Annotated in this window: 57 protein-coding genes; 33 read left to right on the top strand and 24 right to left on the bottom strand. The window is 68.1% G+C overall.

Features of this window, described 5'->3' with window-relative positions; translation table 11 throughout:
* Positions 1-44: 44 nt before the first annotated feature.
* The 5 genes from ABZS29_RS02740 (at position 45) to ABZS29_RS02720 (ending at position 5,829) form a co-directional block, all read left to right on the top strand.
* Positions 45-1,541: an MFS transporter gene (locus ABZS29_RS02740; RefSeq protein WP_355457901.1), complete on the top strand. Its 1,497-nt coding sequence runs from the start codon at positions 45-47 to the stop codon at positions 1,539-1,541.
* 107 nt (positions 1,542-1,648) lie between these two features.
* Positions 1,649-2,593, top strand: coding sequence for a hypothetical protein (locus ABZS29_RS02735; protein ID WP_355457899.1), 945 nt, complete (start codon positions 1,649-1,651; stop codon positions 2,591-2,593).
* An 86-nt stretch (positions 2,594-2,679) separates the two neighbouring features.
* A complete protein-coding gene (locus ABZS29_RS02730) occupies positions 2,680-3,657 on the top strand; it encodes an ATP-binding cassette domain-containing protein (protein ID WP_355457897.1) in 978 nt (325 codons plus the stop codon).
* Entirely contained in the window at positions 3,654-4,493 is an 840-nt protein-coding gene (locus ABZS29_RS02725) for an ABC transporter permease (RefSeq protein WP_355457895.1), read from the top strand. Before ABZS29_RS02730 ends, ABZS29_RS02725 begins: the two co-directional genes overlap by 4 nt.
* A gap of 799 nt (positions 4,494-5,292) precedes the next feature.
* Positions 5,293-5,829, top strand: coding sequence for an alpha/beta hydrolase (locus ABZS29_RS02720; RefSeq protein WP_355457893.1), 537 nt, complete (start codon positions 5,293-5,295; stop codon positions 5,827-5,829).
* Positions 5,830-5,883: 54 nt separating this feature from the next.
* Here ABZS29_RS02720 and greA read toward each other — a convergent pair whose 3' ends face one another.
* Together greA and ABZS29_RS02710 are read right to left on the bottom strand one after the other, a co-directional pair.
* A complete protein-coding gene (gene greA / locus ABZS29_RS02715) occupies positions 5,884-6,396 on the bottom strand; it encodes a transcription elongation factor GreA (protein WP_344151456.1) in 513 nt (170 codons plus the stop codon).
* A 243-nt stretch (positions 6,397-6,639) separates the two neighbouring features.
* Complete coding sequence (locus ABZS29_RS02710) at positions 6,640-7,068, bottom strand: DUF4307 domain-containing protein (protein ID WP_355457891.1); 429 nt, start codon at positions 7,066-7,068, stop codon at positions 6,640-6,642.
* Between the two features lie 58 nt (positions 7,069-7,126).
* Here ABZS29_RS02710 and mca point away from each other — a divergent pair, with 58 nt between their 5' ends.
* The 7 genes from mca (at position 7,127) to ABZS29_RS02675 (ending at position 16,962) form a co-directional block, all read left to right on the top strand.
* A complete protein-coding gene (gene mca / locus ABZS29_RS02705; protein ID WP_355457889.1) occupies positions 7,127-7,990 on the top strand; it encodes a mycothiol conjugate amidase Mca in 864 nt (287 codons plus the stop codon).
* A gap of 41 nt (positions 7,991-8,031) precedes the next feature.
* A complete protein-coding gene (locus tag ABZS29_RS02700; protein ID WP_355457888.1) occupies positions 8,032-8,301 on the top strand; it encodes a hypothetical protein in 270 nt (89 codons plus the stop codon).
* A 128-nt stretch (positions 8,302-8,429) separates the two neighbouring features.
* A complete protein-coding gene (locus tag ABZS29_RS02695; RefSeq protein WP_355457886.1) occupies positions 8,430-9,464 on the top strand; it encodes a CopD family protein in 1,035 nt (344 codons plus the stop codon).
* Positions 9,465-9,473: 9 nt separating this feature from the next.
* Positions 9,474-11,444: a thioredoxin domain-containing protein gene (locus ABZS29_RS02690; protein WP_355457884.1), complete on the top strand. Its 1,971-nt coding sequence runs from the start codon at positions 9,474-9,476 to the stop codon at positions 11,442-11,444.
* A 224-nt stretch (positions 11,445-11,668) separates the two neighbouring features.
* Positions 11,669-13,741: a M4 family metallopeptidase gene (locus ABZS29_RS02685; RefSeq protein WP_355457882.1), complete on the top strand. Its 2,073-nt coding sequence runs from the start codon at positions 11,669-11,671 to the stop codon at positions 13,739-13,741.
* A 123-nt stretch (positions 13,742-13,864) separates the two neighbouring features.
* The gene (locus ABZS29_RS02680) at positions 13,865-15,448 is read left to right on the top strand and encodes a M4 family metallopeptidase (RefSeq protein WP_355457880.1); all 1,584 of its coding nucleotides are present in this window, start codon (positions 13,865-13,867) and stop codon (positions 15,446-15,448) included.
* A gap of 83 nt (positions 15,449-15,531) precedes the next feature.
* Positions 15,532-16,962 (top strand): M28 family metallopeptidase, encoded by a 1,431-nt coding sequence (locus ABZS29_RS02675; RefSeq protein ID WP_355457879.1) that lies wholly within the window; start codon positions 15,532-15,534, stop codon positions 16,960-16,962.
* Here the strand turns inward: ABZS29_RS02675 and ABZS29_RS02670 are convergent.
* The 3 genes from ABZS29_RS02670 to ABZS29_RS02660 form a co-directional block, all read right to left on the bottom strand.
* A complete protein-coding gene (locus ABZS29_RS02670) occupies positions 16,959-17,468 on the bottom strand; it encodes a hypothetical protein (protein ID WP_355457877.1) in 510 nt (169 codons plus the stop codon). The two genes, ABZS29_RS02675 and ABZS29_RS02670, sit on opposite strands and share 4 nt — an antisense overlap.
* 176 nt (positions 17,469-17,644) lie before the next feature.
* Positions 17,645-18,736: a phosphotransferase gene (locus tag ABZS29_RS02665; protein ID WP_355457876.1), complete on the bottom strand. Its 1,092-nt coding sequence runs from the start codon at positions 18,734-18,736 to the stop codon at positions 17,645-17,647.
* A 40-nt stretch (positions 18,737-18,776) separates the two neighbouring features.
* A complete protein-coding gene (locus tag ABZS29_RS02660; protein WP_355457874.1) occupies positions 18,777-19,472 on the bottom strand; it encodes a hemolysin III family protein in 696 nt (231 codons plus the stop codon).
* Positions 19,473-19,688: 216 nt separating this feature from the next.
* Here ABZS29_RS02660 and ABZS29_RS02655 point away from each other — a divergent pair, with 216 nt between their 5' ends.
* The 3 genes from ABZS29_RS02655 (at position 19,689) to ABZS29_RS02645 (ending at position 24,029) form a co-directional block, all read left to right on the top strand.
* Positions 19,689-20,468 carry an isoprenyl transferase gene (locus ABZS29_RS02655; protein ID WP_355457873.1) on the top strand — a complete coding sequence of 260 codons (780 nt, stop codon included), beginning with the start codon at positions 19,689-19,691 and terminating at the stop codon, positions 20,466-20,468.
* Positions 20,469-21,846: 1,378 nt separating this feature from the next.
* The gene (locus ABZS29_RS02650; protein ID WP_355457871.1) at positions 21,847-23,181 is read left to right on the top strand and encodes a PhoH family protein; all 1,335 of its coding nucleotides are present in this window, start codon (positions 21,847-21,849) and stop codon (positions 23,179-23,181) included.
* 161 nt (positions 23,182-23,342) lie between these two features.
* Positions 23,343-24,029 carry a transglycosylase SLT domain-containing protein gene (locus ABZS29_RS02645; RefSeq protein WP_355457870.1) on the top strand — a complete coding sequence of 229 codons (687 nt, stop codon included), beginning with the start codon at positions 23,343-23,345 and terminating at the stop codon, positions 24,027-24,029.
* On the opposite strand, the gene ABZS29_RS02640 is transcribed toward ABZS29_RS02645, so the two are convergent.
* Positions 24,026-25,570 carry an alpha-L-fucosidase gene (locus tag ABZS29_RS02640; protein ID WP_355457868.1) on the bottom strand — a complete coding sequence of 515 codons (1,545 nt, stop codon included), beginning with the start codon at positions 25,568-25,570 and terminating at the stop codon, positions 24,026-24,028. The genes ABZS29_RS02645 and ABZS29_RS02640 overlap by 4 nt on opposite strands.
* 10 nt (positions 25,571-25,580) lie before the next feature.
* Positions 25,581-25,814, bottom strand: a complete 234-nt coding sequence (locus tag ABZS29_RS02635; protein ID WP_355457867.1) for a fibronectin type III-like domain-contianing protein — start codon at positions 25,812-25,814, stop codon at positions 25,581-25,583.
* 140 nt (positions 25,815-25,954) lie between these two features.
* On the opposite strand from ABZS29_RS02635, the gene ABZS29_RS02630 reads away from it, so the two are divergent.
* The 5 genes from ABZS29_RS02630 to ABZS29_RS02610 are packed head-to-tail and all read left to right on the top strand — an operon-like array spanning position 25,955 to position 30,598.
* The gene (locus ABZS29_RS02630) at positions 25,955-27,154 is read left to right on the top strand and encodes a histidine kinase (protein ID WP_355457866.1); all 1,200 of its coding nucleotides are present in this window, start codon (positions 25,955-25,957) and stop codon (positions 27,152-27,154) included.
* A 4-nt stretch (positions 27,155-27,158) separates the two neighbouring features.
* Positions 27,159-27,896, top strand: coding sequence for a response regulator transcription factor (locus ABZS29_RS02625; RefSeq protein ID WP_355457864.1), 738 nt, complete (start codon positions 27,159-27,161; stop codon positions 27,894-27,896).
* Positions 27,896-28,537, top strand: coding sequence for a hypothetical protein (locus ABZS29_RS02620; RefSeq protein WP_355457862.1), 642 nt, complete (start codon positions 27,896-27,898; stop codon positions 28,535-28,537). The genes ABZS29_RS02625 and ABZS29_RS02620 overlap by 1 nt, the downstream gene beginning before the upstream one ends.
* A 10-nt stretch (positions 28,538-28,547) precedes the next feature.
* The gene (locus ABZS29_RS02615; protein ID WP_355457860.1) at positions 28,548-29,948 is read left to right on the top strand and encodes a class II fumarate hydratase; all 1,401 of its coding nucleotides are present in this window, start codon (positions 28,548-28,550) and stop codon (positions 29,946-29,948) included.
* Positions 29,945-30,598, top strand: a complete 654-nt coding sequence (locus ABZS29_RS02610; protein ID WP_355457858.1) for a DUF402 domain-containing protein — start codon at positions 29,945-29,947, stop codon at positions 30,596-30,598. The genes ABZS29_RS02615 and ABZS29_RS02610 overlap by 4 nt, the downstream gene beginning before the upstream one ends.
* Positions 30,599-30,706: 108 nt before the next feature.
* On the opposite strand, the gene ABZS29_RS02605 is transcribed toward ABZS29_RS02610, so the two are convergent.
* A complete protein-coding gene (locus tag ABZS29_RS02605) occupies positions 30,707-32,386 on the bottom strand; it encodes a fumarate hydratase (protein WP_355457856.1) in 1,680 nt (559 codons plus the stop codon).
* Positions 32,387-32,492: 106 nt separating this feature from the next.
* Here ABZS29_RS02605 and ABZS29_RS02600 point away from each other — a divergent pair, with 106 nt between their 5' ends.
* A complete protein-coding gene (locus ABZS29_RS02600) occupies positions 32,493-33,176 on the top strand; it encodes a DUF1707 domain-containing protein (RefSeq protein WP_355457854.1) in 684 nt (227 codons plus the stop codon).
* 42 nt (positions 33,177-33,218) lie between these two features.
* Positions 33,219-33,509 carry a helix-turn-helix transcriptional regulator gene (locus ABZS29_RS02595; protein WP_355457852.1) on the top strand — a complete coding sequence of 97 codons (291 nt, stop codon included), beginning with the start codon at positions 33,219-33,221 and terminating at the stop codon, positions 33,507-33,509.
* Here the strand turns inward: ABZS29_RS02595 and ABZS29_RS02590 are convergent.
* From ABZS29_RS02590 to ABZS29_RS02575, 4 genes are read right to left on the bottom strand one after another with little or no spacing between them, the layout of a single operon-like run.
* Positions 33,435-33,977: a hypothetical protein gene (locus ABZS29_RS02590; RefSeq protein ID WP_355457850.1), complete on the bottom strand. Its 543-nt coding sequence runs from the start codon at positions 33,975-33,977 to the stop codon at positions 33,435-33,437. The genes ABZS29_RS02595 and ABZS29_RS02590 overlap by 75 nt on opposite strands.
* Positions 33,961-34,446: a hypothetical protein gene (locus ABZS29_RS02585; RefSeq protein ID WP_355457848.1), complete on the bottom strand. Its 486-nt coding sequence runs from the start codon at positions 34,444-34,446 to the stop codon at positions 33,961-33,963. Before ABZS29_RS02585 ends, ABZS29_RS02590 begins: the two co-directional genes overlap by 17 nt.
* A 29-nt stretch (positions 34,447-34,475) precedes the next feature.
* Positions 34,476-35,264, bottom strand: a complete 789-nt coding sequence (locus ABZS29_RS02580; RefSeq protein WP_355457846.1) for an ATP-binding cassette domain-containing protein — start codon at positions 35,262-35,264, stop codon at positions 34,476-34,478.
* The gene (locus ABZS29_RS02575; protein WP_355457844.1) at positions 35,252-36,556 is read right to left on the bottom strand and encodes a 2-isopropylmalate synthase; all 1,305 of its coding nucleotides are present in this window, start codon (positions 36,554-36,556) and stop codon (positions 35,252-35,254) included. The genes ABZS29_RS02580 and ABZS29_RS02575 overlap by 13 nt, the downstream gene beginning before the upstream one ends.
* 114 nt (positions 36,557-36,670) lie before the next feature.
* On the opposite strand from ABZS29_RS02575, the gene ABZS29_RS02570 reads away from it, so the two are divergent.
* Positions 36,671-37,339, top strand: a complete 669-nt coding sequence (locus tag ABZS29_RS02570) for a FadR/GntR family transcriptional regulator (RefSeq protein ID WP_355457842.1) — start codon at positions 36,671-36,673, stop codon at positions 37,337-37,339.
* On the opposite strand, the gene ABZS29_RS02565 is transcribed toward ABZS29_RS02570, so the two are convergent.
* The 3 genes from ABZS29_RS02565 to glpX are packed head-to-tail and all read right to left on the bottom strand — an operon-like array spanning position 37,336 to position 39,787.
* On the bottom strand, positions 37,336-37,809 hold the full coding sequence (locus ABZS29_RS02565) for a hypothetical protein (protein ID WP_355457840.1): 474 nt from the start codon (positions 37,807-37,809) through the stop codon (positions 37,336-37,338). The genes ABZS29_RS02570 and ABZS29_RS02565 overlap by 4 nt on opposite strands.
* Positions 37,809-38,756 carry a carbohydrate kinase gene (locus ABZS29_RS02560; protein ID WP_355457838.1) on the bottom strand — a complete coding sequence of 316 codons (948 nt, stop codon included), beginning with the start codon at positions 38,754-38,756 and terminating at the stop codon, positions 37,809-37,811. The genes ABZS29_RS02565 and ABZS29_RS02560 overlap by 1 nt, the downstream gene beginning before the upstream one ends.
* The gene (gene glpX, locus ABZS29_RS02555) at positions 38,753-39,787 is read right to left on the bottom strand and encodes a class II fructose-bisphosphatase (RefSeq protein ID WP_355457836.1); all 1,035 of its coding nucleotides are present in this window, start codon (positions 39,785-39,787) and stop codon (positions 38,753-38,755) included. The genes ABZS29_RS02560 and glpX overlap by 4 nt, the downstream gene beginning before the upstream one ends.
* A gap of 226 nt (positions 39,788-40,013) precedes the next feature.
* On the opposite strand from glpX, the gene ABZS29_RS02550 reads away from it, so the two are divergent.
* Together ABZS29_RS02550 and ABZS29_RS02545 are read left to right on the top strand one after the other, a co-directional pair.
* Entirely contained in the window at positions 40,014-40,616 is a 603-nt protein-coding gene (locus tag ABZS29_RS02550) for a DUF4245 domain-containing protein (RefSeq protein ID WP_355457834.1), read from the top strand.
* Positions 40,617-40,758: 142 nt separating this feature from the next.
* On the top strand, positions 40,759-41,418 hold the full coding sequence (locus tag ABZS29_RS02545; RefSeq protein ID WP_355457832.1) for an NTP transferase domain-containing protein: 660 nt from the start codon (positions 40,759-40,761) through the stop codon (positions 41,416-41,418).
* Between the two features lie 342 nt (positions 41,419-41,760).
* Here the strand turns inward: ABZS29_RS02545 and ABZS29_RS02540 are convergent, their stop codons facing one another.
* Positions 41,761-42,081, bottom strand: coding sequence for a multidrug efflux SMR transporter (locus ABZS29_RS02540; RefSeq protein ID WP_355457831.1), 321 nt, complete (start codon positions 42,079-42,081; stop codon positions 41,761-41,763).
* Entirely contained in the window at positions 42,081-42,680 is a 600-nt protein-coding gene (locus ABZS29_RS02535; protein WP_355457829.1) for a flavodoxin family protein, read from the bottom strand. The genes ABZS29_RS02540 and ABZS29_RS02535 overlap by 1 nt, the downstream gene beginning before the upstream one ends.
* A 39-nt stretch (positions 42,681-42,719) precedes the next feature.
* On the opposite strand from ABZS29_RS02535, the gene ABZS29_RS02530 reads away from it, so the two are divergent.
* A complete protein-coding gene (locus ABZS29_RS02530; protein WP_355457827.1) occupies positions 42,720-43,346 on the top strand; it encodes a helix-turn-helix domain-containing protein in 627 nt (208 codons plus the stop codon).
* Here the strand turns inward: ABZS29_RS02530 and ABZS29_RS02525 are convergent.
* The 3 genes from ABZS29_RS02525 to xseA form a co-directional block, all read right to left on the bottom strand.
* The gene (locus tag ABZS29_RS02525; RefSeq protein ID WP_355457825.1) at positions 43,311-43,553 is read right to left on the bottom strand and encodes a GNAT family N-acetyltransferase; all 243 of its coding nucleotides are present in this window, start codon (positions 43,551-43,553) and stop codon (positions 43,311-43,313) included. The genes ABZS29_RS02530 and ABZS29_RS02525 overlap by 36 nt on opposite strands.
* A gap of 84 nt (positions 43,554-43,637) precedes the next feature.
* Positions 43,638-43,853, bottom strand: a complete 216-nt coding sequence (locus ABZS29_RS02520; RefSeq protein ID WP_355457823.1) for an exodeoxyribonuclease VII small subunit — start codon at positions 43,851-43,853, stop codon at positions 43,638-43,640.
* Positions 43,850-45,070, bottom strand: a complete 1,221-nt coding sequence (gene xseA, locus ABZS29_RS02515) for an exodeoxyribonuclease VII large subunit (RefSeq protein ID WP_355457822.1) — start codon at positions 45,068-45,070, stop codon at positions 43,850-43,852. The genes ABZS29_RS02520 and xseA overlap by 4 nt, the downstream gene beginning before the upstream one ends.
* Positions 45,071-45,125: 55 nt before the next feature.
* Here xseA and ABZS29_RS02510 point away from each other — a divergent pair, with 55 nt between their 5' ends.
* Positions 45,126-45,617: an HAD domain-containing protein gene (locus ABZS29_RS02510; RefSeq protein WP_355457821.1), complete on the top strand. Its 492-nt coding sequence runs from the start codon at positions 45,126-45,128 to the stop codon at positions 45,615-45,617.
* A 136-nt stretch (positions 45,618-45,753) separates the two neighbouring features.
* Complete coding sequence (locus tag ABZS29_RS02505; RefSeq protein ID WP_355460813.1) at positions 45,754-46,794, top strand: 4-hydroxy-3-methylbut-2-enyl diphosphate reductase; 1,041 nt, start codon at positions 45,754-45,756, stop codon at positions 46,792-46,794.
* Here the strand turns inward: ABZS29_RS02505 and ABZS29_RS02500 are convergent.
* Entirely contained in the window at positions 46,791-47,105 is a 315-nt protein-coding gene (locus tag ABZS29_RS02500) for a helix-turn-helix domain-containing protein (RefSeq protein WP_355457819.1), read from the bottom strand. The two genes, ABZS29_RS02505 and ABZS29_RS02500, sit on opposite strands and share 4 nt — an antisense overlap.
* A gap of 147 nt (positions 47,106-47,252) precedes the next feature.
* On the opposite strand from ABZS29_RS02500, the gene ABZS29_RS02495 reads away from it, so the two are divergent.
* On the top strand, positions 47,253-47,867 hold the full coding sequence (locus ABZS29_RS02495) for an NAD(P)H-binding protein (protein ID WP_355457818.1): 615 nt from the start codon (positions 47,253-47,255) through the stop codon (positions 47,865-47,867).
* Positions 47,868-47,914: 47 nt separating this feature from the next.
* On the opposite strand, the gene ABZS29_RS02490 is transcribed toward ABZS29_RS02495, so the two are convergent.
* Positions 47,915-49,108, bottom strand: coding sequence for a glycoside hydrolase family 64 protein (locus ABZS29_RS02490; RefSeq protein ID WP_355457816.1), 1,194 nt, complete (start codon positions 49,106-49,108; stop codon positions 47,915-47,917).
* A gap of 246 nt (positions 49,109-49,354) precedes the next feature.
* Between ABZS29_RS02490 and ABZS29_RS02485 the strand changes: the two genes are divergently transcribed.
* Together ABZS29_RS02485 and ABZS29_RS02480 are read left to right on the top strand one after the other, a co-directional pair.
* The gene (locus tag ABZS29_RS02485; RefSeq protein WP_355457815.1) at positions 49,355-50,218 is read left to right on the top strand and encodes a hypothetical protein; all 864 of its coding nucleotides are present in this window, start codon (positions 49,355-49,357) and stop codon (positions 50,216-50,218) included.
* 73 nt (positions 50,219-50,291) lie between these two features.
* Positions 50,292-51,494: a DNA recombination protein RmuC gene (locus ABZS29_RS02480; protein ID WP_355457814.1), complete on the top strand. Its 1,203-nt coding sequence runs from the start codon at positions 50,292-50,294 to the stop codon at positions 51,492-51,494.
* A 14-nt stretch (positions 51,495-51,508) separates the two neighbouring features.
* On the opposite strand, the gene ABZS29_RS02475 is transcribed toward ABZS29_RS02480, so the two are convergent.
* Positions 51,509-52,309 (bottom strand): polysaccharide deacetylase family protein, encoded by an 801-nt coding sequence (locus ABZS29_RS02475; RefSeq protein WP_355457812.1) that lies wholly within the window; start codon positions 52,307-52,309, stop codon positions 51,509-51,511.
* 44 nt (positions 52,310-52,353) lie between these two features.
* Entirely contained in the window at positions 52,354-53,259 is a 906-nt protein-coding gene (locus ABZS29_RS02470) for a DUF817 domain-containing protein (RefSeq protein ID WP_355457810.1), read from the bottom strand.
* A gap of 71 nt (positions 53,260-53,330) precedes the next feature.
* Between ABZS29_RS02470 and ABZS29_RS02465 the strand changes: the two genes are divergently transcribed.
* The gene (locus ABZS29_RS02465) at positions 53,331-53,861 is read left to right on the top strand and encodes a GNAT family N-acetyltransferase (protein ID WP_355457809.1); all 531 of its coding nucleotides are present in this window, start codon (positions 53,331-53,333) and stop codon (positions 53,859-53,861) included.
* A 40-nt stretch (positions 53,862-53,901) separates the two neighbouring features.
* A complete protein-coding gene (gene ychF, locus ABZS29_RS02460) occupies positions 53,902-54,978 on the top strand; it encodes a redox-regulated ATPase YchF (protein ID WP_355457807.1) in 1,077 nt (358 codons plus the stop codon).
* Positions 54,979-55,019: the final 41 nt, after the last annotated feature.

Raw genomic sequence — 55,019 nt, 5'->3', positions numbered from 1 at the left:
AATGCCTGGACATTAGATGCACGTGCATGCAATAGTCTCTCCTCGTGACCGAAACAACGCACACCACACCAGCCCGCATGACCTGGGATGCGCGCCTCTGGGGCGCCCTCCTCGTGGTCTGCGGCGTGATCTTCCTCGACGGCCTGGACGTCTCCATGGTAGGCATGTCCCTGCCGTCCATCGGCGCGGACCTCGGCGTCTCCCTGTCCTCGCTCCAGTGGGTCGTGACCGGCTACGTGCTCGGGTACGGCGGCCTGCTGCTCCTCGGCGGCCGCACCGCGGACCTGCTCGGCCGGCGCCGGGTCTTCCTGGTCGCGCTGGGAGTCTTCGCCGTGGTCTCGATGCTCAGCTCGCTGGCCACGAATCCCGAACTGCTCATCGCCGCGCGGTTCGTGAAGGGAGTCGCCGCCGCGTTCACCGCGCCGGCCGCGCTCTCCATCATCACCACGACCTTCCACGAAGGGCCGGATCGCAACCGCGCCCTCTCGATCTTCACCACCTGCGCCGCCAGCGGCTTCTCGATGGGCCTGATCCTCGGTGGCGCGCTGACCGAGATCGGCTGGCGCTGGACCTTCCTGATGCCTGGCCCGGTCGCCCTGATCGTCCTGCTGTTCGCCATCAAGTTGATCCCGAACAGCGCTCGCGAAGAGGTCACCGGCGGGTACGACGTACCGGGAGCGGTCACCGTCACCGGCGGCATGCTGTCCCTGGTCTACGCCGTCGTCGGCGCCGAGCACGCCGGGTGGGTCTCGTTCCAGACCATCGGGATGTTCGTGCTGGCGGCCGTCCTGCTGACCGCCTTCGTCGTGATCGAGCAGCGCTCCAAGCACCCGCTGGTCCGGCTCGGCATCCTCCGCAGCGCCTCGCTGCGCCGGGCGAACCTGGCCGGCCTGACGGTCTTCGGCGCGTACGTCGCCTTCCAGTTCATCGGCACGCTGTACCTGCAGAACCTGCTCGGCTGGTCCTCGCTCCAGACCGCGCTGGCCTTCCTGCCGGCCGGCCTGCTGGTAATCAGCCTGTCCCCGAACGCCGGCAAGATCGCCGACCGGATCGGTACCGACAAGATGATCATCGGCGCGATGGCGCTGTTCGTCGCCGGGTACGCACTCAGCCTGCGGATCGGCCCGGACTCGGCGTACTTCTCGACGATCTTCCCGAGCATCATGCTGATCGGCATCGGTTTCGCGATCGGCTTCCCGGCGCTGAACATCCAGGCCGTTTCCGGGGTGGCCGACGACGAGCAGGGGCTCGCCTCCGGTCTGTTCAACACCTCGACCCAGGTCGGTGGCGCGGTGGTCCTCGCCAGCGTCACCGCGGTGATCAGCAGCCAGTCGGTCGGCGTGACCGTGCCGGCCGACATGCTCTCGGCGTACAAGCCGGGTCTCGCGGTCGTCACCGGCGTCGCGGTTCTCGGCCTGATCATCGCCCTCACCGGTCTGCGCGGCCTGAGCCGTCGCCGGGCCGCGGAGGAGACCGAGGCCGCTGAGTTGGCCGCCGTACAGAAGGAGCTGGCGGAAGAGGAGATGACTCCGGCCGCCTGAGGCACAGCTGAACCGTGCGGGTCCCGGGCTACTCCCCGGGGCCCGCACGGCTGTGTTCGGGGTGATCCCGGATTGGTTTCGGCCCTTCCGGGTGCTGGACTGTGGGTATGAGCAACCAGAGCGAGTACGACGGGCGTGTGAAGGACATCCTGGATCGGGTGGCCAAGGGGCACCTGTCGCCGGACGAGGCCACGACCCTGATCTCCGCACTCCGGGCCGAGGCGCCGGCGTCCGCTCCGGTTGCCGAGGAGACTCCGTCAGCTGCCGATCAGGTGCCGTCTGCGTCGGCCTGGGCCGACGCGGTCGACACTCCGACTGCTGCGCCGCCGGTCGCTCCGGTGCCGCCGGTGCCTCCGGTGCAGGAGCCGGTCGTGGACGAGGCGCCGGCCGAAGAGGAGATCGAGCACAGCTCGGTGCCGATCCCGTCCGGCGTGCAGCGGGTGACCATCCGCGCGGTCGGGAGGCGGGTGCGGCTGATCGGCGAACCGGCCGTGAACGGCGTCTCCGTCGACGGGCCGCACGTGATCAAGAAGGACGGCGACACGCTCGCGATCAACAGCGAGGGTGACATGGGCGTCTCGATCGACGGGTTCAGCATGCTGCGCAACCCGACCGATCTGAAGGCGCACGTGAACGGCCTGGCCAAGGAACTGCAGATCCGGGTCAACCCGAAGCTCGAGGTCGAGGTCGAGGTGACCGGCGGCAGCGTCAACGCCGAGCGGGTGCCCGGTCTGACCCGCGTCCGCGTCACGGCCGGTACGGCGAAGGTGACCGACGTCGACGGACCGATCGACGTACTGGTGCAGGCGGGGTCGGTCACGCTGGATGCCCAGATCACCAAGGGGCGGTCCCGGGTGCGTGTCGAGTCCGGCATGGCCACGGTCAACCTGCGCCGCGGCTCCGACGTCCACGTGCACACCGAGGCCCAGCTGGGTCGCGTCAGCTGGACCGGCGCAGTCTCCGGCCAGTCGAAGGACGTGGAAATCGGCCGCGGTCGCGCCGGCCTCGACGTCGAGGTGCTGGTCGGAAGCGCACAGATCAGCGCCGACTAGCTGAGCCCGGGCTTAACCGCTCGAAAATTGTCGGCGGTCTCCGCCAGCATGGTGGCCTGCGTCACATCCAGAAGGGGGACGTGCGGATGCCAGCCATCGAGGCCACCGGCCTCGTGAAGACCTTCCGATCCCGCAAGAACGTCGTGAAGGCGCTCGACGGGATCGATCTCGAGGTGCCCGAGGGGACTGTTCTCGGCCTGCTCGGGCCGAACGGCGCCGGGAAGACCACGTCGGTGCGGGTGCTCACCACGCTGATGGAGCCGGATGCCGGCTCCGCTCGCGTGCTCGGGCACGACGTGGTCAAGGAGGCGGACACGGTCCGCTCGCTGGTCGGGCTGTCGGGGCAGTATGCGGCCGTCGACGAGCTGCTCACCGGCCGGGAGAACCTGTGGATGTTCGGCCGGCTCTACCGGCTCAACAGCCGGCAGGCCAAACAGCGGGCCGACGAACTGCTCGAGACGTTCGACCTGACCGAAGCCGCTGATCGGACGCTGAAGACGTACTCGGGCGGCATGCGGCGGCGGCTCGACCTGGCCGGTTCGCTGATCGCTCATCCGAAGGTGCTGTTCCTCGACGAGCCGACGACCGGGCTGGACCCGCGCTCGCGGCTCGACCTGTGGAAGATCATCCGGGACCGGGTCAGTGAAGGCGTGACCATCCTGCTGACCACGCAGTACCTGGAAGAGGCCGACGAGCTGGCCGACAGCATCGTGGTGGTCGACCACGGCTCAGTGATCGCCCGCGGTACGGCGGATGAGCTCAAAGCCAAGGTCGGCGGTGAGCGGATCGAGGTCGTGGTCCACGACGCCGACGAGACCTATCGCGCGCTCGAGCTGCTGACCGGCGCGCTCGGCATCACCGACCCCGAGGCGACCACGCTCGACCAGCACAGCCGGCGGATGAACGTACCGGCGCCGGGCGGCTCGACCGCCTTGGTCGAGGTGATCCGCACGCTCGACGCGGCCGGCATCCGGATCGCCGACATCGGCCTGCGCCGGCCGACCCTGGACGACGTCTTCCTCTCCCTGACCGGGCACGAGGCCGAGCAGAAGGACGCAGTATGAGTACGACCACCGGCCCGGACCGGGTGAACCCGTTCGGCCGCGCGCTGTCCGACGCCGGCATCCTGGCCTGGCGCAGCCTCAAACGCATCCCGCGGACGCCGGACATGCTGATCTACGCGACCATCCAGCCGATCATGTTCGTGCTGCTGTTCGCCTACGTCTTCGGCAACGCGATCCCGATCCCGGGCTTCCCCGGCGCCCGCGCGTACCGGGAGTTCCTGATGTCCGGCATCTTCGCGCAGACGATGGCCTTCGCGGTCGCGTCGGCGAGCGTCGGACTGGCCGACGACATGTCCAAGGGCCTGATCGACCGGTTCCGTTCGTTGCCGATGGCAAGGTCCGGCGTGATCGCCGGCCGGGTGATCGGCGACCTGGTCTTCAACACGTTCGTGATGATCGTGATGGTCATCTGCGGCTTCATCGTCGGCTGGCGCTGGCACAACGGCTTCGGCCAGGCCCTGGCCGCCTTCGCCATCCTGCTCCTGTTCGCCTTCGCCATGCTCTGGGTGGGCGCCCTGATCGGCCTCTCCGTCGGTGGCCCCGAAGTCGCCGCCTCCGCCGGCCTGATCTGGCTTTTCCCGCTGACCTTCCTCTCCAACGCCTTCGTCCCCACCCCCAACCTCCCCAGCGGCCTCCAGCCCGTCGCCGAGTGGAACCCCATCTCCGCCATCGTCGCCGCCTGCCGCCACCTCTTCGGCAACCCGTCCCCCTTCGCCAGCCCCGAAGGCTTCCCCGCCCAGCACCCCGTCCTGCTGTCGCTGCTCTGGTGCCTGGCGATCATCCTCGTCTTCGCCCCCTTGGCAGTCCGCAAATACCGAAGCGCCACCAGCCACTGACCTCGCGGTGAGGCGGCGCCAGCTCGCTGCGCGCCGCCGAGCCCATCCGCAGCAACCCCTGCACGCCAGCTCCCCGGGGCACACGCAGCAACACCTGGGCGCGGGCTCTCCGGGGCATCCGCAGCAACCACTGGACGTGGGCTCCGGGGCATCCGCAGCACCCGCTGCATGTGGGTTGCCGCCGAAGGAATCGGGCCATCGCGGCATCACCTGATGCACAGCCTCAGTACGCAGCCACCGGCAGTACGAGGGCGCGAGGGCGCGAGGGCGCGAGGGCGCGACGGCGTACCGGGGGTCGCGCGCACCCACCGCTTCGCGGATGATCGCTGCCGCCCCGTGGCAGCACGACTCCGTGAACCGCCAGAATGCGCCGCCGACCAACCGCCAAGCCGCCCGTGCGGTGCAGCAACCCCATCCCGGCTGGCGAGCATTTGAGCGGATAACCCCTGAAGTTGCCGGTTCTCCAGCCAAATATCGAGGGGAGAACCGGCAAGTCCGACGGATATCCGGTGAAGTGCGCGAGCGTGGGTCGGCGCCCTGCGTGAGGTTGTGGAGCGCAACGCTGTCCGTGGGTGCGGACCGCTGGGCCATCACAATGGGGCGAAGCGGCTGTGGGCACGCGTGGGGGTTGGCCGTGTGAGCAGTTGTGATGGCTTGGGGGTCCGGGGAAGCGAGGAGTGGTTGTGCGGCTGGCGTTTCGGGAGTTCGGGGCGGCGGATGCGCCGGCGATGGTTTTGCTGCACGGGCTGACATCGGACGGTACGTCGTTCGACGGGATCGTGGAGGTGTTGGCCGGGCAGTGGCGGGTGTTGGTGCCGGACCAGCGGGGCACGGCGAGACCGGGCCGGCGGCCGAGTACTCGTTCGAGTTGCTGGCAATGGATCTGGGGGAGTTCCTAGACGACCACGGGCTGGCGGAGGCTGTCGTGGTGGGGCATTCGATGGGCGCGGTCGCGGCGTACCTGCACGCAGCGCGGCGGCCGGAGCGGGTAGGCGCGCTGGTGCTGGTCGAGTCGCCGCCACCGTTCCCGCAGACCCGGCCGATACCCGAGCGTCCGGAGGGACCGCTGGACTACGACTGGCGAGCCCGCGTGGACCTGATCAAGCAGGTGAACGCGCCCGGCCCAGGCTGGTTCGACGAGCTGACGCGCATCCGAGTACCGGCGTTGGTCGTCGGAGGAGGCTCGACCAGCCCGTTCCCGCAGAACCAGATGCGGGCGATGGCCGACCAGATCCCGGCCGGCCGCTTCCACCAGCTACCCGTCGGCCACGGCGTACACAAGGAAGCACCAGAAGCCTTCGTCGACCTCCTGGCCGACTTCCTGACCGCCGCCTAGGGACATGCGAAGCGCCCCGGTGGGGACCACCGGGGCGCTGCACGACGGGGTGGGTCAGCCGGTGAAGGGTTCGGCGGCGACGATCTGCACGGTGACGGGCTTGCCGTTGGGGGCCTCGTACGTCGCCTTGTCGCCCTTCTTCTTGCCGAGGATCGCGGCGCCGAGAGGGGACTGCGGCGAGTAGACGTCGATGTCGACGGAGGCGTCCAGGGCGAGGAGCTCGCGGGAGCCGAGCAGGAACGTCTCGACCTCGTCGTCGCCGGCGAAGGTGATGGAGACCTTCATGCCGGGCTCGACCTTGCCGCCCTTCTTCGGGGTCTCGCCGACCTGGGCGCGGCGGAGCATGTCCTCGAGCTGACGGATCCGGGCCTCGATCTTGCCCTGCTCGTCCTTGGCGGCGTGGTAGCCGCCGTTCTCCTTCAGGTCGCCCTCGTCACGGGCGTCGCTGATCCGCTGGGTGATCTCGGCGCGGGCCGGACCCTTCAGCTGCTCCAGCTCGGCCTTCAGCTGGTCGTAGCCCTCCTGTGTCAGCCAGACAACGCTCGCCTCTTCGATTCTCTGCGTCATGGGCTGCTCCTTGGGGATGGGATAGGTGGGCAGGAAATACTCGTGGCCGCCGTCGTCGACGGCGACCAATCCATTCAGCCTAGCAAGATGTACCCGAGAACCCCATCGTTCCAACGCCTCCGCTTACCCAGGAGAACGCTTTCCCGCCGGAATTTTCCAGCAAACCGGTCCACAAACGGCAATCGGTTGCCGATTCAGGTTCCGCGTCAACCAGAAACGGCCCCTGACCTGCGCTTTTTCGGCTCAGTGCGGACGATGCGAATCGGCCGTCGTGCAGCCGATCAGGACGACCGAGGTCGCGGTGCGCTGGGTGGTGAGGGTGGCCGGCAGCGTCTGGTGCCGGGGGGAGTCGGCCGGGACGGTCAGCGTCAGCTCGCCGACGATCGAGAAGTCCGCCGCCTTGGCCTGCACCCGGCAGCTGGCTTCGACGGACTTGGTGCGGTCGACCTGGACAGTCGCCGTCACCTGGGTCTCCGACACGATCTTGAAGGCCAGCAGCCGCGACGTCACCGGCGGGTTCGAGCCGATCACCGCGGCCCACAGCAACCACCCCAGCCCCACCACGGCCAGTACGGCGGCCAGCCCGATGATCAGCGGTCGCCGGGACCGCCCGGGGCGTCCGTACCGGGCGTTCAGGTCGACGTTCGGCGTACCGGCTGATGACTGGTTCAACGGGAGTCCAGGGGGTTGGTTGTGGGTTTTGGGGTCGGGTGGAGGACCATTGTGTCTTGTGAGTGGAGAGTTGCGGTTGTTGCATGTGCATGCCCACCCGGATGACGAGTCGAGCAAGGGCGCCGCTTCGACGGCCCGGTACGTCGCTGAGGGCGTCGAGGTGCTGGTGGCCACGTGTACCGGTGGTGAGCGTGGATCCATCCTGAATCCGAAGATGGACCGGCCCGAGGTGCTGGCCAACATCAGTGAGATCCGCCGCAAGGAGATGGACGCGGCACGCGAGATCTTGGGGATCCGGCAGGAGTGGCTCGGCTGGGTCGACTCCGGCTTCCCGGAGGGCGATCCGTTGCCGCCGCTGCCGGAGGGCTGTTTCGCGGCGCTCAAGGTCGAGGACGCGGCCGCGCCGCTGGTGAAGCTGATCCGCGAGTTCCGTCCGCAGGTCGTCACGACGTACGACGAGAACGGCGGCTATCCGCATCCGGACCACGTGATGTGCCACCAGATCACCGTGGCGGCCTTCGAGGCGGCCGGTGACCCGGACGCGTATCCGGAGCTCGGTGAGCCGTGGCAGCCGTTGAAGCTGTATTACCACCACACGTTCCACCGCGAGCGGATGAAGGCGCTGCACGACGCGATGATCGCCCGCGGGCTGGAGTCGCCGTATGCGGACCGGTTGAAGGACTGGAAGCCCGACCCGGAGAACGAGCGCCGGATCACCACCCGGGTCGAGTGCGCGGAGTACTTCGCGGTCCGGGACAAGGCCCTGCTGGCGCACGCGACGCAGATCGACCCCGACGGTCCGTGGTTCGCCGTACCGCTGGAGGTTCATCAGGCGGCCTGGCCGACCGAGGACTACGAGTTGGCGCGGAGTCTGGTCGAGTCGGAATTGCCCGAGCACGATCTGTTCGCGGGGCTCCGCTGACGGGCGGGTGAGACAAGTGAGAGACTGGTGGCGTGATAGCGATGACCTCCCTTGCGCCGGTCGAGATCGACCCGAACTCGGTGCGGCCCGGTTGGGTCGCGCTGCTGATCGTGCTCGCTCTCGGTGCCGTCACGGTGCTGCTGTGGCGCAACATGGGCAAGCAACTGAAGAAGATCGACTTCGACGACGCCGGCGCGGACGCCCCAGCACCGTCTTCCGGCCCAGCGAATCCCGCCAGTTCTGCGGACCCGGCCGCTGCCGAGCCGATCCGTACGGTGGGTACGACACCGACCCAGAGTGAGCCCAAGTAACGCCCACAGCACGATTGTCGGCAGTCCCGCCTCACCGTGATCACGAGATGGTGTCGGACTAGGCCGTCGGCGGCTGCCTGACCCTATTGTGGCCGCGTGCCCACCATTGCCGGGCCCGGGTCGGTGCGATGAGTACGACCCGTGCCACTCGCGCCGCCCGGCACCGCATGCCCGGACGCCTGGTAGTCGGCGGCCTCGCCGCGGTCGTGGTGGCCTCGATCGCCCTCGTCGTCGCGCTGTTCGCGACCGGCAGCGAGCCCCGTGACACCGGCGGTATCGGCGGTCCGAGTCTCTTCGTCGCCTGGCTGCTGCCACTGCTTCGGCTGATCTCCACGCTGGCCACCGTCGGCTGCGCCGGCGCGCTGCTGGCGGCCGTCATCCTGCTCCGCATCGAAGGCGGCCTGCTCGGCACCCAGGGCCGGCGCGCGGTCCGCGACGCCAGCAACTCGGCAGTCATCTGGGCCGCCTGTTCCTTCGTCGGCGCGGCGGTCACCGCCGCGGTCCTCCTCGACACCCCGCTCGATCTGCTCTATCTCCGCCTCGACGACGCCCTCGCCGTACCGGAAGTCAAAGCTCTTCTGATCACCGGCATCCTGGTCGTCGCCCTGGCGATCGGCATCCGCCGCGTCCAGACCTCGCAGGCCGCCCGCCTCGGCGTCGTGGTCGCGATCGCCGCCCTGATCCCGAACGCCCTCACCGCCTTCCCCCGCAACGAGTCGTACGTCGTCCTCGCGGGCGCCGCCCTCGTCGTCCACGTCATCGCCGCCACCACCTGGATCGGCGGCCTGGCCGGCCTCGTCCGCTACGGCCGAGCCAGCCGCAGCGGCCTCCCGATCGTCCTCGAGCGCTACCAGCAGGTCGCCAACGTCTCCTCGATCGCCCTCATCCTGAGCGGCCTGATCAGCGCCGCCGGCCGCCTCGCCGCGCAGGCCGGCGGCTGGAGCGGCGTCTTCGACGTCCTCACCTCCGACGCGTACGGCGTCCTCCTGATCATCAAGGTCATCGCCGTCGTCCTCCTGCTCGTCGCCGCCTCCCTCAGCCGTCGCCAAGCCACCGGCAACCTCCTCGAACGCAACGTCCCCTTCTGGCAGATCGTCGGCTTCGAACTGGTCGTGATGGCCCTCACCCTGGGACTGTCAGTAGCTCTGTCTCAAACCGCCTAACGTGGGCACATGAGCCCCGTGAACGAACTTGGCCGGAGTACCAGTCCGTATCTGCGGCAGCATGCGGACAATCCGGTGGCTTGGCGGGAGTGGTCGGAGGCGGCGTTCGCGGAGGCTCGGGAGCGCGATGTGCCGGTGTTCTTGTCGGTGGGGTACTCGGCTTGTCACTGGTGTCATGTGATGGCTCATGAGTCGTTCGAGGATGTGGCGACGGCGGAGTACCTGAACGAGCACTTCGTGTGTCTCAAGGTGGATCGCGAAGAGCGGCCGGATGTGGATGCGATCTACATGGCGGCGACGGTGGCGATGACGGGGCACGGCGGGTGGCCGATGTCGGTGTTCTTGACGCCGGATGCGGAGCCGTTCTTCTGTGGGACGTACTTTCCGAAGGATGCGCGGCACGGGATGGCGTCGTTCCGGCAGGTGCTGGAGTCGTTGGTCGAGGCGTGGCGCGGGAAGCGGGACCAGATCGACGGGATCGGGCGCCGGGTGGTCGAGCAGTTGGGGGCTCGGCAGCAGGCGGATGGCGGCGAGCTCGACCTGGATCGGGCGGTGCAGTTGCTGGCGACGGACTTCGATCCGGTGGACGGCGGGTTCGGGGGAGCGCCGAAGTTTCCGCCGTCGATGGTTCTCGACTTCCTGTTGCGGCAGCACCGGCGGACCGGGTCGAAGGACGCGCTCCAGATGGTCGTGCAGACCTGTGAGCGGATGGCTCGGGGCGGGATGTACGACCAGCTCGCCGGTGGTTTCGCTCGGTACTCCGTCGACGGGCAGTGGGTCGTCCCGCATTTCGAGAAGATGTTGTACGACAACGCGCTGCTGCTCGACGTCTATACCCAGTGGTGGGCGATCACGGGGGAGCCGCTCGCGCGCCGGGTCGCCGAGGAGACGGCCGAGTTCCTGCTCACCGAACTCCGGACTCCGGAAGGTGGCTTCGCCTCCGCGCTGGACGCGGACACCGAGGGCGAAGAAGGCAAGTACTACGTCTGGACGGCAGCCGAGCTCCACGCAGCGCTGCCCGCGGACGACGCGGCCTGGGTGGTCGACATGTGCGATGTGACCGGCACCTTCGAGCACGGATCCTCCGTTCTTCAGCTCCGTCAGGACCCCGATGACGCCGACCGCTGGCAGCGCATCCGGGCGACGCTGAGGGAGGCGCGCAGTGCGCGAACGTACCCCGGTCGCGACGACAAAGTGGTTGCCGCCTGGAACGGTTTGGCCATCACTGCGCTGGTTCGCGCCGGCACCGTCCTCGACAAACCCGAGTACGTCGACGCAGCGGCGACCGCGGCCGAATTGGTCCGGTCCGTCCACCTCGACGAGGCGACCGGACGGCTGCACCGGACCTCCCGCGACGGCATTGCCGGTACGGCGCACGGCGTACTGGAGGACTATGCGGCGTACGCGCAAGGTTGTCTCACGTTGTTCGGTGTCACCGGCACCATGCAGTGGTTCGAGACGGCGCAGGCCTTGCTGGACCGGGTGCTCGAGCAGTTCGTTGCCGATGGCTCCTATTTCGACACGGCGGCGGATGCCGAGGAGCTGGTTTGGCGGCCGCAGGACCCGACCGACAATGCGAGCCCGTCCGGCGTCAGCCTGGCCGCGGAGGCCTTCACGACACTGGCCGGCCTGACCGGATCAGTCCGGTATGAAGACGCGGCCGCCCTGGCCCTGAGTGCGTCGGCAGCCATCGCCGCCCGTGCGCCGCGCTTCGCCGGCCGGGCGCTGGCGGTGGCCGAGACGATCGCCGCCGGGCCGCTCGAGATCGCGATCGCCGGCCGCTCGCCGGAGCTTCTTCAGGCCGCGTTCACCTCCGCGCCATGGGGTACGGCGATCCTCCAGGCAGCGCCCGGTCTCGACGTACCGCTGATGGCCGGAAGGTCGTTGGTCGCTGACCAGCCGGTGGCATATGTGTGTCAGAAATTCACTTGCCAACTGCCCGTCGCGGAGCCTGAAGCGCTGCGGAAGCAGCTGAGCTGACCGTCGTGGCCGGTGCGGGTTTTCCCTGCCATTTCGGCACTATCGCTTGACTCCGGGCCCGCCGCAGGCGAGAGTCCTCCCTCAGTCGGATGTAACAGAATTCGCATGTCCTGACACGCAGTGTCACAAGTGAGCAGTGGCACTGATGCGCCAGAACATCCGGCGTCCCCAACTGAATTGGTCGCTGCGCCCAAACAGCGACCACACCGTGAGGAGATGTTGTCTTGAAACGACTGACATCAGCAGGGGCGGTGGCCATCGTCGCGGCAGCCGGACTGGCTGCAGGCTTCACCGGCACCACCGCCGGTGCCGCCGCTCGTACGGCCCCGCTCCCGGCATCCGGCTTCGACCAGCCGGCCGCCGTACAGGCCGAACAGGCGCTGACCGCGCGGACGGCCGCCGCTCTCGGACTCGCCGGTGGCGAGCAGCTCAAGGTGCGCGACGTCGTCAAGGATGCCGACGGCACCGAGTTCGTCCGCTACGACCGCACCTATAACGGCCTCAAGGTCGTCGGCGGTGACCTCATCGTGAAGCGCAACGGTGAGTCCATCGGTCAGGTGAAGTACAACTACGGCGCCAAGGCTGTTGGTGTCGCGACCAAGCCGACTCTGTCCCAGTCGGCCGCGCTCGCCAAGGGCGCGCAGGCCGCCAAGTTCAAGGCAACCGGTAACAAGGGGACGCTGGTCGTCTTCGTCACGCCGTCCAAGCCCGTGCTCGCGTACGAGGTCGTCACCACCGGCGTCAAGGCCGACCAGACCCCGTCGGTGCTGCACTCGTTCATCGACGCCAAGTCCGGCGCGGTGCTCGCCCAGGACGACGAGATCAAGACCGGCACCGGCAACTCGATGTACTCCGGCCAGGTCAGCATCGGTACGTCGGGCAGCTACTCGCTGACCGACCCGAGCCGCGGCGGGAACTACACCACCGACCTCAACGGTTCGACCTCCGGCAACGGCACCACGTTCACCGACCCGGACGACACCTGGGGCGACGGCACCGCCTCCAACCGCCAGACCGCCGGCGTCGACGCTCACTACGGCGCCCAGCTGACCTGGGATTACTACAAGAACGTCCACGGCCGCAACGGCATCTTCAACAACGGTCAGGGCGCACGGTCGCGGGTGCACTACGGCAACGCGTACGTGAACGCGTTCTGGGACGGCAGCCAGATGACGTACGGCGATGGCTCCGGGAACACGCACCCGTTGACGTCGATCGACGTGGCCGGTCACGAGATGAGCCACGGTGTCACCGAGGCCACCGCGAACCTGAACTACTCCGGTGACGCGGGCGGCCTGAACGAGTCCACCTCGGACATCTTCGGCACCCTGGTCGAGTTCAACGCGAACAACTCCAGCGACGTCGGCGACTACCTCATCGGCGAGAAGATCAACATCAACGGCAACGGCACGCCGCTGCGCTACATGGACAAGCCGTCCAAGGACGGTGCCAGCAAGGACTGCTGGACCACGAGCACCGGCGGGCTCGACCCGCACTACTCCTCCGGCCCGCTGAACCACTGGTTCTACCTGGCTTCCGAGGGCACCGGCACCAAGACGATCAACGGTGTCACCTACACCAGCACCTCCTGCACCGGCAGCACCTTCTCCGGTGTGACCCGCGACGTGGTCGGCAAGGTCTGGTACCGCACGCTGAGCACCAAGCTCAGCTCGGGCAGCACCTACAAGGACGCTCGTGAGGGCGCCATCACGTCGGCCAAGGAGCTGTACGGCAACGACTCGGCCGAGTGCAAGGGCATCCAGGCCGCCTTCGACGCCATCACCGTTCCGGCCGGCGCCGCTGCCTGCGGTGGCACCACCGAGCCGCCGACCGGCGACAACCTGCTGCAGAACCCGGGCTTCGAGTCCGGCTCCGCCAGCTGGACCGGCACCAGCGGTGTGATCACCAACAGCACCTCGAAGCCGGCCCGCACCGGTAGCTACAAGGCGTGGCTGCAGGGCAACGGCCGGACCACCACCGAGAACATCGGCCAGTCGGTCGCCATCCCGGCCACCGCCACCGCCGCCTCGCTCTCGTTCTGGATCCGGATCGACACCGCCGAGACCACCACCTCGACGGTCTACGACACGCTCAAGGTGCAGATCGTCGACGGCAGCACGACCACCACGCTGGCGACGTACTCGAACCTGAACAAGAACACGACGTACACGCAGAAGACGTTCAACGTCGCGGCGTACAAGGGCAAGACCGTCACGGTGAAGTTCGTCGGCGCGGAGGACTCCTCCCTGCAGACCAGCTTCGTCGTCGACGACACCTCGCTCGTCGCCGGTAGCTGATTCCAGTACTCGGTCCGGGGGCCCGCTCGGCCCCCGGTCCGCTTCCCCTGTGCCAAGGACGCGTCATCCAATCGCACCAAGTCGCTGCGCCCATTCAGCGACCCCCACGTGAGGAGAACTGTCTTGAAACGACTGACATCTGTCGGAGCCGTCGCACTCATCGCCGCTGCCGGTCTCGCGGCCGCACCGGCGGGGGCGAGCCTCAGCTCGGCGCCGCTGCCGGCGTCGGGGTTCGACCAGCCCTCGGCGGTTCACGCCGAGCAGGCACTGGCCGCGAAGACCGCGGCAGCGCTCGGGCTGACGAAGGGCGAGGTGCTCCAGGTCAGGGACGTCGTCAAGGACGCCGACGGCACCGAGTTCGTCCGCTACGACCGGACCTTCAACGGTCTGAAGGTCGTCGGCGGTGACCTGATCGTCAAGCGGTCCGCCGCCGGCACGGTCAGCCAGATCACCTACAACCGCAACGCGAAGGCCGTGGGGCTCACCTCCACCAAGCCGACGCTGTCCGAGGCCGCCGCCCTGGCCAAGGGCGCCAAGGCCGCCGGCTTCAAGGCGACCGCCAACAAGGGCGAGCTGGTCATCTACGTCGCTGAGACCAAGCCGGTGCTGGCCTACGAGGTCGTCACCAGCGGGGTCAAGGCCGACCAGACGCCGTCGGTGCTGCACTCGTTCTTCGACGCGAAGTCCGGCGCGCTGCTGGACTCCGACGACGAGATCAAGACCGGCACCGGCAACTCGATGTACTCCGGCCAGGTGTCGATCGGTACGTCGGGCAGCTACGTCCTGAAGGACACGGCACGGGGTGGCAACTACACCACCGACCTGAACGGGTCGACTTCGGGCTCCGGTACGACGTTCACCGACGCCGACAACGTCTGGGGCAACGGAACCGCCTCGAGCCGGCAGACCGCCGGTGTGGACGCTCACTACGGCGCCCAGCTGACGTGGGACTACTACAAGAACGTCCACGGCCGGAACGGCATCTTCAACAACGGTCAGGGCGCTCGCTCGCGCACGCACTACGGCAACGCGTACGTGAACGCGTTCTGGGACGGCACCCAGATGACGTACGGCGACGGCTCGGGCAACACGCACCCGTTGACGTCGATCGACGTCGCGGGTCACGAGATGAGCCACGGCGTCACCGAGGCGACCGCCAACCTGAACTACTCGGGTGACGCGGGCGGCCTGAACGAGGCCACCTCGGACATCTTCGGGACCATGGTCGAGTTCTCCGCGAACAACGCCACCGACAAGGGTGACTACCTGATCGGCGAGAAGATCAACATCAACGGCAACGGCACCCCGTTGCGCTACATGGACAAGCCGTCGAAGGACGGCCGCGGCAGCCAGGACTGCTGGACCACCGGCACGAAGAACCTGGACCCGCACTACTCCTCCGGCCCGCTGAACCACTGGTTCTACCTGGCCTCGGAGGGCACCGGCACCAAGACGATCAACGGTGTCACCTACACGAGCACCTCGTGCAACGGCACCACCTTCACCGGTGTGGGTCGTGACGTGGCCGCCAAGGTCTGGTACCGCACGCTGACCACCAAGCTCAGCTCCGGCTCGAACTACGCCGCGGCGCGCAACGGCGCCATCACCTCCGCCAAGGAGCTGTACGGCGCGGGCTCGGCCCAGTGCATCGGTATCCAGAAGGCGATGGCCGCCATCAACGCCCCGGCCGGTACCGCCACCTGCTAGTACCACTTGAACAGTGAAGGTCCGGGGGTGGGCCGCCCATGCCCGCCCCCGGACCTTCTCTTGTCAGCAAGGAGAAAGTCCCCATGCGTAGATCCTTGTCTGCAGCCGCCCTCGGCGTCGCACTCGCCGCCGGAGCGCTGGTCGTCCCCGGCAGCAGCCTCGCCACCGCGACCGCTGCCGTCGTCTCACCGGACATCTCGGTGACCAACACCAAGGCGCACCTGGACCAGCTCCAGACGATCGCCACCAACAACGGCGGCAACCGGTACACCGGTCGCCCCGGCTACAAGGCGTCCGCCGACTGGGTGAAGGCCAAGCTCGACGCGGCCGGCTACACGACCACGTTGCAGCAGTTCTCCACCTCGGCCGGTACGTCGTACAACGTGATCGCGGAATGGCCGTACGGCGACGCGAACCACGTCGTGATGGCCGGATCGCACCTGGACAGCGTCAGCTCCGGTCCGGGGATCAACGACAACGGCTCGGGCAGTGCGGGCAACCTGGAGGTCGCACTCGCCTATGCCGCCAGCGGTCAGACGCCCAGGAACCGTCTGCGCTTCGGTTTCTGGGGCGCCGAAGAGCTCGGACTCCTCGGCTCCAAGTACTACGTCAACAACCTGCCGGCCGCCGAGCGGGACAAGGTCGAGCTGTACCTGAACTTCGACATGATCGCGTCCCCGAACCCGGGCTACTTCGTGTACGACGACAACCCGGCCGGCAACGGCGCTCGCGACGACCTGACGGCGTACTTCACGAGTAAGAACATCCAGACCGAGTACATCGACGTCCAGGGTCGCTCCGACCACGCAGCGTTCCGGTCGCTCGGGATCCCGACCGCCGGCACCTTCTCCGGCGCCGAAGGAACCAAGACCTCCGCCCAGGCCGCGAAGTGGGGCGGTACGGCGGGCGCGGCGTACGACGCTTGCTACCACCGGTCCTGCGACACGATCAACAACCTGGACCTGACCTCGCTGGACCGCCAGATCGATGCCATCGGCCACATGATCTGGAACTACGCCCAGAAGGACTACGGCAGCGGCCCGCCGCCCGGCGGCTCGAACCTGCTCGCCAACCCGGGCTTCGAGTCCGGCGCTGTCAACTGGACCGGCACTTCCGGCGTGATCACCAACAGCTCGTCGAAGCCTGCTCGCACCGGTAGCTACAAGGCGTGGCTGCAGGGCAACGGCCGCACCAGCACCGAGAACATCGGTCAGTCGGTGGCGATCCCGGCCGCCGCAACGGCGGCGACGCTGTCGTTCTGGATCCGGATCGACACCGCGGAGACGACCAGTTCGACGGTCTACGACACGCTCAAGGTGCAGGTGGTCGACGGCGGTACGACGACCACGCTGGCGACGTACTCGAACTTGAACAAGAACACGACGTACACGGAGAAGACCTTCAATCTCCTTGCCTACAAGGGAAAGACAGTCACCGTGAAGTTCCTCGGTGCCGAAGACTCGTCGCTGCAGACCAGCTTCGTCGTCGACGACACCGCGGTCACCGTTCCTTAAAGCGGCTTGCAGAGATTCCCTGGCGGGATCTTGGCCTCGGTGAGCAGCTTGCTCACCGAGGCCGTCAGCGGCTTGAGCTTCGGATCGTCAAGCCGGGCGAGCTTGCCGTTCGCCGACACCGCGATGACCATGTCGTCAGGGTGCCGCGCGGACGGCTTCGTCACCGTCAGACTGGCCCAGTCGACCTGCTCCGCCGCTGACGCCAACGGCGTCAGCACGCTCGGATCGAGCTTGCACCGCACCGTTTCCTTGCCCCGTGAACTCACCGTGGCAACACCTTCGGCGTCCACCACGACCTGATCGTCGAAGCCCGCGAACCCGCCCGTGCGAGTGACCGTCATCGGCAGGCCGACCCCGACCGGGGTCGACTCCGTCACAGACGGCGTACTGGGTGTTGGTGTCGTCGACGGCGCACCACCGGCGCCGGGGCTGGACTCGTCACCGCACCCGCTCAGAAGCAGTCCAGCGAGGGCGGCGAGCGCTGTGTACCTACTGAGGTTCTTCACGCACCATGGATACCCGATCCGCCCCGATTCGTTGCAGCCGAGACACGACTGAGATCTAAATGGTGGTGGCGCGAGGAGAGTGGTAGGCCGGTGATGTTCCGCTAGTCGTGACTTTTTCGGGTCCAGGCGACGAAAAACTACCGACTAACGCGCTGCCCCTTCCCGAACAAGCACAGCTAGACCACCGGCGACACCAGGTCGACGAGTGCGCGGGTGAGGCGGACTCGCTGGTCGAAGAGTTCGGGGGTGGCTGGTTCGAAGAGCGGTAGGGCGGTGAAGGTCGCTCGGGCGCAGAGGGAGCCCAGGTAGCCATAGAGGACCTGTTCCTCGCTGACGTGCATGCCGTCGGTGGCTAGGCCGGACTGGAAGGCCTCCAGGATCACCTTGTGAACAGCGGGCAGGGCCTCCGGGGCGAGCTCGCCGGCGTGGGCCAGGCCGATCAGCAGTTGGCCTAGGTCGAAGCCGACCGCCTGTGGGCAGTCGAAGCCCCAGTCGATCACCACGAACTCGTCCGGGGATCCCTGCGGTACCAGGAGGTTCTGGGGACTCGCGTCCCCGTGCTGGTAGCACTGCGGCAATGCGTCGAGTGCATCCAGTACGGCGGGCAGCCGCGCACTCAGCGCGAGTAGGTCGTCCCGTAACCCGTGGTCGCCACACGCAGCGAGCATCGGATGGTTCCACTCGCTGATCGCGGGCAGCACGCTCCGCATCACCCGGCCGCCGGTGTAGTACCGCAGCCCGGCGCCCGGTGTGGTCACGCCGGCTCGGGGGAGCAATGGCTCGACCAGATGCACCTGCCGGCGTGCTGACAGCTGCCCGAGCAGGTACGCCGCTCGCTCGAACCTGCTGATCGGCCACGGACCCGGCTCCTGGACGACGTCCTCCATCCACAGCGTGCCGCGGTCGTCGTCGTACAGGTCGATCCGGTACGCCGTGGGCAGCCGCATACCCTCGGGAAGCAACGAAGCCAGGTTGCTGCGGTGGACGGCGATCTCCAGCTGCCAGGGCAAGTTCTGAACGAACTCCTCGCGCAACTCCTCCGGGACGAGCACGGGGAGCATCGGCCAGTGCCGCACCGACTGCAGTTGCTTGACGAAACAGGACCACGGGACACCGTCCGCCGTACCGAGGACGCGGTGCAGACCAGCGGTGGTGGGAGTGCCGATGGGGTAGTCCACGGCCTCGAAGCGCACGTTGTCGACGTGTGCGGTTGGTTTTCCACTGACCGTCCGGCCCAGCTCGGTCAGTTCATCCTGGGTCAGTTCCATACCTCAGGGTCGCTGACAACCCTTCAGGCAGTCTTCAGATTCACCCGGCGTGGTAGACCACGATGCTGACGGCGATGTAGTGGCAGGCGAAGGCGGCCACGGTCAGAGCGTGGAAGATCTCGTGGAAGCCGAACCAGCGCGGCGACGGGTTCGGGCGCTTGGTGCCGTAGACGACCGCGCCGACCGAGTACATCAGGCCGCCGGCGGCGATCAGCGTGACGACCGCGGCACCGCCCTGGTGGTAGATGTCGCCGAGCCAGAAGACCGCGACCCAGCCCATGGCCAGGTAGATCGGCGTGTACAGCCAGCGCGGTGCGCTCACCCAGAAGATCCGGAACAGGATGCCGAGCGTCGCGCCGCCCCAGACCAGGCTGAGCATCAGTAGGCGGTCCTTGCCGCCCAGCAGCAGCATTCCGAGCGGGGTGTAGGTGCCGGCGATCAGCAGAAAGATGTTGCTGTGGTCGAGCCGGCGCAGGATCGCCTCGCCGGTCGCACCCCAGTAGAAGCGGTGGTAGAGCGCCGAGATGCCGAACAGCAGCATCGCCCCGACTGTGTAGACCGCGGCTGCCCAGCGGGCGTACGCGGTCGGGGCCAGGCAGATCAGCACGATGCCGCCCGCCGTGGCCAGCGGGAAGGTGCCCGCGTGCAACCAGCCGCGCAGCTTGGGCTTGAGCGGGCCGAGCCGCCCGGACAGCGTGTGATCGACTTCCGGAGACTGTGCGCTGGAAGTGGTCATGGCTGTCCTTTCATGACGCCGGCAGGGTTACGCAACCGTAACCTACGCAACCGTAGGTTGGACCCTCCCGAAGGATGAAATGTAGGCGAAGTCACCCCCTCCGCGCACCTTCCCCCGTGTCTACGATGCAGCGGGCAAGTGAAAAGTTCAGGGTCTCTTTCACAGGCCGATCTGGGCTAGCCTCGTAGCGAGGACGTTGGAGGCGAATCCCTGCTCATGCAGACACCAGGCAAGCAGAAACTGCGCGACGCGCTGATGCTGATCTACGAGCGCCGGGTACGGCGTTCGCTGCCGCCGGACCGGATTCCGCGGCACATCGGCGTGATCATCGACGGCAACCGGCGCTGGGCGCGGTCGGCCGGCAACCCGGTGTCGCACGGCCACGAGGCCGGCGCGAACAAGATCACCGAGTTCCTGCACTGGTGCGACGAGGTTGGCGTCAAGGTCGTCACGGTCTGGATGCTGTCCACGGACAACCTGACCCGGCCGGCCGACGAGCTCGAGCCGCTGCTGAAGATCATCGAGCAGGCCGTCGACGAGCTGACCGCGATCGGCCGCTGGCGGATCCACCCGGTCGGCGCGCTGGACCTGCTGCCGAGCGCGACCGCCGAGACCCTGAAGCGGGCCGAGACCGCCACCCAGGACGTCGACGGCATGCTCGTCAACGTCGCGGTCGGGTACGGCGGCCGCCGCGAGCTCGCGGACGCGGTCCGGTCGCTGCTGCTCGAGGAGGCCGCCCAGGGCATCTCGATCGAGGAGCTGGCCGAGCGGGTCGACGTCGAGCACATCGCCCGGCACCTCTACACGAAGGGCCAGCCGGATCCCGATCTGGTCATCCGGACGTCGGGTGAGCAGCGTCTGGGCGGCTTCCTGCTCTGGCAGAGCGCGCTGAGCGAGTTCTACTTCTGCGAAGCCCTGTGGCCGGACTTCCGCCACGTCGACTTCCTGCGCGCGGTTCGGAGCTATGCCCAGCGAGAGCGTCGCTTCGGTACGTGACCCCGCGTCCGCAGCGCACACACGCCGTACGACGCCTCAGGTAGTAGGCGTACGTCGCCGCGCCGAGCGCCAAGCCCCAGAGGATCCACAGGATGCCTGGGGCGTTCAGCGCCCAGTTGTCGCCGTCCAGGGGCATTTGGGCGTTCATCAAGCCGGCCGGGATCAGTACGACGGCCACGGTCGCGGCCGGGATGATCGCCAGCCGCGGCGGGATCCGCCGACCGGCCTTGAACCAGATCCAGCGCGGATAGACCTCGCCCCAGCGGTGCACCAGACCGTGGGTGAGGACGCTGCCGCCGATCGCCATCACGGCCAGCCCCAGGCCCATCTCCAGCATGCCCGGGGTGTCGGCCATCATCTGGTGGAAGTCGGCGGTGATCCCCAGCGGCCAGCCGAAGTACCAGGCGATCCGGGTGGCTTCGTACGGCAGGTTCGCCACGACGGAGACAGCGACCGCGATCCGGCCCCAGCGCAGCGCGGACTCGGGCGTGGTCCAGCCCGGAGCGGGCCGGTCGCTGCGGCCGCACGAGACGCAGGCGTCGCGGCTGCGGCGGTGATAGGCGATCGCGGTCGCCGCCCACAGCAGGCCGCCGACGAACATGATCAGCAGGTTCAGCCGATGCCAGTAGAGGATGTCTCCGACGCCACCCTGCGCACCCGGTACGCCGGTGAACGCGAAGACCAGCAGCGCGGGGGACAGGGCAAGCATCGCGATCAGGGTGTAGTCCGGGATCACGAGGGCCAGCACGACCGCGAGTACGGCGGCGATCGTCTGCAGCGCCCACCCGCGCGGACGCCGTCGCGTCATCACCACCGCCAGTACGGCGCCTGCCAGACCCAGGACGGCCATCACCGGGCCGACAACGGCCACAGGAGCGCCTTCGAGGAGGGATGCGGTCGATCGGTCGTCCTCCACCTTCGCGAACGGGTAGCCGGCGCCTCCGAGCGACCAGTAGGTGCCGGCGACGCCGTACAAGAACGACCACAGGGCTGTCGCGCAGCCCACCAGGACAGGCCAGTTTTTCCGCATGACATGAGCGTCCGCCGGTACGCCGTCGTACCGGATCACTCGCGCGCGGGAAACGCCTCCCCCGGGTGGGGGGAACGTGTAACACCGTGTTAACCCCGTGGCCGGGCGTGTCGGGCTGCGGGGTTTGGCGGACGCTCCTACTCTGGCAATGACGGTCGGAGGGGAAGCCGGCTGTTACGGGAGGTGCGATCAGCTTGATCATCGTTCGCCAGCCGGACGCCCCATGAGGGCACGAACGGAGGGTCCGAGACGTTCCGTCTCGGTCCTGTTGATCCCCGATTCCCGGTCCAACACCTAACACTGGTGGGCCGGGCGTGGTGCACGTCGCGGCCCGAGAGGACGTGCGACATGGCTGCCACCCACGCCAAGGCGTCAAGTACCTCATCCACACCGGACCAGCGCACTTTTGTGCTGGACACCTCGGTGCTCCTGTCGGACCCGCACGCGATGCTGCGGTTCGACGAGCACGAGGTGGTCGTTCCGGTGGTCGTCGTCACCGAATTGGAGGCCAAACGGCATCACCCTGAGCTCGGCTACTTCGCGCGCACCGCACTACGCCTGCTCGACGAGCTCAGGATCCAGCACGGACGTCTCGACGCACCCCTGCCAGTGGGGGAGAACGGTGGAAGCCTGCGGGTCGAACTGAACCACACCGACCCTGAGAGCCTGCCGGCCGGTTTCCGGCTCGGCGACAACGACAGCCGGATCCTGGCCGTCGCCTGCAACTTCAAGGCCGAGGGCCGCGACGTCACGCTGGTCTCCAAGGACCTGCCGATGCGCGTGAAGGCGTCGGCCTGCGGGCTGGTGGCCGAGGAGTACCGTGCGGAGCTCACCCTGGAGTCCGGCTGGACCGGGATGGCCGAGCTCGAGGTCGAGACCGCGGTGGTCGACGACCTGTACGAGGACGGCGTGCTGGAGCTGCAGCAGGCCGGTGAGTTCCCGACCCACACCGGGCTGGTGCTGCTGTCCGACCGGGGCAGCGCGCTCGGCCGGGTGATGCCGGACAAGCGGGTCCGGCTGGTCCGCGGCGACCGCGAGGCGTTCGGGATCCGCGGCCGGTCGGCCGAACAGCGGGTCGCGCTCGATCTCCTGCTCGACCCGGACGTCGGCATCATCTCGCTCGGCGGCCGCGCCGGTACGGGGAAGTCCGCGCTGGCGCTGTGTGCCGGTCTGGAGGCGGTGATGGAGCGCCGCCAGCACAAGAAGGTGGTCGTCTTCCGGCCGCTCTTCGCGGTCGGCGGCCAGGAGCTCGGCTACCTGCCGGGCAGCGAGTCGGAGAAGATGCAGCCGTGGGCGCAGGCGGTCTTCGACACCCTGGGCGCGCTGGCCGGCGCCGACGTGATCGACGAGGTGATGGACCGCGGCATGCTCGAGGTGTTGCCGTTGACCCACATCCGCGGCCGGTCGCTGCACGACGCCTTCGTGATCGTCGACGAGGCCCAGTCGCTGGAGCGCAACGTGCTCCTGACCGTGCTGTCCCGGGTCGGCGCGAACTCGCGGGTCGTGCTGACCCACGATGTCGCGCAGCGCGACAACCTGCGGGTCGGCCGGCACGACGGCGTGGTCGCCGTGGTCGAGCAGCTCAAGGGTCACCCGCTGTTCGCGCACGTCACGCTGACCCGCTCGGAGCGCTCGCCGATCGCCGCACTGGTCACCGAGATGCTCGACGATCTGCAGATCTGACCCGGTTTGACGTAAAGCACGCGTAAGACTTCGTCCGCCACGGCGCGGTCGCCCCTGCGGCGGCCGCGCCGAGGCTTGTGACCTGCTTGTGATCACGCACGGTTTAGGCCACAGTATGGTTCTGTTGCAAGCCGACGGGGGTCGGGATCTCGGAAGGAAAGATGAAAGCGAAGCGCTCCGTCGCGGCTCTCTCTGTGACAGGGATCGCCGTGGTCACCGTGGTGACGGGTATCGACCTCTTCAGCTCCGCCGGTAGCAGCGCTGCCTCCGGGCGCGCCGAGCTCGCGGTCGTGAACAGCGAGAAGGCCCAGGCCGTGAAGCAGCCGACGCAGAAGGTCCTGACCGCCAAGGAGCAGGCCGAGGAAGCGATCCGGATGCGCAACCAGGTCGAGGCCCAGGCACAGGAGATGAAGGCCTCCCAGGACGCCGCCTGGCGCGAGCGCGTGGCCAAGAACGCCGCCCTCAAGCGCTACCAGGCGCTGCAGAAGACCGACCGCAGCTCCCGCGAGGAGCGCGCCAGCCGGGACGCCGAGCGCAGGAAGTACGAGGGCACCCCCAAGCAGATCGCGATGAACCTGCTGCCCGACCACGGCTGGAGCCAGGGCCAGTTCAGCTGCCTGGAGAAGCTGTGGAACAAGGAGTCGCGCTGGAACCCCCGCGCCGACAACCCGACCTCCTCGGCCTACGGCATCGCCCAGGCGCTCCCCGGCAACCGGATGGCCGCCTACGGCTCCGACTGGCGGACCAACCCGGTCGTCCAGATCAAGTGGGGCCTCGACTACATCGAGGACCGCTACGGCTCCCCCTGCTCCGCGTGGGGTCATTCCCAGGCCAAGGGCTGGTACTAACCGACTTTGAAGACGGGGGCGTAGCTCCCGTCACCGGCTGCTTCGAGGGTCGTGTTGCCCCCGACAGCCTCCAGTACGACGGCCGCTCCGCCCAAGCGAGCGGCCCTGCCGTTCAGCGTGACGCCCTGGATGACGATGTCGCCCTTCGGCCGGCCGAGAACAGTCGCATAGACCGCTCCGCCCTTCCGCGTGAACGTGACGGTGTCTCCGGCCGCCGTCTTGGCCGACGACTGCGTCCAAGGCCGGGAACCGTCGTACGCTTCACGGTTCGTCTTCAGCCAGGCGCCGATGTCGGTGAGCCGGCTCAGCTGCTCGGGGACGATCGTCCCCTCGCCGCCGCTCGGCCCGACGTTCAGCAGGAAAGCGCCGTTGTTAGCCGATGCCTTGGCCAGCTCGCCGATCAGCTCGGGTGATTTCGCGTACTCCGCCTCGCCCTCCGTCCGGTTGTAGCCGAACGACCCGCCGATGCCGCGATCCTGCTGCCAGAACTTGGGCTGGATCGTGTCGAAAGCGGCGTACTCGGGGGTCCGGAAGTCACTGTGCGGGACCTCGCGCGGCGTACTGATCTGGTCCGCCGCGTCGGGGAGTTTGAGCAGGCCGCGCATCAGCAGGTCGAAGCCCCAGCGCATCGGCTTCGGGCTCATCACCTGCCGTCCGAACGACGCGGTCGCCCACCGGTCGTCGACGACTCCCCCCGGGACGGTGTTGTAGTAGTCGGCGATCACGGCGTACAGACGCTTCGAGCCGGTCGGCCAGGAGATGTCGTTCCAGAGGATGTCCGGCTTGTAGTTGCTGATCAGCTCGCGCACCTGGGCGACGGCGTACCGGCGGTAGTCCTCGCCGTAGTGCAGGTAGGAGTAGTCGCCGAGCGTCTTGACCGTCTTCTGCTGGAACGTCCAGTCGACGCCGCCGGAGTAGTACACGCCGAACTTCAAGCCCTGCTTGCGGACGGCGGCCGCCAGCTCACCCATCAGGTCCCGCTTGGCGTGGAAGTCCGGCGCATGCGGGTTCCGCACCTCGGTCGGCCACATCGAGTACCCGTCGGCGTACTTCGCCGTCACCACGATGTACGACGCCCCGGCCGCCTTGAACTGACTCGCCCACTCGTCCGCGTCCCACTTCGCCAGTCCGGCCTCGAACTGCTTCATGAAGTCGCTGTACGGCGCATCGCCGTACCGCTCGCGGTGATACTTGCCGGTGGGGGAGTCCGGGTCCTTCATCGCGTTCGCGTAGTCCTCGGCGTACGGATTATGGGTCATTGCGTGCCCGTACTCGGAGGCGAGCAACTGCGGAAACGTCTTACCCTTCGGGGCGAACGCGGGCACCGAGTAGAGCCCCCAGTGCAGCATCACGCCGAACTTCGCGTCCTGGAACCACTGCGGCAGCGGATGCTTGTTCAGCGACTCCAGATCGGCCGTGTAGGGCCCGGTGGTCGTCAGCTCCGCCTTCCGGTCGTCCTGCCAGATCCAGACCTTCGAGGACACCACGAACGCCAGTACCAGCACGATGAGCACGGCAACGAACTTCAGAAGTTTTCGCATCGTCGAGACCTCAGATCACCGTGAGTCGAAGGGTGTGCGGCAGCGCGGTGGCGGAGGTGCCGACGCGCAGGGTGAAGGTGCCCGGCTCGACGACGCGTTCGAGGTTAGCGTCGATCAGGGCCAGCTCGTCGGCCCGCAACGGCACCGTCACGCGGCTGCTCGCGGCCTTGAACGAGTCCCAACGGGTCCGCTCGGCCAGCTCCGCGGCCGTCGTACCGCGGTAGGTGCTTTCGGCAAGGATCATGGCACCGACTCTGCCGTGGCCACCCGGTACGGCGGATCCCTCCGCGGGAGCTGTCGCGGAGCCGATCGGTGGACGGCCGCCTCCACCGAAAGTCGCGGGGTCACCGCGGTGCGTCCCGCCGAAGCGCTACCGTCGGTCGCGTGCAGAGTACGCCGGACCGCTCGGGGATCCTGGCCGCGCTGATCGAGCCGGGGTCTCGTGCCGCGCCGGGCTACGGCCGGCTCACCCCGCGCGACCGGGTCGTCGACATCGTGTGTGTACTGATCGGGTTCCTGCTGAACCTGCTGGCGGTCGGTGACGCGGAACCGCCGCCGCGATTCGGGGCGTTGCCGTACTGGCTCGATCTCGGGCTGGCGATTCTTGGCGCGCTCGCCCTGCTGGTACGGCGCCGGTGGCCGGTAGCGTTGGTCGTGGTGATGATCGTGGTGTCGACCTCCGTGCCGTCGCTCGGCGGCTCGGCGGGAATCGCTTTGTTCAGCGTGGCCGTGCATCGGCGGCCGGCGGTCAGCTTGTCGCTCGGGGCGGCTGCGATGGCGTCGTGCCTGGTGCAGTTCTGGCTCTATCCGGTCGCGAACGTGCCGAACGCGTACGCGATCGCGGTCAGCCTCACGGCCCTGGCCTGCCTGGCGATCGTTGCCTGGGGCATCGTCGTACGGACGCGCCGGCAGTTGATGGCTTCGCTGACCGAGCGCGCGGTCCGGGCCGAGCGTGAGCAGCAACTGCGGGTCGAGCAGGGGCAGCGGCAGGAACGGGAGCGGATCGCGCGAGAGATGCACGATGCGCTCGGGCACCGATTGTCGTTGCTGAGCGTCCATGCCGGTGCGCTGGAGTTCCGGCCGGACATGCCGGCCGAGGAACTGTCCCGAGCGGCCGGGGTGATTCGGGCCAGTGCGCGGGACTGCGTCGAGGATCTGCGCGAGATCGTCGGCGTCCTGCGGTCTCGGGACGCCGCCGAGGTGCCGCGCCAGGGGATCGCCGAGCTGGTGGCCGAATCCCAGCAGGCCGGAATGTTGCTGGATTCAGCCATTCGAGTGGAGTTGGCCGAGGTGCCGGAGTCGATCGGTCGGCATGCGGATCGGATCATTCAGGAGGGCCTCACGAACGCGCGCAAGCACGCGCCGCACCAGCGGGTCCGCCTGACTGTCGGCGGTGGGCCGGGGGAGGGGCTCGAGATCGAGCTGCTGAACCGTCTCGAGTCGGGTTCTGGCGGACCGGGGTCGCGGGTCGGGCTGATCGGGCTGACCGAACGTGCTTCGCTGGCCGGTGGGCGGATCGAGTACGGGCCGACCGCCGACGGTGACTTTCGGTTGGCGGCCTGGCTGCCGTGGACTCTACGATGACCGCGTGAGTTCTCCCGTCCGGCTGCTCCTGGTGGACGACGACCCGCTCGTCCGCGCTGGTCTGGCCAGCATGCTCGGCGGAACTCCCGCGGTGCAGCTTGTCGGCGAGGCCGCGAACGGCCGCGAGGCGGTCGATGCGGTGCGCGAGCTGTGCCCTGATGTCGTGTTGATGGACATCGGCATGCCCGTCCTCGACGGCGTCGCCGCCACGGCCGAGATCCGCCGGTACCCGGACGCCGTAAGCGGAGTCGCCGCCACCGAGATCCGCCGGCGCCCGGACGCCGTTAGCGGCGTCGAGCCGCCTACGGACGTCCTGCCGGAAGTCCTCATCCTCACCACGTTCGGTTCCGATGACCACCTGCTCGCCGCCCTGCGAGCAGGCGCCGCCGGCTATCTCCTGAAGGACGCCGCCCCCGCCGAGATCGTGACCGCGGTCCTCAAGGTCGCCGCCGGCGAATCGGTCCTCTCGTCACAATCCACCCGCCAGCTCATGGCGCACGCCGCTCACACCGACCACGACACCCGCCGTACCGCGGCCGTGAGCGCCCTGTCCCACCTCACCGCGCGCGAGCAAGACGTCGTACAGGCCGTCGCCGAAGGCAAGTCCAACCCCGAGATCGCCGAAGCCCTCCAGCTCGGAGTAGCCACCGTGAAAACCCACCTCACCAACGCCCTCGCCAAGCTACAGCTCACCAACCGGGTCCAGCTCGCCCTGCTGGCCCACGACGCGGACCTCGTCTGATGGAGGTCGCGCGGGCGGTGAGTGAGCGCGGCGAGCTGGTGCTTCGGCGGCGTGAAGGTGGGGCGCTGGAGTTGCGGGTGAACGGCGTGTTCGTGATGGACGACGTGGAGACGTCGAGCGAGGAGTTGCTGGCGTCGGCAGCGCTCGCGACGGTACGGCGGCCTGATCGGGTGCTCGTGGGTGGGCTCGGACTCGGGTACACGGTGCGGGCGCTGCTGCGTGACGTTCGTCTCGGCGCGGTGGTTGTCGCGGAGATCGAGCCGGAGCTGGTGACGTGGATGCGGGACGGTTTGGTGCCGTCGGTGCTGGACGATCCGCGGGTCTCGGTCGAGGTCGGGGACGTGCGCGCGGTGATCGCTGCGGCGGCGGAGGCGTCGTACGACGCGATTCTGCTGGACGTCGACAACGGGCCGGACTTCCTTGTGTACAACGAGAATTCGGCCATCTACTCGGCCGACTTCTTGATCGTCTGCCGGGAACGGCTCCGGGCCGGGGGAGTGCTGACGGTCTGGTCGTCGTCAGAGTCGCCGGCGCTGGCCGCGGCGGTGGAAGTGGTCTTCGGAGCGTGCCAGGTGACACCGGTGCCGGTCCAGCTGCAGGGACGGGCGGAGCGCTACTACGTCTATCAGGGCGCGACGTAGGCTGGTTGGTATGGGTGAGAACGTGGAGTACCGGATCGAGCACGACACCATGGGCGAGGTCAAGGTGCCCAAGGACGCGTTGTGGCGGGCGCAGACGCAGCGCGCGGTGGAGAACTTCCCGATCTCCGGCCGGCCGCTGGCCCCGGAGCTGGTGCACGCGCTCGCACAGATCAAGGCCTCGGCCGCGGTGGTGAACGCCGAGCTCGGCGTGATCGACGCGGAGCGCTCGGCCGCGATCGTGGCCGCGGCCGACCAGGTCGCCGCGGGGGAGTACGACGCGGAGTTCCCGATCGACGTCTTCCAGACCGGCTCCGGTACGTCGACCAACATGAACGTGAACGAGGTCCTGGCGACGCTCGCGACCCGGTCCGGCGTCGACGTGCACCCGAACGACCACGTCAACGCGTCGCAGTCGAGCAACGACACCTTCCCGTCGGCGATCCACGTCGCCGCGACGGCCGGCGTCGTCCACGAGTTGCTGCCGGCGCTCGACGTACTGGTGGAGTCGCTGGGGCGTAAGGGCGCCGAGTTCGCCGAGGTGGTGAAGTCGGGGCGGACGCACCTGATGGACGCGACGCCGGTGACGCTCGGGCAGGAGTTCAACGGCTACGCCCAGCAGGTACGGCGGGGCGCGGAGCGGGTGCGGTCATCCCTGCCGCGGGTTGCCGAGCTGCCGTTGGGTGGGACCGCGGTCGGGACCGGGATCAACACTCCGCCTGGGTTCGCGGCTTCGGTGATCGCTGAGCTCAACCGCCGTACCGGGTTGTCGCTGACTGAGGCTGAGGACCACTTCGAGGCGCAGGGGGCTCGCGATGGGTTGGTCGAGCTGTCAGGGCAGCTGAAGACGATCGCCGTCAGCCTCACCAAGATCTGCAACGACCTGCGCTGGATGGGATCGGGACCGCGCGCCGGGCTCGGCGAGATCGCGCTGCCGGACCTGCAGCCCGGGTCGAGCATCATGCCGGGCAAGGTGAACCCGGTGATCTGCGAGGCCACGCTGATGGTCGCCGCGCAGGTGATCGGCAACGACACCACGATCACCGTGGCCGGTGCCGGCGGCAACTTCGAGCTGAACGTGATGCTGCCGGTGATCGCGCGCAACCTGCTCGAGTCGATCACCCTGCTCAGCAACGCGTCGCGGCTGCTCGCCGAGCGTTGCGTCGACGGGATCACCGCGAACGTTTCGCATGCTCGTGAGCTCGCGGAGTCGTCGCCGTCGATCGTGACGCCGCTGAACCGCTACATCGGCTACGAGAACGCGGCCGCGGTCGCGAAGAGCGCACTCAAGCAGGGCAAGACGATCCGCGAGGTCGTGATCGAGAACGGGCACGTCTCGCGAGGCGATCTCACGGAAGAACAGTTGGACGCGGCGCTCGACGTACTGTCCATGACGCGGCCGGCGAAGTCATGACCTACTGGACGCCCGGGACCACCATCGAGTGGGTCTACGCCAACGACCACGACATGCCCACCGTGCGACCGATGACGGTCGTCCGCGACGACGCGGACGGCCTGGTCGCTTGGCTCGCCCCCGGCACTCCGCTGCTCAAAGCGGTGCTCACCGACGGCCGTGAGCTCCGGCACGCCGGCCCGGTGGGCATGTTCACCGAACCCCGGGTCCTGAAGCTCGACACCTGGCACGGCACCGGCATCCTCAAGGTCGCTCCGGCCGGAAAGCCCTGGTCCGTCTGGTATTTCTGGGGCGCCGAGGGCGACTTCCACGGCTGGTACGTGAATCTCGAGGACCCGCACGCGCGCGACTACGAGGCCCGCCGCACGACCACCCGGGACCACGTCCTCGATCTCTGGATCACTCCCGATCGGGAGATTCACTGGAAGGACGAGGACGAGCTGGAAGGCGCCGTACTGGCCGGCAAGTTCACGCAGGCCGAAGCCGACGCCATCACCGCGACCGCCCACCAGGCCGTCGAGGAGATCCACGCCTGGACCGCGCCGTTCAGCGACGACTGGCAGTCCTGGACCGCACCCGCCGACTGGCCCCTGCCCGCCGCGCCTGCTGGTCCCGCACCCACGCTGATCGCCGACGACCTAGCCAGCTAAGGCGGACTCCCGCCACTCACCAACCTCCAGAAAACACCTACCCGGCCGCCGCGCTGAGCGTGCGAACCAAGCGGCCGAGGGAGTTGGTGAGTGGGGGCGGTCCGGGCTCTACCGAGGCCGGGTGGTCAGCGGGACGGGCTTGCGGGTGTCGGTGAAGAAGTCGTTGCCCTTGTCATCGACTACGACGAACGCGGGGAAGTCCTCGACCTGGATCTTCCAGACCGCTTCCATCCCGAGCTCGGCGTACTCGATCACCTCGACGGACTTGATGCAGTCCTGCGCGAGCCGGGCGGCGGGACCGCCGATCGAGCCCAGGTAGAAGCCGCCGTGCGTCTTGCAGGCGTTCGTGACCTGCGCCGACCGGTTGCCCTTGGCAAGCATGACGAACGAACCGCCGGCCGCCTGGAACTGGTCGACGTACGCGTCCATCCGGCCGGCGGTGGTCGGGCCGAAGGAGCCGGAGGCGTAGCCCTCGGGGGTCTTGGCCGGGCCGGCGTAGTAGACGGCGTGGTCGCGCAGGTACTGCGGCATCGGCTCGCCGGCGTCCAGGCGCTCCTTGATCTTGGCGTGCGCGATGTCGCGCGCGACCACCAGCGGCCCGGTCAGTGACAGCCGCGTCTTCACCGGGAGCTTCGACAGCTCTTCCCGGATCTCGGTCATCGGCCGGTTCAGATCGATCCGTACGACGTTGCTGTCGTCGTCCAAGTGCTCGTCGGTCGTGTCCGGCAGGAACCGGGCCGGGTCACGCTCGAGCTGCTCCAGGAACACGCCCTCCGGCGTGATCTTCGCGCGGGCCTGGCGGTCGGCCGAGCAGGAGACCGCGATCGCGACCGGGCAGGAGGCGCCGTGCCGCGGCAGCCGGATCACGCGGACGTCGTGGCAGAAATACTTGCCGCCGAACTGCGCACCGATCCCGAAGTCCTGGGTGAGCTTGAAGACCTCCTCCTCCAGCTCGACATCGCGGAACCCGTGCCCGACCGGCGACCCGGTCGTCGGCAGCGCGTCCAGGTAGTGCGCCGACGCGTACTTCGCGGTCTTCAGCGCGAACTCGGCCGACGTGCCGCCGACCACGATCGCCAGGTGATAGGGCGGACAGGCCGCCGTACCGAGGGAGCGGATCTTCTCGTCCAGGAACTTCATCATCCCGGCCGGGTTCAGCACGGCCTTCGTCTCCTGGAACAGGAACGACTTGTTCGCCGAGCCGCCGCCCTTGGCCATGAACAGGAACTTGTACGCCGGATCGCCGGCGCCTCCGGGCGTCGAGTAGAGCTCGATCTGCGCCGGGAGGTTAGAGCCGGTGTTCTTCTCGTCCCACATGGTCAGCGGGGCCATCTGCGAGTACCGCAGGTTCAGCTTCGTGTAGGCGTCGTATACGCCCCGGCTGATCCACTCCTCGTCGATCGCGCCGGTCAGGACGCCCTCGGACTTCTTGCCCATCACGATCGCCGTACCGGTGTCCTGGCACATCGGCAGGACGCCGCCGGCCGAGATGTTCGCGTTCTTCAGCAGGTCCAGTGCGACGAACCGGTCGTTCCCGGACGCCTCGGGGTCGTCGATGATCCGGCGCAGCTGCGCCAGGTGCGCGGTCCGCAGGTAGTGCGAGATGTCGTGCATCGCCTCCGCGGTGAGCATCCGCAGCACCTCGGGCTCGACCTGCAGGAAGGTGCGGTCGCCCGCCGTGAACGTGCTGACACCTTCGGTGGTCAGCAGCCGGTACTCCGTGTCGTCAGGACCTAACGGGAGCAGATCGGAGTACGTGAAGTCGGCGGACACCGGGCAGACCTCCATCAACAGTGGACTGGACTGATCCAGCCTAATCTCAGGGGTCCGATCAGGGGTCGCTAGGGGAGGTTTCGGAGCGCGGACGACCGCTTGCGAGCGTAAGGTTTTGCTCGTGGCCCAGGATGAAGCTCCCCAGCAAGACCGCCCGCAGGACGCCGTCCCCGCACCGGTGGACCCCGCGCTGCGCCGCCGCGTCTCCGACGCCGAGCGCGAGCACGTCGCCGACCTCCTGCGCGACGCCGCCGGCGAGGGCCGGCTCTCCTACACCGAACTCGAGGAGCGACTCGAGACGCTCTACGCCTCCAAGACGTACGGCGAACTCGTCCCCCTCACCGCCGACCTCCCGAACGGCCTCCATCAGCCCGCCGCCGCCGTCGCGGAGTCGCCGCAGTACACCCCCGGCGCCGTCGTCCAGGGCCCGGTCATCAACGTCTTCCTCTCCGACAGCAAACGCCTCGGCAACTGGGTAGCGCCCCAGCGCCAGGAGGTGCACGCCGTCCTCGGCGACGTCACCCTCGACTACACCGAGGCCCAGATCCCGTACGACGAGGTCTACGTCGACGTGAAGTGCATCCTCGCCGACGTCAAGATCCGCATCCCCGCCGACGCCGTCGTCGTCCTCGAGTCCAACCCCATCCTCGGCTCCGTCTCCGAACAATCCGCCACCCTCCTCCCCGCCCCCGACCCCCACGCCCCCCACCGCCCCAAAACCTTCCACATCCGCGGCACCGCCATCCTCGGCGAAATCAAAATCAAACGAGGCCCCCGCCTAACCAAACGCCTCGGTCTCGCCTGAGTTCGGCTATAGCATTCGTGCTATAGCGGGAGGAGGACTGACGTGACGGGTTGGGACGAGGTTCGTGGGCGACGGATGGGGGAGCCGGGCGCCGGGGGTGCTTATGACGCCGCGCGGCGGGCGTTCGAGCTGGGGGCCGCGGTGCGGACGATGCGCGAAGAGCGTGGATGGACGCAGACCCGGCTTGCGGAGGCCGCGGGGATGACGCAGTCGGCGCTTGCTCGGTTCGAGGCGGGTGGGACGGTGCCGACGCTGGCGCTACTGGAGCGGATCGCTCGGGCGTTCGACGCTCGGCTGGTGGTTCGGTTCGACGTGGGGGATTCGGCCGCCTAGTTGCTGGAGGTGGGTGAGCCAGGCGGCTAGGGAGGGCAGGTCGTCGACGTTGTCTCTGGGGATGTCGAGTTCGTCGTCGTCATCGGTCAGCGGGATCGAGAGGTGGTCGCCCCGGAAAGAGCTGGCCGGGGTGCCGATGGAGCCGATGGCGGACCACGGGGTGAACTGCTTGCCGAGGCGAATGCCGCTGGTGTCGACGGTGAGAACGGGCCCGCCGCGGAGGACCTTGAGGGTGGTGGAGACAGCCGCGATGAACAGGATGACGAGGAAGACCACGCGGACGTAGAACCAGGTGCCGCGGGTGTCCAGGTCGTTGACGGTTCCGATCCCCGGCAGGATCACGATTAGCCAGGCGAACAGCACTTCGCGGACCAACAGTGATCGGCTGCGGCGTGGGAAAACCACCCGCCCGGTACGCCGGTACTCGGCGTCCCAGGCGTCCACCGTCAGGTCACCCATGGTCGGCATGTGCGTCTCCTATGCGGTGCTGCTTGAGGACGTCTTCGAGCCAGCCGGCAAGCGCGCTGAGATCCCGCACCGCCCAGTGCCTGATCGTCAATGAGCGGGTTTCGGTGTCCTTCGCGATGATCTCCAGCGTCTTGGCATGCGGAAGCCCGATCGCCCCGATCTGCTCCCACTCCAGCCGAGTGTCGCCGTACCGGATCCCGTTCGCATCGACAAGCAGCAACAACCGATTGCCAACCAGTTGCGCCCCAGCCCACGCGCTACGCCCGAGCGCAACCACCGTGACCAGCACGATCCAGCGCCGAGCATCCGGCACCACAACGCCCGCAATGCCGAGCCCGAGGGCCGACAGCATCAGCCAGAACATCTCCCGCCGGTACGGCTTCGCCCGGCGCGTGAACTCAACCCGGCTGGTCCGCCCGTACTCCTCCGCCCAAACCTCCGCCGAGGCCTCACCCATGACCACCGCCATGCCCCACCCCCTCCCCAGGAAGCGCAACTCTAATGCAGCAAGGGGAGCTTCGAAGCGGTAGCGAGCCAGCGCCCGGCGGTCCGGTGAATCTCAATCGGATACGCGAAAGTCCGCGTCACCAACTCAGTAGTCAGTACGTCGGCCGCCACGCCCGCCGCCACGACCCGCCCCTCGCGCAGCAGCGCCGCGTGGGTGGTCGACGTCGGCAATTCCTCCAAATGATGCGTAACAAGAATCGACCCCAGCTCCGGATGCGACGCATGCACCTGGTCAAGCGTCTCCAGCAGCTGCTCGCGAGCCGCAACATCCAGCCCGGTCGTAGGCTCGTCCAGCAGCAACAACTGCGGATCCGAGATCAACGCCCGAGCAATCAACGCCCGCCCCCGCTCACCTTGAGACAACGTCGTCCACGGCGAATCAGCCAACGACGAGACCCCCAGCAGCGCGATCAATTCCCGAGCCCGCGAGACCTGAGCGGCAGTCGGCGACCACCGCGGCATGCGCTCGATCGTCCCGGTCAGGCCGGTCAGCACGATGTCCGTAATCGACAGCGGCGACCGCAGCGGATGCCGCGGGTTCACATGCCCGATCGACTCGCGCAGGGTCCGGATGTCGACCGTACCGAGCCTCCGGCCGAGGATCTCGACCGTCCCACGGGTCGGGTGCGTGATCGCGCCACAGAGGTTCAGCAGGGTGCTCTTGCCGGCGCCGTTCGGACCGAGCAGGGCCCAGCGCTCGCCTTCGGCCACGGTCAGCGAGACCTCGGCGAGCAGCAGCTTCCCGTCCCGGACGAAGTCGACGTCCTTCAGCTCGAGCACCCGTAGACCTCCTCGTACAGCGTCTTCAGCTCCACCGCGGTCGCCTCGCGCCCGGTCGCATCCGTACGCCGTTGCACGTGGCGCGCGAACGCGACCTCCTGCTCGGCCGACAACCGCACGCCGTACGTCGTCTCCAGCACATGCGCGATTCCGCCCTTGCCGGACTGGCTGTTCACTCGCACGACGGCCTCGTATCCGCGCCCGACATCAGCCGGGTCGATCGGTAGATACGGTACCTCCCACAGTCCGTCGCCCTGGACGGCGAACCCCTTCCGGATCGCGTCCTGATGGGTCCCGGAGAACGCCGTGTAGACGAGCTCCCCGACGTACGGATGCCGCGGGTGGATCGGCATCCGCGTGCAGTACTCGACGGTCTCCCGGATCCCGTCGATATCGGAGAAGTCGATCATCGGGTCGACGCCCTGCGCGTGCAGGTTCAGCGCCAGGGTTGCGATGTCGACGTTCCCGGTGCGTTCACCGTTGCCGAAGATGCAGCCCTCGACCCGCTGCGCGCCGGCCAGTACGGCGAGCTCCGCGCACGCGATCCCGGTACCGCGATCGTTGTGCGGGTGCACGCTCAGAATGACGCCGTCCCGCCGGGGCAGGTTCTGGTGCATGTACTCGATCTGGTCGGCGTACACGTTCGGCGTCGCGGCCTCCACGGTCGCCGGCAGGTTGAGGATCACCGGCCGCTCCGGGCTCGCGTCCCAAACCTTGGTGACCTGATCGGCGAGCTCCAGGATGTAGTCCGGCTCGGTCAGGTTGAACACCTCGGGCGAGAACTGGAACCGCAACGACTCCCCACCAAGCCGCAGCACCTGCTCGGCACCGGCCTGGATCATCGCGGCCAACTCGTCCCGCGATCGACGTAGTACGACGTCCCGCCAGGTCGGCGCGGTCGCGGCGTACATGTGCACGACGACCTCGCCGCGGATGCCCTGGATCGACTCGATCGTCCGCTCGATCAGGTCCGGCCGGGCCGGGGTGAACACAACGATCGTGACGTCCTCCGGCACCAGATCGGTCGTCGCGAGCAGCCGGACGAAGTCGAAGTCGGTCTGGGAGGCGGACGGGTAGCCGACCTCGATCTCTTTGTAGCCGATGGCAACCATCAGCTCGAAGAAGCGGCGCTTGCGCTCGGGGTCCATCGGCTCGGCCAGCGCCTGGTTGCCGTCGCGGAGATCGACCGGGACCCAGAGCGGGGCGGCGGTAATCCGCTGATCCGGCCAGCTGCGGGCGGGCGGTAGGACCGGGACTCGGGCATAGATGTCGCGGTAACGGTGGCTCGGCATCGGGGAGGCTGACTGACGGTTCCAGGCGATCACCCGAGTCACGCTAACTCGATCCAACTCCTCAGACAAGCTGAGAACCTGATAAGTAGTCTTCAAGCCTCTACACTGATCCGCATGATTCGCCGTCACCCCCTGGCCGAGCAGGCCGCCGAGGAGCTCCTGCGCCGGATCGGCAGCGGTGAATGGGCGCTCGGCGCCAAGCTGCCAGGTGAGACGACGCTGGCCGCGCAGCTCGGTGTCGGGCGGTCGACGATCCGCGAGGCGGTCCGCGAGCTCGCCGGCCGCCGGGTGCTGGAGAGCCGGCAGGGTGCGGGCGTGTTCGTGATCGGTCATCAGGCCGCGGAGGACTGGGACCAGGTGCTCCGCCGGGCCGACATCACCGACGTGCTGGAAGGGCGGATGGCGATCGAGACCGAGGCGGCTCGGCTCGCCGCATCCCGCCGTACGCCGGCTGATCTGAAGAGCTTCCGCTACACGCTGAAGGACCGCCTCGACGCGTCCGAGAAGTCACCGGACGACTGGTACGTCGAAGCCGATCTCGCTTTCCACCGCGCCTTGGTCACCGCGGCGCACAACACCGTGCTGTCGGAGCTGTTCGACGCGTTCGTACCGCGGATCCGCACCACGATGCTCGACATGCTGAGGCTCGACGACCAGCACCGGCATCGCCACGACCAGGCGGCTCATGTGGCAATCGCGGACGCCGTACGGGATCGGGATCCGGAGCTCGCCGCCGGGCGCTGCCGCGAGCACCTGGCCGCGGTGCGCAGCAGCGTCGCCTAGGACGTATAGCGGGTCTGGACCGAGCGCAGCCAATGCGCGAAGGCGTCGAGCTCCTCGACGTTGTCGAGCGAGATGCGCAGCGGTCGGGTACGCCGGTCGACCGGGTGTAGCTGGATCGTCCGCGCGCCGGTGAAGCCGGTGGGTTCGTCGATCTGCGCGATCCCGGACCAGGGCAGCCGGCGACCGCGGCTGACGCCGTCGGCGTCGATCGTGACGACAGGCCGGTTCGCGATCAGCTGCCAGAGCGTCAGACCGGTCCCGTAGATGAACGCGGCCAGCGCCGTCAGGCGCAGTACGCCGATGGTCCCGGAGATGCCGTCGGAGCGCAGATGGTCCAGGTTCGTCGCGAGCGACGCGAGCATGAGCAGGCCGAACGCGGTCAGCCGCAGGTAGAGGCGGCCGCGACGCGGTGGGAACACCACGCGGCCGGCCTCCTCCAACTGCGTGTTCCAGGCATCCGCAGGAGGCATCAGGCGACCCAGGTCGCCGCGTGCTCGGCGGCGGTCGGCGGGTCCGCGCCGTGCCTGGTGCAGGTGATCGCAGCCGCCTTGACGGCGTAATCGACCACGTTCTCCAGGCTCTCCAAGGTCAGCCCGGCCAAGCGGGTTTCACCGAGCAGGTTCTGACCGTTCAGACCAGCGATCAGCGCTGCCATGAACGAGTCGCCCGCACCGACGGTGTCGACGACGTCGATCTTCGGCGCGGTCACGTCGATCCGGCCCTCGCGGCTGATCCCGAGCGCGCCCTCGCCGCCGCGGGTGATCACGACACACTGCGTCCGCGGAACGCTCAGCAACTCGACCGCGATCGACTCGGGCGACTGCCCCGGCCGCAGGAACTCACAGTCCTCATCACTCAGCTTCACGAGATCCGACAGCGCCGCCAACTCCCGTACGGCGGCCCACGTCGACACCGGATCCGGAGTGATCGTCGGGCGCGCGTTCGGGTCGAGCGTCACGGTGACGGGCTGGTCCGCGAGCGTCTTGAGGAAATCACGGATCGCCGTGGCCCCCGGCTCGAGCACGGTCGCGATCGAGCCGGTGTGCACCGCAGGGCAACCACGCGACAACGACAACGCGGGCGGCTCCCACGTGATGTCGAACTGGTACGACGCGACTCCGGCCGCGTCGAGCGTGGCGGTCGCCGTACTGGTCCGGAAGCCTGGGTCCACCGAGCCCGGCGACAGCTGAACGCCGTTGCCGAACAGGTGCGCGCCGAGCTGATCGCCGTACGGGTCGGTGCCGAAGCGCGTCACCAACTGAGTCGGTACGCCGAGCCGCGCCAAGCCCACCGCCACGTTCGCCGGGGAGCCGCCGGGCGTCGCCTTCGGCTTGCCGTTCCCGTTCCGCGTCGTCTTCGGGCCGGTGCTGACGATGTCCACCAGCGCCTCGCCGATGACGAGAGTCGGTGCACTCATCTGGCGTGTTCGAAGTCGATGGCGGAGTAGGCGCGGAGCTTGGCGAGTTGGTGGACGCTCTCGATGCTGCGGATCGTGCCGCTGCGCGAGCGCATCACCAGCGAGTGCGTGCGGGCGGTCGAGCGGCCGTAGCGGACGCCGCGCAGGAGTTCGCCGTCGGTGATGCCGGTGGCGACGAAGAAGCAGTCGTCACCGCTGACCAGGTCGTCGGTGTCGAGGACGCGGTCGAGGTCGTGACCAGCGTCGATCGCCTTCTGGCGCTCGTCGTCGTCGGTCGGCCAGAGCCGGCCCTGGATCTTGCCGCCCAGACACTTCATCGCGCAGGCCGCGATGATGCCCTCCGGCGTACCGCCGATGCCGAGCAGCATGTCCAGACCTGTATCCGGCCGCGCGGCCTCGAGTGCACCGGCCACGTCACCGTCGCTGATGAACTTGATCCGCGCACCGGTCGCCCGGATCTGGGTGGCCAGCTCGTTGTGCCGCGGCCGATCCAGCAGTACGACGGTGACGTCGTCGACCGTCGAGCCCTTCGCCTTCGCGACCCGGCGGATGTTCTCGGCGACCGGCAGCCGGATGTCGACCACATCGGCCGCCTCCGGACCGACCACGAGCTTCTCCATGTAGAACACCGCGGACGGGTCGTACATCGAGTTGCGCGCCGACACCGCCATCACCGCGATGCCGTTGTTCATGCCCTTCGCGACGAGCGTCGTACCGTCGACGGGGTCGACCGCGACGTCGCACTCCGGGCCGTCACCGCCACCGACCTGCTCACCGTTGTAGAGCATCGGGGCGTTGTCCTTCTCGCCCTCGCCGATCACGACGACGCCGTTCATCCCGACCGTGCCGATCAGGGTGCGCATCGCGTTCACCGCCGCGCCGTCGGCGCCGTTCTTGTCGCCGCGACCGACCCAGCGACCGGCCGCCATCGCGGCCGCCTCGGTGACCCGGACCAGTTCGAGCGCGAGGTTGCGGTCGGGCGCATGCGCCTCGACCTCCAAGTGGGCAGGCGGAGTCGTCGGGTCACTCATGCCAGGGATCGTAGCCAACTGGGTGATCGGACCTCTGAGAGGGCGTCTACGGACACCTCGCCTACTGCGCTGCACTCGGCGCGGCATCTCGCCGCACTGGAGGAAAGGCCACGATGGAAAAGCATCGAGGCCTCCCCTCCAGCACACCGAGCTACCACACCGAGCACATGCTCGCTACGGCGAGGAGCCCGCAGACACCCTCTAGCCAGGATGCGACACTCATGTCATGAGTTCGACTGGTCAGGGTTCGGCCGAGGCGCGGGAAAAGGCCCGGGCGCGCGCGGAAGCGATCGCTTATCGCGAGCAGAACGCGAAGGACCGGGCGAAGGCGCGGACGCTACCCAACATGTTCTGGGCGCTGCTGGCCTGCTTCGTCGTGGTCGCCTTCCTGATGATCGTCACCTGGCGGCCGAAGGAGGAGAAGGTCCGCGCGGTCGAGTACTCCGCTCAGCTGGAGGACGCTCGCAAGGTCGCTTCCTGGGTCCGCGGCCCGTCGCCGATGCCGGGCGGATGGGCCGCGACGAGCGTCGAGTTCCGCGCGCCCGAGCAGGCGCCGATGACCTGGCACCTCGGCGTCGTCACCGACGCGAAGAAGTACGTCGGGCTCGAGCAGTCCAACGTCACCGGGCCGAAGTATCAGTCCGACGAGCTCGGCCGCACCTCCGACGACGGTACGGCGACGGTCGGCGGGGTCACCTGGCAGCGCAAGGTGCTGCTCGACCGCAAGGACGAAAAAGCCTTGGTGCTGGTCGGTTCCGGCGTCACCACGATCGTCACCGGCAACGCCGGCTACCCCGCGCTCGAAACGTTTGCTTCGTCCCTGCGCTGACACGGATCTGCCCAGTGGCCGGACGCCCGTTGACAGGGTCGGCGGCCTCGCGGTTCGATCGATGTCTCGGCTTGCCACTCGGGGACAGCGCGAAGGAGCACCGTCGTGCCCACCGTTCCCCGGTTGCGGAGTTGATCCGCCGATGTTCGTCACGGGGTTGCTGCTGGCCGCCGAGAGTTCCCCACACCTCGGCGTACCGTGGCAGTCGCTCGCCTATCACGGCGAAACCCTGCTCGGATCCACGCTGGAAACCGCCCGCGAATGCGGTTTCGACCAGCTGATCGTCACCCTCGGTACGGCGTCCGAGCAGATCCACGACCACGTAGACCTCGACGGCGTCCGCGTCGTCGAGTCCCCGCACGCCGACACCGGCAGCTCGTCGATCGTCCCAGCTCTGGACGCGGTCGACCGCCGTACCGACGGGATCGTCGTCCTGCTCGGCGACCAGCCCGGCATCACTCCTGCCGCCGTCTGGTCCCTGGTCGCCGAAGTCGCCGGCCCCTCCACCCCGCTCGGCATCAGCCACTACGACGACGGCCCCGGCTACCCGGTCTGGTTCGCCCGCGAACTCTTCGGCGGCCTCCGCCAGCTCCGCACCGACGACGACCTCTGGCAACTCACCGACCACCACCCGGTCACCCAAGTAGATGCCATAGGCAACATCCCGCCCCGGATCCGCACCTGGCCCGACTACGAACAGTCCCTGGCCGGCCACGCCCCCTTCACCCCCGCCGCCCTCGACGACTCCCCACCCCACGCCCCCCTCCCCACCCGCCGCCGACGCCGCCGAAGCGCCCACTGACCCCCGGCCGTCGCGCTGGCCCTCCCGCGCCATAGGCCACCACCCCCGGCCGCCGCACCCACCACCCACTGCGCCCGCGCCAACCGCCGCCACCTTGCGACATCGCGTGGAGCCCCTCGCCACGCCGCCCGCCCGTTACCCCTCCCCGGCGGACCGCCACCACTGTCTAACCTGAGGCGGCGGCCGGGATTCACGCTCAGCGGCGGCTCCGGGAGAGCGATCTGATGCGGTTGGACAGTGGCGGACGTCCGGACCGCCACGCCATCACAACTGGTCGCCCGGCGGCAGCTCACGCGGGGGGAGTGGCGGCAGCGAGCAATTGTGATGGCCCTGGCGTCCGCCCTACGCGGTGCCGGTGAGGCGGAGGCCGACGACGCCGACCAGGATGAGCGCGATGCACGCCAAACGCGCGGGCGTGAGCTGCTCGTTGAAGAGCAGGACGCCGAGCACGACGACGCCGACCGAACCCAACCCGGTCCAGACGGCGTACGCCGTGCCGATCGGAAGACGATCGAGCGTCCGCCCGAGCAGGTAGACCGACGTGATGCCGAACACGAGCACCCCGACCGTCGGCCAGAGCCGGGTGAAGCCTTCGCTGGGTTTCATGCTCAGCGCGAAGGCGATCTCGAAAGCCGCGGCGGCGAGCAGGAGGAGCCACGCCATCAGGCCGCCAAGGCTCCGCGCAGATGCCGCTGGGTGACCGTGGCAACGCGAGCGCCAAGCGCATGCGCAGTCCGCAGATCAGTAGCCGGAGGCGCCTTCTCCGCCGAGAGATCCGCGTCGGACTGCGCCATCGCGCCGAGCCAACTGCCGAGCCGATTCAGGTCCTCGATGCTCGCGGTGCTTTCAGCCCAGCCCGGGTAGATGTCCAGGCCGACCCAGATCATCCCGTGCTGTGCCGCGAAGACGGCCAGGTCGACCAGGCTGTTCAGCTTGTCGCCGGACATCGCCTTCGAGTTCGTGAACCCCGCGGCGATCTTGTCCCGCCATCCAAGATTGTCACCCCAGACCTTCGCGCTCGCCTCCGCGAACGCCTTGAAGACCGCACTCGGACTCCCCATGTACGTCGGCGCCCCGAACACGATCGCGTCAGCCGCGGCCAGCGTGGCCCAGACCTCGTCGGTCAGCTCGTCCAGCGCAACCAGCTCCGCGCTGGTCCCCGGCACCGACAGCGCCCCGGCCGCGACGGCCTCGGCCTGCTTCCCGGTGTGCCCGTACCCGGAGTGGTACGCGATCGCGATCCGGGCGGTGGTGTCGCTCATTCTTTCCTCCAGAAGCTCTTGCGGACTACAGTCCGTCTTATGGACGACAGTAGCGGACCGCAGTCCGTTTCACAACGGCAGCTTCCGGTTGTCGACACCCCACGCCCCGAGCGCGCCGACGCCCGCCGCAATCGCCTTCGAGTGTTGGAGGCCGCCGACCGGCTGTTCACCCAGCACGGCGTGAAGAACGTGTCGCTGGACGCGATCGCCGCCGAGGCAGGCGTCGGCAAAGGCACGGTCTTCCGCCGCTTCGGCGACCGTGCCGGCCTGGCCGTCGCGCTCCTCGACGAACGCGAACAAGAACTCCAGGCCAAGATCCTGACCGGCCCGCCACCTCTAGGCCCCGGGGCTCCCGCCGTCGACCGCGTCGCCGCCTTCCTGACGGCGTACCTGGATCTCCTCGACCGCCACGTCGAACTCTTCATGGACAGCGAGAACGCCTCTGACGGCGCCCGCTACCGCATCGGCTCCTACAACCTCTGGCACCGCCACCTGTCCCACCTCGTCGAACAGTCGCGCCCCGACCTCGACGCCGACCACACCGCCCACGTCCTCCTGGCGCCCCTCGCCGCCGACCTCCACCAGGCTCTCCGTGACCGAGGCTTCTCTCTCGACCGCCTCAAAACAGGCTCAGAAGCGCTCGCTAGAGCACTGCTGACAGCCTGAGTTCTGGGAGGTTCCCGAGGGATGAGTGGGTGCGGCGTCGGTGAGGGCACGGCCGGCACCGGTGCCCCAGTGATCGGGATGCACATAGAGCGCGTAGAGCTCGCCGGTCAGGGCGACGTACAGGCGTGATCGGCCGGCAGCGAGGCTGGCTGCCCAGGAGGTGGCGATCGCCTCGGCGTTCATGGTGTCGAGGAAGTCCTGGGGCATCAGGCCCGTGAAGGCTGCTCGCCAGCTGGCTATGCGAGCCTCGGCGGCTTCCGTAGGTCGCCGGTGCGGGCTGGTCGACCAGCATCACTTGGTCTTTTCTTCGGTGGCTTCCTGGGCCTTGGTGAGACGCTCGCGGGCGCCTTCGAGCCAGGACTGGCAGGTGCCGGCGAGGGCTTCGCCGCGCTCCCAGAGGGCCAGGGACTCCTCGAGGGTGGTACCGCCGGCTTCGAGCTTGCGGACGACCTCGACGAGCTCCTCGCGGGCCTGCTCGTAGGACATCTCGGGTCGGTCCGTTGTCATTCCTTCTCCTCGGGCTGGACTTCTACGGCGAATCGGCCGTCGGTGACTCGTGCTTGCAGTACGTCGCCTGCCGTGACCTGCGCCAGCTCACGGACCGCCGTACCGTCGGGGAGCTGGAGAACCGAGTAGCCGCGCTCCAGCGTCGCCTTGGGGGACAGGGCCCGGACGCTGGCCAGGCGGTGTGCGATGTCGTCGGCGGCGCGGTCCAGACGATGCGTGAGAGTACGACGGCTGCGGTCGAGCAACGCAGTGATCTCGTCGGAACGCCGCTGAATGCCCGTCACTGGCGCGGCCAAAGCCGGGCGACTGCGGATCGCGGCCAGCGCATGCGCCTCGCGATCCAGCCAGCTCGTGATGGCGCGCAGACCGCGGTCACGCAGCAGGCGCACGCCGTCGAGCTCCTCACGCACATCGGGGACGATCCGCTTCGCGGCGTCGGTCGGGGTCGATGCGCGCAGATCCGCGACCAGGTCGAGCAGTGGGGAGTCCGGTTCGTGGCCGATCGCGCTCACGACCGGGGTCTTCGCCTGCGAAACCGCCCGGATCAGCCCCTCATCGGAGAACGGCAGCAGATCCTCCAGCGACCCACCGCCGCGCGCGATCACGATCACCTCGACCGCCTCGTCGGCGTCCAGCCGCCGCAACGCCTGCATGACCTCACCGGCCGCGGACGGTCCCTGCACCGACGCATACTCGATCCGGAACGCGACCGCCGGCCACCGCCGCTTCGCGTTCTCCAGTACGTCGCGCTCCGCGGCAGAGTCCCGCCCGCAGACCAGACCGATCGTGTGCGGCAGGAACGGCAGCCGCTTCTTGCGATGCGCCGCGAACAATCCCTCCGCCGCCAGCAACTGCTTCAGCCGCTCGATCCGCGCCAGTAGCTCGCCGATCCCGACATGCCTGATCTCGCTGACCGCCAGCGCGAGCGTGCCCCGGCGGGCAAAGAAGTTCGGCTTGGCGTTCACGACCACCCGCGACCCGTCCGCCACCGGCGGATCCACCGCCTCGAACACCCGCCGATTACACGTGAACCGCAACGAGATGTCCGCATCCGTGTCCCGCAAGGTCCCGAACACGGTCGTCGTCCCGCGCCCGATCGACACGTCCGTCAGCTGTCCCTCGACCCACACCGCGCCGAGCTGATTGATCCAGCTGGCAATCCCGTTCGCAATCGTGCGAACGGCTGCAGGTGCATCCGGGGAGGTCTCCAAAGCCACCCCCAGACCCTACGGCCCCCCTCCGACAAAACCCCGCAGCACCTACCGTCGAGTCATGCGCCCGCTTCTCCTGCTCGACGTCGACGGCCCGCTCAACCCGTACGCCGCCGACCAGCCGCCGCCCGGTTATCTGCGGCACGAGATCGTCGAGGGGGACAGGTCGTGGGTCGTGCATCTCAATCCGCAGCACGGTGAGGCGTTGCGGGTGCTGACGGCGACCTTCGACCTGGTGTGGGCCAGCAGTTGGGAGCACGGCGCCAACCGCCTGCTGTCGCCGCTGCTCGGACTGCCGCAGCTGCCGACAATCCTCTGGCCGGACCGTACGCCGGTCGCCCGCGGCTCGTGGAAGACGCCGTACGTCGCGAAGTGGGTCGGCGACTGTCCGTTCCTGTGGGTGGACGACGGGGTGGATGCCGAGGATGCCGCGCAGTTCCCTGCGGATCACCAGCTCGTGTGGCCCGTGGATCCGCGGATCGGGCTGACTCCGGCCGACTTCGCCGCGATCGGAAAAGCCTTTGCGGCCAACGCGAAATGGCCGCATTCTTGAGGAGAAGAACACCTCCCGGGGGAGCCGTCCGGACAGGGCGGACGGCTCCCCGACGTACTTCCTGTTGCCATGGGCAACTAGCGGCCCCTGGTGCGAGATTTGCCGTGAGCTGGCTCACATGGTGCGGCCCCGTACGATGGGGGACGTGACTGCCCAGCCTGAAGACACTGGTACGACGACCGCCGTGCGGACGAAGCGGGTGCTGCTTGCCGCGCCTCGGGGGTACTGCGCCGGCGTGGACCGGGCGGTCGTGGCGGTGGAGAAGGCGCTCGACCTGTACGGCGCGCCGGTCTACGTGCGCAAGGAGATCGTCCACAACAAGTACGTCGTGGAGACCCTGACGAACCGGGGTGCGATCTTCGTCGACGAGACCGACGAGGTGCCGGAGGGTCAGACGGTGATCTTCTCGGCGCACGGCGTGTCGCCGGTGGTGCATGCCGAGGCGGCGGCGCGGCAACTGAAGACGATCGACGCGACCTGCCCACTGGTGACGAAGGTCCACCACGAGGCGAAGCGCTTTGCGGCGACCGACTTCGACATTCTGCTGATCGGGCACGAGGGCCACGAAGAGGTCGTCGGGACCCACGGTGAGGCGCCGCAGCACACCACGATCGTGGACGGACCGGACGACGTACCCAACGTCACCGTGCGGGACCCCGAGAAGGTGGTCTGGCTGTCGCAGACGACGCTGTCGGTGGACGAGACGATGGAGACCGTCCGGCGGCTGCGGGAGAAGTTCCCGCTGCTCCAGGACCCGCCCAGCGACGACATCTGCTACGCGACGCAGAACCGCCAGGTCGCGGTCAAGAAGATGGCCCCCGAGGTCGACCTGATGCTGGTCGTCGGCTCGCGGAACTCGTCGAACTCGGTCCGCCTGGTCGAGGTCGCCCTCGAGTACGGCGCCAAGACCGGTCACCTGGTCGACTACGCCGCCGAGATCGACGAGAAGTGGCTCGACGGGGTCGAGTCGGTCGGGCTGAGCAGTGGTGCGAGCGTGCCGGAGATCCTCGTCCGCGACGTTCTGCGCTGGCTCGCCGAGCGTGGCTACTCCGACGTTCAGGAGGTCACCACCGCCGAGGAGAGTCTCACCTTCGCCCTGCCGCGCGACCTGCGGGCGGACCTGAAGGCGGCCGGACGGCCGACCACCGGCACCTCCGACCACGCCTGGACCCTCTAAGCGCCGTCGTACTCCGCCTGGGACGCGGTGATGGCACTGATGTGCTCCTCGGCCCAGTCGCTCACCGCGGTCAGCGGTCCGATCAGCGAGCTGCCCATCGGGGTCAGTGTGTAGACCACGCGCGGCGGGACCTCGGCGAACACCTCGCGCGTGACCAGGCCGTCGCGCTCGAGCCGGCGCAGGGTCTGGGTGAGCACCTTGGGTGCGACGCTGCCGATGCCGTCGCGCAGCTCGGTGAAGCGCAGCGGGCCGTGCTGCAGGAGCAGCACCGCCAGTGCCGTCCATTTGTCGCCGATCCGATCCAGGATCACGCGCGTACCGCATGCCGGGTTGAAGAGGTCGCCCCGCTCGTACTGCCCATTAGTTACCACAAGGTACTTATAGCACGTTGAAGTAGCTGGTTACCAATGGATACTATTGCTGAACAAGTTGAGAATTCATCTTCCGGAGGGAACAGCATGAAGATCGCGGTCTATGGCGCAAGTGGCATGGTCGGTAGCCGGATCGTCGCTGAGGCGGCGGCTCGCGGGCACGAGGTCACCGGCGTGACGCGTTCCGGCGCCGAGCTTCCGGCCGGCGTACGGAGTGTGCAGGCCAGCGCGAACGACGTCGCGTCGGTCAAGGAGATCGTCGGCGACGCGGACGTGGTCGCCGTGGCGCTCGGCCCGAGCCGGACCGGTGGCGACCACCAGGAGTACCTCGACGCGATCGACAACCTGATCGCGGCGGTTCGCGGTACGGAGACCCGGCTGCTGGTCGTGGGTGGCGCCGGCGGCCTGACCATCAACGGTCAGCGGGTGCTCGACGGTCCGGACTTCCCGGCCGAGTACCGGCCGGAGTCGTTGACCGTCGCCAACGCGCTGGAGACGCTGCGCGGCACCGACGAGAGCGTGAACTGGACGATGCTGCACCCGCCGTTCGTGATCCAGCCGGGCGAGCGCACCGGCACCTTCCGCCTCGGCCTCGACGAGCCGGTCGGCTACGAGATCTCGTCCGAGGACTTCGCGATCGCGGTGCTCGACGAGTTCGAGAAGCCGGCGCACAACCGGAAGCGGTTCACGGTCGGCTACTGAGCCTTTCGCAGCGGGACCTGCTCGGGTGAGCAGGTCCCGCTGTCGTTTCAGTTGAAGGGATCGAGCGTCAGGTAGGCCTGCGCCGGGTTGCCGTCGTGGACGAGCGCCTCGTGGGCGCCGACGTCGTCGAAGGCGAATCCGTACGCCTTGCCGTCGACCATCTGCTCGTGGATCTTCTTCGAGTACTGGTTGGTGACGCTGTCCTGATAGAAGTTCGCGCTGCTCGGGTCGGGCTGGTTGGAGTTGATCAGCAGCGTCGACCGGTTGTAGCCCGCGCAGAGCGTGCGTGAGATCGGGCCGCGGACCAGATCGTTCGGTGCGTCGAGGAACTTGAAGCATCCGAAGACGCTGGCCGAGTCGGGCTTCTGGAACGACGTGACCGTCTGGCCGGCGCCGTTGGTGAAGTTCATCGTGTTGCCCGACACGCGGCCGTAGTACTTGGTGTTCGGCTGGTCGGTGAACGGCGTGACCGTCAGGGTCTGCGAGCTGTACTTCGACCAGACCCGGTTGATGTAGTCGTCCATCGCGTTCGCGGGCAGTCCGCCGGTCTCCACGCCGTACAAGGGGGCCAGGGCGCGCAGGATCGAACCGTTCGGCGCGGTGTGGATCAGGCCGCTCCAGCCGCCGGGCTGGTTGCGAAGTGAGTTGAAGAAGGCGTTGTAGCCGCCGGGCTTGAGATGCCCGGTGCTCTTGACGGCTCCGCCACCGGACGGTTGCACGCCGACGGCGTACGGGATCGAGAACATGTCGACCTGAGTGCTGTTGATCCACAGGCCGGCGTCGTTCAGCGTGTACTCCGACGAGCTGAACAGGATGTTGCGGTTGGGGTCGGACGGGTTCTGGACCGCGGGCTGCACCAGGCCGCCGGTGGTCAGTTTGAAGACCAGCTTCTGCCCGTACGAGAACCAGACCCGGCCGGAGAACTTCGGCATCTGGATGGTGATCGACTGGCCGTTGGCCGGGCCGGCGATCGAGGCGTCCGGCGCCGGGGTCGGCGGGTTGCCGCCGGCCGGCCACGCGTGGAAGGCGCCCGACGCGTCGGCCCAGCCCTGCTGGCCGGTCGTCAGGTTCGTGCCGAGGTTGTAGATGTAGAGGGCGTCACCACGGCCCGAGTTGTTGCTGATCTTCAGCGGGATGGTCGCCGGTACGGCGGCCGCCGGCGTACCGCTGCCGGCGGTGAGTAGACCGGCCGCGGTCACCAGAGCCGCGACGATCGCCGGGAGATGGAGTCTTCTGCGCATATTTCCTCCTCAGAGGGGCGGGTGTCTGAGAGCGCTCTCATCGTCACGTGAATTCACCCCAAGCTGTCAACAGCTCACTGTTGTCGGATCTCCGCCAACTTGATCCAATAGCAGTGTGTGATCCATCGAACACACTGCGTCGTTTCAAGGTTTCCGCCCCTCCGCCGCTCCCCGACATGCGAGGTCGTACCAGGCAGGAGATCATCAGGCCTTGGGTCGACCAGATCTCAGTGAGGAAGGGAAGCAATGGCAGGCACGATCTGGATCCCCGGAGCCGAACGGCTGACGCCGTCCTCCCCCGGTGGCACCATCACCTCGAAAGCACCGCCCCGCGTGGTCTGGCACACCACCGAGGCCGACCCCGGTACGTCGACCGTCTGGTCCGCGATGGTCCGGGTTCTGCGCAACAAGTCCGCCGAACCGCAAGTGCTCTACGACCCGCTGACCGACCGGCTCGGGCAGTTCATGCCGCTGAACGTCAGCGGCCGGGCCCTGCGCAACGACGGCGCGACGCTGACGAACCGGGTCGGCCGCATCTGTATCCAGATCGAGGTGATCGGCCGCTCCGCCAAGCCGTTCACCGACTATTGGCGGCCGGGCAAGAACTTCCGCGCGTTCATGGCCGCGCTCCGGTCCTGGGGAATTCCCGAGACCTGGCCGGCCGGGCCGCCCCCGCGATTCATCGCCAGTCCGCCGCACAACGTGCCAGAGTCACCCCGCAGCCGGGTGGTCTGGCTGAACCGGGGCGGTCATTACGGTCACAGCCAGATCCCCGGGAACGATCACGGGGATCCAGGGGGCATCAGTACCACCGCATTGTTCGCCGCAGGCGGCACGACACCGAAGGAGCTGTTCACCGTGGGGCAGTACGAGAACCTGATGCAGCAGATCAAGAACGAGGGCGCCGCCACCCGCCAGGAGGTTCGCCGGACGGCGATCTGGTCGCTGCGGTACGGCATCCAGACCGAGGACGAGCGGGCCCGCGCGGACAAGGCGTTCGACGACGCGATCGAGGCCGGCAAGTCGCTCGCCGAGGCGATCGCGGCGGTGGCGGCCATCATGCGGCCGATCGACGCGGATCTCGAGTACCGCGCGCGCAAGAACGGATGATTCGAGCAGGGCTGTCGGGCGACACCGCGTAGGTGTTCGAAAACTGTCGGTGGCGTCCGGCACCATCTGTGACATGAGTGGCGCGACGGTATTACTGGTGCTGTTGTTCCTGGTGGTGGGCCTGCTGCTGGGAGCGGGATTCGGCGTGCTGTGGGTCCGTGGTCGCGACGGCGCTGCCTTGGCCCGGATCACGGCCGAGCGGGACGCGGCCGAGGATCGGGTCGTCGAGCTGACCCAGGAGCGGACGGCCGTCGGCCAGCAGATGGGCGGTCAGGCCGTGGTCAAGGAGGCCCTCGACCGGCTGCACGCCCAGCTGAATCAGCTGGAGCAGGGGCGGGCCGCGTGGCAGAGCCAGCTGCACCAACAGGTCAACGAGGTGCGGATGAGCGGCGAGGCGCTGCGTCGCGAGACGGCGTCATTGTCGACCGCACTCCGAAAACCTCAGGTCCGCGGCCGCTGGGGCGAGCTGCACCTGCGCCGGACGGTCGAGCTCGCCGGGATGGTCGCGCACTGCGACTTCACCGAGCAGACGACCACCTCGGGCGAGGACGGGCTGCTGCGGCCGGACCTCGTTGTACGGCTGGCTGAGGGCAAGAATCTGGTGGTCGACTCCAAGGTGCCGCTGGCGGCGTTCCTGGAGGCGGCCGAGTCCGATGACCCGGACTTCCAGGAGGACCGGTTGCGGGCGCATGCCCGGCATCTGCGCATCCACGTCGACCAGCTCTCCGCGAAGGCGTACTGGACGCGGTTGTCGCCGACACCGGAGTTCGTGATCCTGTTCGTGCCGGGGGAGTCGTTCCTCTCCGCCGCGCTCGATGTCGAGCCGTCGCTGCTGGAGTATGCGGCCGAGCGCCGGGTGATCCTGGCGACGCCGACCACGCTGATCGCGACGCTCCGAGCCGCGGCGTACGCGTGGAACCAGTCGGCGCTGACCGAGTCCGCACAGCAGGTCTTCGAGCTCGGCCGCGAGTTGTACGACCGGTTGTCGGTGATGGGAGACCACCTTGGCCGGGTCGGTCGCTCTTTGAGCTCGGCCGTCGAGGCCTACAACGGCACGGTCGGTTCGTTCGAGCGGCGCGTCTTCATCACTGCTCGCAAGCTGCGCGACCTGCATGTCACCGAGGCCGAGCTCACTGCGATGGAATCGATCGAGGCTTCGGTTCGTCCCCTCACAGCACCGGAGTTCCTGGTCGCTGACGACCAGGAACCCATTCGGCGTTGGCCGCTCCCGGATACTCCGCAGCATCCGCCGTTGGCCCCGCCCCAGGCCGGCTGACCCGGCCGGCTGACTCAGCGCTGCTTGCAGTCCATCGCCAGGAACGAGTAGCCCTTGGCCGCCAGCAACGTGAGCGCCTTGTCGAGCGCGGCCACGGTCTGAGCGCGGTCCCCACCACCGTCATGCATCAGGATGATGTTGTGGTTGTGCGCGTAGGTCATGATGTTCTGCACGATCGCGTTGGTGCCCGGACGGGCCCAGTCCCGCGGGTCGACGTCCCAGAGCACCTGGACCATGCCGGCCGCCTTGATGTCCGCGCGCACCTTCGGGTTGCTCGCGCCGTACGGCGGGCGGAAGCAGGTCGACTTCGGTCCGTCGAAGATCTGCCGGTGCCGCTCGGCCGCCGAGATCGCGGTCAGCTGCGGGTGCGAGATCGAGTGACTGCCGATGGTGTTGCCTGCGGCAAGTACTTGCTCACGCAGTCCGGGATGCGCGGCCTGCATGTTGCCGAGCTCGAAGAAGGTCGCGTGCGCGTTGTGCTTGGCCAGCACCTGCAGGATCTTCGGCGTCCAGTACGGGTCGGGGCCGTCGTCGAAGCTGAAGAAGAGCACCTTCTTGTTCTTGCCCTTGACCAGGTTCGCGGTCGGGTCGCCGGCCGGCTTACCCGGTGTCGACGGCGGGTTGTCCGGCGTCTGAGTCGCCTGACCTGACGGCTCGCTGGCCGGTGCGTTGTTCGGCGGCGGCGGTGACGTCTGCGTGGTCGCGGCGGCCGGATGTGGCTGACGTTCGTGTCCCAGCGCCAGGACCACTAACGCACCGGCGACGATGACCAGCGCCACCCCGGTTGCGATGAATGCGGCGAACTTTCGGGACATGATGCTCCCTTGTCTTCAGGCGGATGTTCCCCAGTCGCTCCCGCTCAAGGAGCCTCACACTCAGAAGACGCCTGAACCTCTGCTGTGGTTGGCATCATCGTGTTGCGGTGAGGTCTCAGCGGCTTCACCACGGTGGCCGGCGTACCGCGGTGATACAGCCTGCCCTCGAGTGCCTTCGCGCTCGCGACCAGTACGAAGCTCATGCTCACCAGCAACGCCCACGCCCCGAACTTCGCCGGATGGACCAGTCGCCACACGCTGACCTGGTCGGGGTAGTTCCACGCGTCCAGGAAGGTGCCGAAGTTCTCCGCGATCCACAAGAAGAAGCCGATCAGTACGAACGACAGCGCGAGCGGCATCCGATAACGCCGTACGCCGACGCTGAAGAACACCCACGTACGCCGCAGGAACCAGAGCAGTGTCAGCGCGATCGGGATCCGCAGATCGGGGATCCAGTGATGCGTGAAGAAGTTCGCATAGATCAGTACGGCGAGGATCGTCGTCGCGATCGGGCGGTAGCCACTGACCCGCAGGTCGAACCGTCGCCACGCCTGACAGATGTAGCTGCCGACCGCGGCGTACATGAAACCGGCGAACAGCGGTACGCCGCCGAACTTCGTGACCGCATCCCCGGGGTACTGCCAGGAGCCGATCCGGACCTTGAAGAGTTCCAGCCCGAGGCCGACCAGGTGGAAGCCGAAGATGACCGCGACCTCGCGCCAGGTCTCCAGGCGGACCACCCAGAACAGCAGTGTCAGCGTCAGGCAGTAGATGAGCAGGGCGTCGTACCGGGCGATCGGGAGGTCGACGTACTTGGAGATCGCGAGGCCGGCGAAGAGGAACGCCGGGAAGAGGCACGAGACCAGTTCCAGCAGGCCGAAGCGCAGGAACTGCAGGCAACCGAACACGAAGCGTGAACGACTGGGGGCGAGATCTCTCCAAGTGGTCACAGACTGGAGACGTCGCTTGCCCTCGGGTGGTTCGACCGGATACCTATCGAGATTCGATGGGAGGAGCCGCGATGGAACCGAAAGTGGTCTACGAGACGGATCGGTTGGTCGTGCGCGACTGGACGTCGACCGACGGTGACCGGGTCTTCGACATCTACCGGCGCTGGGAGGTCTCGCGCTGGCTCGGCGCCGACCCCAAGGTGATGGCCGACCGCGACACCGCGAACCGTGTGATCGACCGCTGGAACGAGCGGAACAAGGATCCGCTCTACGGGATCTGGGCCGTCCAGGAGCGAGCGACCGGCACCGTCGCCGGGACCGTGCTGCTGGTGCCGCTCCCCGATCCCTCCGACGGGACCGCGGCGCAAGGCGAGGTAGAGGTCGGTTGGCACTTCCATCCCGACGCCTGGGGCCGCGGCCTGGCCACGGAGGCGGCCCGCGGTGCGATCGAGCACGGTTTCAAGGCCGGCCTGCCGCAGATCTACGCGGTCGTCCGCCCCGACAACGCCGCCTCGCTCGCCGTCTGCCGCCGCCTCGGCATGCGTTCCCTGGGCCGTACGTCGCGCTGGTACGGCGCCGAGCTGGAGTCCTTCCTGATCTGAATTGGGGTCAAGGCGGTGCGGCCGCGTAGTCTTGACGCCCGTGGCACTCACCATCGGAATCGTCGGGCTCCCCAATGCGGGCAAGTCCACGCTCTTCAACGCGCTGACCAAGAACAACGTGCTCGCGGCGAACTACCCGTTCGCGACGATCGAGCCGAACGTCGGGGTCGTCGGCGTACCGGACGCACGGCTGGACAAACTCGCCGAGCTCTACAACTCCGCGAAGGTGATCCCGGCCACCGTCCAGTTCGTCGACATCGCCGGTATCGTCCGCGGCGCCTCGGAGGGTGAGGGCCTGGGCAACAAGTTCCTCAGCCACATCCGCGAGTCCGACGCGATCTGCCAGGTCACCCGGGTCTTCCGCGACGACGACGTCACCCACGTCGACGGCAAGGTGTCGCCGGCCGACGACATCTCGACGATCCAGACCGAGCTGATCCTCGCCGACCTGCAGACCGTCGAGAAGGCGATCCCGCGCCTGGAGAAGGAGACCCGCCTCAAGAAGGAGGCCGCGGTCACCCTCGAAGCCGTCCGGGTCGCCCAGAAGCACCTCGAGGCCGGTACGCCGATCATCGCCACCGACGTCGACCGCGACGCCATCCGCGAACTCATGCTGATGACCGCGAAGCCCTACCTGTTCGTCTTCAACTGCGACGCCGACGAGCTCGCCGACGAGCCGCTCAAGCAGCAGATGCGCGACCTGGTCGCCCCCGCCGAAGCCATCTTCCTCGACGCCAAGTTCGAGGCCGAGCTCGTCGAACTCGGCGACGAGGACGAAGCCCGCGAGATGCTCGCCGAGATGGGCATCGAAGAGCCCGGCCTCGACGTCCTCGCCCGCGTAGGCTTCGACACCCTCGGCCTCCAGACCTACCTCACCGCCGGCCCCAAAGAAGCCCGCGCCTGGACCATCAAGCGCGGCGCCACCGCCCCCGAAGCCGCCGGCGTCATCCACACCGACTTCCAGCGCGGCTTCATCAAGGCCGAGATCGTCTCCTACGCCGACCTCATCGAGACCGGCTCCCTGGTCAAGGCCCGCTCCGTCGGCAAGGTCCGCATGGAAGGCAAGGACTACATCATGCAAGACGGCGACGTAGTCGAGTTCCGCTTCAACGTCTGACGACCGCCTCCGGCGTTCAAAGGACACCGCCTCCGGCGGCG

The organism is Kribbella sp. NPDC005582 (assembly GCF_040605415.1).
Lineage (GTDB): Bacteria > Actinomycetota > Actinomycetes > Propionibacteriales > Kribbellaceae > Kribbella.
Note: the sequence above shows the minus strand (reverse complement) of the source record. Positions and strands in the feature narration are given on the sequence as shown.

Excerpts from the sequence above, each read along its gene's own strand:
- ABZS29_RS02735 (WP_355457899.1), top strand. The coding sequence starts at position 1,649 with ATGAGCAACCAGAGCGAGTACGACGGGCGTGTGAAGGACATCCTGGAT.
- ABZS29_RS02730 (WP_355457897.1), top strand. The coding sequence starts at position 2,680 with ATGCCAGCCATCGAGGCCACCGGCCTCGTGAAGACCTTCCGATCCCGC.
- ABZS29_RS02725 (WP_355457895.1), top strand. The coding sequence starts at position 3,654 with ATGAGTACGACCACCGGCCCGGACCGGGTGAACCCGTTCGGCCGCGCG.
- greA (WP_344151456.1), bottom strand. The coding sequence starts at position 6,396 with ATGACGCAGAGAATCGAAGAGGCGAGCGTTGTCTGGCTGACACAGGAG.
- ABZS29_RS02700 (WP_355457888.1), top strand. The coding sequence starts at position 8,032 with ATGACCTCCCTTGCGCCGGTCGAGATCGACCCGAACTCGGTGCGGCCC.
- ABZS29_RS02695 (WP_355457886.1), top strand. The coding sequence starts at position 8,430 with ATGAGTACGACCCGTGCCACTCGCGCCGCCCGGCACCGCATGCCCGGA.
- ABZS29_RS02690 (WP_355457884.1), top strand. The coding sequence starts at position 9,474 with ATGAGCCCCGTGAACGAACTTGGCCGGAGTACCAGTCCGTATCTGCGG.
- ABZS29_RS02675 (WP_355457879.1), top strand. The coding sequence starts at position 15,532 with ATGCGTAGATCCTTGTCTGCAGCCGCCCTCGGCGTCGCACTCGCCGCC.
- ABZS29_RS02665 (WP_355457876.1), bottom strand. The coding sequence starts at position 18,736 with ATGGAACTGACCCAGGATGAACTGACCGAGCTGGGCCGGACGGTCAGT.
- ABZS29_RS02660 (WP_355457874.1), bottom strand. The coding sequence starts at position 19,472 with ATGACCACTTCCAGCGCACAGTCTCCGGAAGTCGATCACACGCTGTCC.
- ABZS29_RS02655 (WP_355457873.1), top strand. The coding sequence starts at position 19,689 with ATGCAGACACCAGGCAAGCAGAAACTGCGCGACGCGCTGATGCTGATC.
- ABZS29_RS02650 (WP_355457871.1), top strand. The coding sequence starts at position 21,847 with ATGGCTGCCACCCACGCCAAGGCGTCAAGTACCTCATCCACACCGGAC.
- ABZS29_RS02645 (WP_355457870.1), top strand. The coding sequence starts at position 23,343 with ATGAAAGCGAAGCGCTCCGTCGCGGCTCTCTCTGTGACAGGGATCGCC.
- ABZS29_RS02640 (WP_355457868.1), bottom strand. The coding sequence starts at position 25,570 with ATGCGAAAACTTCTGAAGTTCGTTGCCGTGCTCATCGTGCTGGTACTG.
- ABZS29_RS02635 (WP_355457867.1), bottom strand. The coding sequence starts at position 25,814 with ATGATCCTTGCCGAAAGCACCTACCGCGGTACGACGGCCGCGGAGCTG.
- ABZS29_RS02620 (WP_355457862.1), top strand. The coding sequence starts at position 27,896 with ATGGAGGTCGCGCGGGCGGTGAGTGAGCGCGGCGAGCTGGTGCTTCGG.
- ABZS29_RS02615 (WP_355457860.1), top strand. The coding sequence starts at position 28,548 with ATGGGTGAGAACGTGGAGTACCGGATCGAGCACGACACCATGGGCGAG.
- ABZS29_RS02610 (WP_355457858.1), top strand. The coding sequence starts at position 29,945 with ATGACCTACTGGACGCCCGGGACCACCATCGAGTGGGTCTACGCCAAC.
- ABZS29_RS02605 (WP_355457856.1), bottom strand. The coding sequence starts at position 32,386 with ATGGAGGTCTGCCCGGTGTCCGCCGACTTCACGTACTCCGATCTGCTC.
- ABZS29_RS02590 (WP_355457850.1), bottom strand. The coding sequence starts at position 33,977 with ATGCCGACCATGGGTGACCTGACGGTGGACGCCTGGGACGCCGAGTAC.
- ABZS29_RS02585 (WP_355457848.1), bottom strand. The coding sequence starts at position 34,446 with ATGGCGGTGGTCATGGGTGAGGCCTCGGCGGAGGTTTGGGCGGAGGAG.
- ABZS29_RS02575 (WP_355457844.1), bottom strand. The coding sequence starts at position 36,556 with ATGCCGAGCCACCGTTACCGCGACATCTATGCCCGAGTCCCGGTCCTA.
- ABZS29_RS02570 (WP_355457842.1), top strand. The coding sequence starts at position 36,671 with ATGATTCGCCGTCACCCCCTGGCCGAGCAGGCCGCCGAGGAGCTCCTG.
- ABZS29_RS02565 (WP_355457840.1), bottom strand. The coding sequence starts at position 37,809 with ATGCCTCCTGCGGATGCCTGGAACACGCAGTTGGAGGAGGCCGGCCGC.
- ABZS29_RS02560 (WP_355457838.1), bottom strand. The coding sequence starts at position 38,756 with ATGAGTGCACCGACTCTCGTCATCGGCGAGGCGCTGGTGGACATCGTC.
- glpX (WP_355457836.1), bottom strand. The coding sequence starts at position 39,787 with ATGAGTGACCCGACGACTCCGCCTGCCCACTTGGAGGTCGAGGCGCAT.
- ABZS29_RS02550 (WP_355457834.1), top strand. The coding sequence starts at position 40,014 with ATGAGTTCGACTGGTCAGGGTTCGGCCGAGGCGCGGGAAAAGGCCCGG.
- ABZS29_RS02545 (WP_355457832.1), top strand. The coding sequence starts at position 40,759 with ATGTTCGTCACGGGGTTGCTGCTGGCCGCCGAGAGTTCCCCACACCTC.
- ABZS29_RS02540 (WP_355457831.1), bottom strand. The coding sequence starts at position 42,081 with ATGGCGTGGCTCCTCCTGCTCGCCGCCGCGGCTTTCGAGATCGCCTTC.
- ABZS29_RS02535 (WP_355457829.1), bottom strand. The coding sequence starts at position 42,680 with ATGAGCGACACCACCGCCCGGATCGCGATCGCGTACCACTCCGGGTAC.
- ABZS29_RS02530 (WP_355457827.1), top strand. The coding sequence starts at position 42,720 with ATGGACGACAGTAGCGGACCGCAGTCCGTTTCACAACGGCAGCTTCCG.
- ABZS29_RS02525 (WP_355457825.1), bottom strand. The coding sequence starts at position 43,553 with ATGCCCCAGGACTTCCTCGACACCATGAACGCCGAGGCGATCGCCACC.
- ABZS29_RS02520 (WP_355457823.1), bottom strand. The coding sequence starts at position 43,853 with ATGACAACGGACCGACCCGAGATGTCCTACGAGCAGGCCCGCGAGGAG.
- ABZS29_RS02510 (WP_355457821.1), top strand. The coding sequence starts at position 45,126 with ATGCGCCCGCTTCTCCTGCTCGACGTCGACGGCCCGCTCAACCCGTAC.
- ABZS29_RS02505 (WP_355460813.1), top strand. The coding sequence starts at position 45,754 with ATGGGGGACGTGACTGCCCAGCCTGAAGACACTGGTACGACGACCGCC.
- ABZS29_RS02495 (WP_355457818.1), top strand. The coding sequence starts at position 47,253 with ATGAAGATCGCGGTCTATGGCGCAAGTGGCATGGTCGGTAGCCGGATC.
- ABZS29_RS02490 (WP_355457816.1), bottom strand. The coding sequence starts at position 49,108 with ATGCGCAGAAGACTCCATCTCCCGGCGATCGTCGCGGCTCTGGTGACC.
- ABZS29_RS02485 (WP_355457815.1), top strand. The coding sequence starts at position 49,355 with ATGGCAGGCACGATCTGGATCCCCGGAGCCGAACGGCTGACGCCGTCC.
- ABZS29_RS02480 (WP_355457814.1), top strand. The coding sequence starts at position 50,292 with ATGAGTGGCGCGACGGTATTACTGGTGCTGTTGTTCCTGGTGGTGGGC.
- ABZS29_RS02475 (WP_355457812.1), bottom strand. The coding sequence starts at position 52,309 with ATGTCCCGAAAGTTCGCCGCATTCATCGCAACCGGGGTGGCGCTGGTC.
- ABZS29_RS02465 (WP_355457809.1), top strand. The coding sequence starts at position 53,331 with ATGGAACCGAAAGTGGTCTACGAGACGGATCGGTTGGTCGTGCGCGAC.